The 57,003-nt window shown below is 62.4% G+C and carries 56 protein-coding genes (2 of these 56 running past the window's edge); 26 read left to right on the top strand and 30 right to left on the bottom strand.

Annotated features, from left to right (window positions below):
* The 4 genes from AC07N6_RS09185 to AC07N6_RS09200 form a co-directional block, all read right to left on the bottom strand.
* On the bottom strand, positions 1-337 hold the 5' portion of the coding sequence (locus tag AC07N6_RS09185; RefSeq protein ID WP_494780002.1) for an EAL and HDOD domain-containing protein. It extends 1,010 nt beyond the left edge of the window; 337 of the gene's 1,347 nt are visible here — the first part of the coding sequence; it begins with the start codon at positions 335-337; its stop codon lies off the left edge, out of view.
* Positions 338-491: 154 nt separating this feature from the next.
* Positions 492-1,379, bottom strand: a complete 888-nt coding sequence (locus AC07N6_RS09190) for a 23S rRNA (adenine(2030)-N(6))-methyltransferase RlmJ (RefSeq protein WP_494780003.1) — start codon at positions 1,377-1,379, stop codon at positions 492-494.
* A gap of 277 nt (positions 1,380-1,656) precedes the next feature.
* On the bottom strand, positions 1,657-3,393 hold the full coding sequence (locus AC07N6_RS09195) for a ClcB-like voltage-gated chloride channel protein (RefSeq protein ID WP_494780004.1): 1,737 nt from the start codon (positions 3,391-3,393) through the stop codon (positions 1,657-1,659).
* Between the two features lie 9 nt (positions 3,394-3,402).
* The gene (locus AC07N6_RS09200) at positions 3,403-3,756 is read right to left on the bottom strand and encodes a winged helix-turn-helix domain-containing protein (RefSeq protein WP_494780005.1); all 354 of its coding nucleotides are present in this window, start codon (positions 3,754-3,756) and stop codon (positions 3,403-3,405) included.
* Positions 3,757-4,076: 320 nt separating this feature from the next.
* Between AC07N6_RS09200 and modA the strand changes: the two genes are divergently transcribed.
* The 3 genes from modA (at position 4,077) to AC07N6_RS09215 (ending at position 6,290) form a co-directional block, all read left to right on the top strand.
* Complete coding sequence (gene modA, locus AC07N6_RS09205; RefSeq protein WP_494780006.1) at positions 4,077-4,847, top strand: molybdate ABC transporter substrate-binding protein; 771 nt, start codon at positions 4,077-4,079, stop codon at positions 4,845-4,847.
* 27 nt (positions 4,848-4,874) lie between these two features.
* Complete coding sequence (gene modB, locus AC07N6_RS09210) at positions 4,875-5,549, top strand: molybdate ABC transporter permease subunit (protein WP_494780007.1); 675 nt, start codon at positions 4,875-4,877, stop codon at positions 5,547-5,549.
* Between the two features lie 63 nt (positions 5,550-5,612).
* Positions 5,613-6,290 (top strand): sulfate/molybdate ABC transporter ATP-binding protein, encoded by a 678-nt coding sequence (locus AC07N6_RS09215; RefSeq protein ID WP_494780008.1) that lies wholly within the window; start codon positions 5,613-5,615, stop codon positions 6,288-6,290.
* Between the two features lie 127 nt (positions 6,291-6,417).
* Here the strand turns inward: AC07N6_RS09215 and aceA are convergent, their stop codons facing one another.
* Both aceA and AC07N6_RS09225 read right to left on the bottom strand, forming a co-directional pair.
* Entirely contained in the window at positions 6,418-7,725 is a 1,308-nt protein-coding gene (aceA, locus tag AC07N6_RS09220; protein ID WP_494780009.1) for an isocitrate lyase, read from the bottom strand.
* Positions 7,726-7,879: 154 nt separating this feature from the next.
* Positions 7,880-8,110, bottom strand: a complete 231-nt coding sequence (locus AC07N6_RS09225) for a hypothetical protein (protein WP_494780010.1) — start codon at positions 8,108-8,110, stop codon at positions 7,880-7,882.
* 40 nt (positions 8,111-8,150) lie between these two features.
* Between AC07N6_RS09225 and AC07N6_RS09230 the strand changes: the two genes are divergently transcribed.
* Positions 8,151-8,681 carry a PaaI family thioesterase gene (locus AC07N6_RS09230; RefSeq protein WP_494780011.1) on the top strand — a complete coding sequence of 177 codons (531 nt, stop codon included), beginning with the start codon at positions 8,151-8,153 and terminating at the stop codon, positions 8,679-8,681.
* Between the two features lie 236 nt (positions 8,682-8,917).
* A complete protein-coding gene (locus AC07N6_RS09235; protein ID WP_494780012.1) occupies positions 8,918-11,146 on the top strand; it encodes an FUSC family membrane protein in 2,229 nt (742 codons plus the stop codon).
* A 55-nt stretch (positions 11,147-11,201) separates the two neighbouring features.
* On the opposite strand, the gene rraA is transcribed toward AC07N6_RS09235, so the two are convergent.
* The 5 genes from rraA to AC07N6_RS09260 all read right to left on the bottom strand — a co-directional run bounded on the left by rraA (position 11,202) and on the right by AC07N6_RS09260 (position 17,950).
* Positions 11,202-11,693, bottom strand: coding sequence for a ribonuclease E activity regulator RraA (gene rraA, locus AC07N6_RS09240; RefSeq protein ID WP_494780013.1), 492 nt, complete (start codon positions 11,691-11,693; stop codon positions 11,202-11,204).
* 40 nt (positions 11,694-11,733) lie between these two features.
* Positions 11,734-13,452, bottom strand: coding sequence for a diguanylate cyclase (locus tag AC07N6_RS09245; RefSeq protein WP_494780014.1), 1,719 nt, complete (start codon positions 13,450-13,452; stop codon positions 11,734-11,736).
* Between the two features lie 351 nt (positions 13,453-13,803).
* On the bottom strand, positions 13,804-16,389 hold the full coding sequence (gene clpB, locus AC07N6_RS09250; protein ID WP_494780015.1) for an ATP-dependent chaperone ClpB: 2,586 nt from the start codon (positions 16,387-16,389) through the stop codon (positions 13,804-13,806).
* Positions 16,390-16,496: 107 nt separating this feature from the next.
* Positions 16,497-16,871, bottom strand: coding sequence for a fluoride efflux transporter CrcB (crcB, locus tag AC07N6_RS09255; RefSeq protein ID WP_494780016.1), 375 nt, complete (start codon positions 16,869-16,871; stop codon positions 16,497-16,499).
* A gap of 98 nt (positions 16,872-16,969) precedes the next feature.
* A complete protein-coding gene (locus AC07N6_RS09260; protein WP_494780017.1) occupies positions 16,970-17,950 on the bottom strand; it encodes a LysR family transcriptional regulator in 981 nt (326 codons plus the stop codon).
* Between the two features lie 224 nt (positions 17,951-18,174).
* Between AC07N6_RS09260 and AC07N6_RS09265 the strand changes: the two genes are divergently transcribed.
* The 4 genes from AC07N6_RS09265 to AC07N6_RS09280 all read left to right on the top strand — a co-directional run bounded on the left by AC07N6_RS09265 (position 18,175) and on the right by AC07N6_RS09280 (position 23,164).
* Positions 18,175-19,674 carry an efflux transporter outer membrane subunit gene (locus AC07N6_RS09265; RefSeq protein WP_494780018.1) on the top strand — a complete coding sequence of 500 codons (1,500 nt, stop codon included), beginning with the start codon at positions 18,175-18,177 and terminating at the stop codon, positions 19,672-19,674.
* Positions 19,671-21,905, top strand: a complete 2,235-nt coding sequence (locus AC07N6_RS09270; RefSeq protein ID WP_494780019.1) for an FUSC family protein — start codon at positions 19,671-19,673, stop codon at positions 21,903-21,905. The genes AC07N6_RS09265 and AC07N6_RS09270 overlap by 4 nt, the downstream gene beginning before the upstream one ends.
* Positions 21,895-22,095 carry a DUF1656 domain-containing protein gene (locus AC07N6_RS09275; protein ID WP_494780020.1) on the top strand — a complete coding sequence of 67 codons (201 nt, stop codon included), beginning with the start codon at positions 21,895-21,897 and terminating at the stop codon, positions 22,093-22,095. The genes AC07N6_RS09270 and AC07N6_RS09275 overlap by 11 nt, the downstream gene beginning before the upstream one ends.
* A gap of 82 nt (positions 22,096-22,177) precedes the next feature.
* Positions 22,178-23,164, top strand: a complete 987-nt coding sequence (locus AC07N6_RS09280) for an HlyD family secretion protein (protein ID WP_494780021.1) — start codon at positions 22,178-22,180, stop codon at positions 23,162-23,164.
* Between the two features lie 200 nt (positions 23,165-23,364).
* Here AC07N6_RS09280 and AC07N6_RS09285 read toward each other — a convergent pair whose 3' ends face one another.
* The 10 genes from AC07N6_RS09285 to AC07N6_RS09330 all read right to left on the bottom strand — a co-directional run bounded on the left by AC07N6_RS09285 (position 23,365) and on the right by AC07N6_RS09330 (position 31,558).
* A complete protein-coding gene (locus AC07N6_RS09285; protein WP_141915606.1) occupies positions 23,365-23,655 on the bottom strand; it encodes a helix-turn-helix transcriptional regulator in 291 nt (96 codons plus the stop codon).
* On the bottom strand, positions 23,655-23,858 hold the full coding sequence (locus tag AC07N6_RS09290; protein WP_494780022.1) for a hypothetical protein: 204 nt from the start codon (positions 23,856-23,858) through the stop codon (positions 23,655-23,657). The genes AC07N6_RS09285 and AC07N6_RS09290 overlap by 1 nt, the downstream gene beginning before the upstream one ends.
* Positions 23,859-24,192: 334 nt before the next feature.
* The gene (moaE, locus tag AC07N6_RS09295; RefSeq protein WP_494780023.1) at positions 24,193-24,645 is read right to left on the bottom strand and encodes a molybdopterin synthase catalytic subunit MoaE; all 453 of its coding nucleotides are present in this window, start codon (positions 24,643-24,645) and stop codon (positions 24,193-24,195) included.
* Positions 24,646-24,770: 125 nt separating this feature from the next.
* Complete coding sequence (locus AC07N6_RS09300) at positions 24,771-26,177, bottom strand: GntT/GntP/DsdX family permease (RefSeq protein WP_494780024.1); 1,407 nt, start codon at positions 26,175-26,177, stop codon at positions 24,771-24,773.
* A 107-nt stretch (positions 26,178-26,284) separates the two neighbouring features.
* A complete protein-coding gene (locus AC07N6_RS09305; RefSeq protein ID WP_494780025.1) occupies positions 26,285-26,935 on the bottom strand; it encodes a class I SAM-dependent methyltransferase in 651 nt (216 codons plus the stop codon).
* A 9-nt stretch (positions 26,936-26,944) separates the two neighbouring features.
* Positions 26,945-27,202, bottom strand: a complete 258-nt coding sequence (gene moaD / locus AC07N6_RS09310; RefSeq protein WP_494780026.1) for a molybdopterin converting factor subunit 1 — start codon at positions 27,200-27,202, stop codon at positions 26,945-26,947.
* A complete protein-coding gene (locus AC07N6_RS09315; protein ID WP_494780027.1) occupies positions 27,199-28,473 on the bottom strand; it encodes a molybdopterin molybdotransferase MoeA in 1,275 nt (424 codons plus the stop codon). Before AC07N6_RS09315 ends, moaD begins: the two co-directional genes overlap by 4 nt.
* Before the next feature lie 54 nt (positions 28,474-28,527).
* Entirely contained in the window at positions 28,528-28,713 is a 186-nt protein-coding gene (locus AC07N6_RS09320; protein ID WP_494780028.1) for a hypothetical protein, read from the bottom strand.
* 142 nt (positions 28,714-28,855) lie between these two features.
* Positions 28,856-30,316: a threonine synthase gene (gene thrC / locus AC07N6_RS09325; protein ID WP_494780029.1), complete on the bottom strand. Its 1,461-nt coding sequence runs from the start codon at positions 30,314-30,316 to the stop codon at positions 28,856-28,858.
* A gap of 102 nt (positions 30,317-30,418) precedes the next feature.
* Complete coding sequence (locus AC07N6_RS09330; protein ID WP_494780030.1) at positions 30,419-31,558, bottom strand: helix-turn-helix transcriptional regulator; 1,140 nt, start codon at positions 31,556-31,558, stop codon at positions 30,419-30,421.
* A 219-nt stretch (positions 31,559-31,777) separates the two neighbouring features.
* On the opposite strand from AC07N6_RS09330, the gene AC07N6_RS09335 reads away from it, so the two are divergent.
* The 5 genes from AC07N6_RS09335 to AC07N6_RS09355 all read left to right on the top strand — a co-directional run bounded on the left by AC07N6_RS09335 (position 31,778) and on the right by AC07N6_RS09355 (position 36,011).
* Positions 31,778-33,388: a COG3014 family protein gene (locus AC07N6_RS09335; RefSeq protein WP_494780031.1), complete on the top strand. Its 1,611-nt coding sequence runs from the start codon at positions 31,778-31,780 to the stop codon at positions 33,386-33,388.
* A 48-nt stretch (positions 33,389-33,436) separates the two neighbouring features.
* Positions 33,437-33,850, top strand: coding sequence for a YcfL family putative periplasmic lipoprotein (locus AC07N6_RS09340; protein ID WP_494780032.1), 414 nt, complete (start codon positions 33,437-33,439; stop codon positions 33,848-33,850).
* Positions 33,851-33,888: 38 nt separating this feature from the next.
* Positions 33,889-34,500 carry a penicillin-binding protein activator LpoB gene (lpoB, locus tag AC07N6_RS09345; RefSeq protein WP_494780033.1) on the top strand — a complete coding sequence of 204 codons (612 nt, stop codon included), beginning with the start codon at positions 33,889-33,891 and terminating at the stop codon, positions 34,498-34,500.
* A gap of 21 nt (positions 34,501-34,521) precedes the next feature.
* Positions 34,522-35,382, top strand: coding sequence for an LpoB-related protein (locus AC07N6_RS09350; RefSeq protein WP_494780034.1), 861 nt, complete (start codon positions 34,522-34,524; stop codon positions 35,380-35,382).
* Positions 35,383-35,570: 188 nt separating this feature from the next.
* Positions 35,571-36,011: a surface-adhesin E family protein gene (locus AC07N6_RS09355; RefSeq protein WP_494780035.1), complete on the top strand. Its 441-nt coding sequence runs from the start codon at positions 35,571-35,573 to the stop codon at positions 36,009-36,011.
* Positions 36,012-36,098: 87 nt separating this feature from the next.
* Here the strand turns inward: AC07N6_RS09355 and AC07N6_RS09360 are convergent, their stop codons facing one another.
* Together AC07N6_RS09360 and AC07N6_RS09365 are read right to left on the bottom strand one after the other, a co-directional pair.
* Positions 36,099-37,409 (bottom strand): homoserine dehydrogenase, encoded by a 1,311-nt coding sequence (locus AC07N6_RS09360; protein WP_494780036.1) that lies wholly within the window; start codon positions 37,407-37,409, stop codon positions 36,099-36,101.
* A gap of 129 nt (positions 37,410-37,538) precedes the next feature.
* On the bottom strand, positions 37,539-38,768 hold the full coding sequence (locus AC07N6_RS09365) for a pyridoxal phosphate-dependent aminotransferase (RefSeq protein WP_494780037.1): 1,230 nt from the start codon (positions 38,766-38,768) through the stop codon (positions 37,539-37,541).
* A gap of 421 nt (positions 38,769-39,189) precedes the next feature.
* Here AC07N6_RS09365 and AC07N6_RS09370 point away from each other — a divergent pair, with 421 nt between their 5' ends.
* The 10 genes from AC07N6_RS09370 (at position 39,190) to AC07N6_RS09415 (ending at position 49,824) form a co-directional block, all read left to right on the top strand.
* Positions 39,190-39,570: an Mth938-like domain-containing protein gene (locus tag AC07N6_RS09370; RefSeq protein WP_494780038.1), complete on the top strand. Its 381-nt coding sequence runs from the start codon at positions 39,190-39,192 to the stop codon at positions 39,568-39,570.
* A gap of 56 nt (positions 39,571-39,626) precedes the next feature.
* The gene (locus AC07N6_RS09375) at positions 39,627-41,354 is read left to right on the top strand and encodes a glycosyltransferase family 39 protein (protein ID WP_494780039.1); all 1,728 of its coding nucleotides are present in this window, start codon (positions 39,627-39,629) and stop codon (positions 41,352-41,354) included.
* Positions 41,351-41,722, top strand: a complete 372-nt coding sequence (locus tag AC07N6_RS09380; protein ID WP_494780040.1) for a DMT family transporter — start codon at positions 41,351-41,353, stop codon at positions 41,720-41,722. Before AC07N6_RS09375 ends, AC07N6_RS09380 begins: the two co-directional genes overlap by 4 nt.
* A 68-nt stretch (positions 41,723-41,790) precedes the next feature.
* Positions 41,791-42,912, top strand: coding sequence for a DegT/DnrJ/EryC1/StrS family aminotransferase (locus AC07N6_RS09385; RefSeq protein ID WP_494780041.1), 1,122 nt, complete (start codon positions 41,791-41,793; stop codon positions 42,910-42,912).
* A 136-nt stretch (positions 42,913-43,048) separates the two neighbouring features.
* On the top strand, positions 43,049-44,005 hold the full coding sequence (locus tag AC07N6_RS09390) for a glycosyltransferase (RefSeq protein WP_494780042.1): 957 nt from the start codon (positions 43,049-43,051) through the stop codon (positions 44,003-44,005).
* Positions 44,002-44,919 (top strand): formyltransferase, encoded by a 918-nt coding sequence (locus tag AC07N6_RS09395; RefSeq protein WP_494780043.1) that lies wholly within the window; start codon positions 44,002-44,004, stop codon positions 44,917-44,919. Before AC07N6_RS09390 ends, AC07N6_RS09395 begins: the two co-directional genes overlap by 4 nt.
* A 27-nt stretch (positions 44,920-44,946) precedes the next feature.
* A complete protein-coding gene (locus tag AC07N6_RS09400; protein WP_494780044.1) occupies positions 44,947-46,002 on the top strand; it encodes a bifunctional UDP-4-keto-pentose/UDP-xylose synthase in 1,056 nt (351 codons plus the stop codon).
* A gap of 182 nt (positions 46,003-46,184) precedes the next feature.
* Complete coding sequence (locus AC07N6_RS09405; protein WP_494780045.1) at positions 46,185-47,126, top strand: polysaccharide deacetylase family protein; 942 nt, start codon at positions 46,185-46,187, stop codon at positions 47,124-47,126.
* A gap of 93 nt (positions 47,127-47,219) precedes the next feature.
* Complete coding sequence (locus tag AC07N6_RS09410) at positions 47,220-47,696, top strand: peroxiredoxin (RefSeq protein ID WP_494780046.1); 477 nt, start codon at positions 47,220-47,222, stop codon at positions 47,694-47,696.
* Between the two features lie 442 nt (positions 47,697-48,138).
* Entirely contained in the window at positions 48,139-49,824 is a 1,686-nt protein-coding gene (locus AC07N6_RS09415; RefSeq protein WP_494780047.1) for a PhoH family protein, read from the top strand.
* An 83-nt stretch (positions 49,825-49,907) separates the two neighbouring features.
* Here the strand turns inward: AC07N6_RS09415 and AC07N6_RS09420 are convergent, their stop codons facing one another.
* From AC07N6_RS09420 to rpsF, 7 genes are all read right to left on the bottom strand, one after another.
* A complete protein-coding gene (locus AC07N6_RS09420) occupies positions 49,908-50,921 on the bottom strand; it encodes an inorganic phosphate transporter (RefSeq protein WP_494780048.1) in 1,014 nt (337 codons plus the stop codon).
* Positions 50,922-51,009: 88 nt separating this feature from the next.
* Entirely contained in the window at positions 51,010-51,636 is a 627-nt protein-coding gene (locus tag AC07N6_RS09425) for a DUF47 domain-containing protein (protein WP_494780049.1), read from the bottom strand.
* Positions 51,637-51,850: 214 nt separating this feature from the next.
* Complete coding sequence (locus AC07N6_RS09430) at positions 51,851-53,305, bottom strand: replicative DNA helicase (RefSeq protein ID WP_141915671.1); 1,455 nt, start codon at positions 53,303-53,305, stop codon at positions 51,851-51,853.
* Positions 53,306-53,509: 204 nt separating this feature from the next.
* Positions 53,510-53,962 carry a 50S ribosomal protein L9 gene (gene rplI / locus AC07N6_RS09435; protein ID WP_494780050.1) on the bottom strand — a complete coding sequence of 151 codons (453 nt, stop codon included), beginning with the start codon at positions 53,960-53,962 and terminating at the stop codon, positions 53,510-53,512.
* Positions 53,963-53,988: 26 nt separating this feature from the next.
* A complete protein-coding gene (rpsR, locus tag AC07N6_RS09440) occupies positions 53,989-54,273 on the bottom strand; it encodes a 30S ribosomal protein S18 (RefSeq protein WP_006462643.1) in 285 nt (94 codons plus the stop codon).
* 42 nt (positions 54,274-54,315) lie between these two features.
* Positions 54,316-54,609 (bottom strand): primosomal replication protein N, encoded by a 294-nt coding sequence (gene priB / locus AC07N6_RS09445; protein WP_494780051.1) that lies wholly within the window; start codon positions 54,607-54,609, stop codon positions 54,316-54,318.
* Between the two features lie 24 nt (positions 54,610-54,633).
* Positions 54,634-54,999: a 30S ribosomal protein S6 gene (gene rpsF, locus AC07N6_RS09450; RefSeq protein WP_494780052.1), complete on the bottom strand. Its 366-nt coding sequence runs from the start codon at positions 54,997-54,999 to the stop codon at positions 54,634-54,636.
* Between the two features lie 319 nt (positions 55,000-55,318).
* Between rpsF and lexA the strand changes: the two genes are divergently transcribed.
* Positions 55,319-55,975 (top strand): transcriptional repressor LexA, encoded by a 657-nt coding sequence (lexA, locus tag AC07N6_RS09455; protein WP_494780053.1) that lies wholly within the window; start codon positions 55,319-55,321, stop codon positions 55,973-55,975.
* Positions 55,976-56,239: 264 nt separating this feature from the next.
* A protein-coding gene (locus AC07N6_RS09460; protein WP_494780054.1) for a tetratricopeptide repeat protein crosses the window boundary here: on the top strand, positions 56,240-57,003 show its 5' end (the start). Its footprint extends 1,132 nt past the window's final position; the window shows 764 of its 1,896 coding nt (coding positions 1-764); the start codon lies at positions 56,240-56,242; its stop codon lies off the right edge, out of view.

The raw sequence follows: 57,003 nt of genomic DNA on the forward strand, positions 1-57,003 counted from the left end.
GCTCCGGCGTGACCTTGACGGTTTCGAGGATCTCCAGCACCACCTTGTCGGTCGGCAGGAAATAAATGAAGTCGCTCATCAGCACCGCCGCATCGACGTTGATGAAGCCTTGCAGGTTGCCGATGACGTTGGACAGGCCCAGCTCCGACGCGTGCGCGATCACCGCCGCGGTCGCGGTGACGTCATCCTTCACGTTGGCGGGGCCGAAAGCGGCACTGCGGAACAGCAGCTCGTAGCCGATCAGATCCTGCTCACGGTTCAGGATAGGCTGGCGGGCCAGGAAAAAATCCAGCGCCTGGTGGGCAGGGCTGGACTGGTCGGATGGCTGGTCGGACATGGTTCTTATTTTAGGTGCCCCAAGCTTGGTAATGATTCTTTATTTTCGGCAATGCCGCACATTGTATGTCGGTTCGGCATCGCTTCGGCCGCCTGAGATAACGTCACCGGAAGAAAGTCACAAAAAATCACAAAACAGGCAGCGCGCCAGCATATCACGCCTCCCCCGCTTCCAAGACAAAGCCGGCGCTATCGTCGGTGCCCAGCACATCGGCCAGGTAAGGCATGACTTCTCTCAGCATCGGCTCAAGCGTCCATGGCGGATTGAGGATGAACATCCCGCTGTTGTGCAGGCCGAAACCGTCGGGCGCCGGGCCATGGATGGCCAGCGTCACGTTCAGCCAGCTCTTGGCGCCCAGGCGCTTGAGCCGCTCCGGCAACTGGCGCGACTCATTGCGCTGCAAAACCGGATACCAGACGGCATACATGCCGGTCGGAAAACGGATCAGCGCATCGGCCAGCACCTGCGCTACGTGCGTGTAGTCGCGCTTGTCTTCATAGGGGGGATCGATCAGCACCAGGCCCCGGCGCGAAGGCGGCGGCAACAGCGCCTTGAGTCCGGCGAAACCATCGGCGCGATACACCATCACGCGCTTGCCGCGCGCGGAGGGACGCTGGCCTTGCGCCAGCGCGTGGGCTTCCAGCTTGCGGAAATTATCTTCGAGTATCTTGACTTCGGAGGGATGCAATTCGAACAGGCGCAATCGATCCTGTTCGCGCATGACCTTCTCGGCGCAATAAGGCGAGCCCGGGTAGTAGCGCATCTTGCCGCTGGGATTGAGCGAGCGCACCAGATCGACATATTCCTGAACGGCCGGCGGCAGATCCTTGCGGCCCCACAATTGGGAGATGCCGGTCTCGTATTCGGCGTTCTTGCTGGCATAGTCGCTATCGAGGGCGTATACGCCGGCGCCGGCATGCGTGTCGATGACCATGTAGGCAGCATCTTTCTGCCCAAGGTAGCGCATCAGTTGAATCACCACCATGTGCTTCAAGACGTCGGCGTGGTTGCCGGCATGAAAAGCGTGGCGATAACTCAGCATGGGGAATTGTGCTCTTTATAAAAAGGTGGAAATCGTACGAGTTGGTAAATGATTATCGTGCGACAGAAGAAACGTTTGGCATTCTAGCAAGGATACGATGCCAGTAAACCGCACAGACGGTAATTGTTACAAAGAAACAGCGCTTCACGACAGCATTCCGGCCGTCTTTTCCCCCATGCCGGCGTCACGCCCGGATAGGCAGCACTAAGGCATGCGCGACTGCATCGCCCGGTTAACTAACAGGTTTTAATGCTTAACATAAATTTACGCAACTCAATTAATTGCCCGAGCGATCAAGCCGGAAATAAGCGTCAAGCAGGGATGTCTTGTAGACAACCCCCAATAACCTGGGATCGTCGGCATTGGCGATCACCGGCAAGCGCTCCCCCTGGTGGTTGAGGAACAGCTGCAGCGCCTCGCCCAGCGACATGTCGGGCGTTACTTCATGCAGGAAATGGCGACGCAGGAAATCCCTGGCCTTGCGATCGGTATCGTCTTTCTTGTCCAGCAGCCAGGAGGTGAGGTCCTGCAGCGCCACCACGCCCTGATAACGCCCGTCGTCATCGACGATGTAGATATATTTGACCGGGTATTTCAGGAACACCGCGCTCATGTCTTCCATGCCGGCGTCTTCCTTGAGCACCGTTTCGGCGGGACGGATCAGTTCGCTCATGTGGGTGCCGCGCAGCCGCAGGCGCTCTTCGGCGTCGCGATGGCGCTTGAGCGTGATGTCATACATCGAGCGGCCATCCAGGCCGCGGGCGACGACATAGGCCACCACGCAAGACAGCATCAGCGGCAAGACCACCTGGTAGCTCAGGGTCATCTCGAAAATCATCAGGATCGCCATCAACGGCGCATTCGACGCCGCCGCCAGGAACGCCCCCATCCCCACCATCGCATAGGCGAAAGGCTGCGACATATGAAACGGCATCAGCGCCTGCGCCGCGCCGCCGAACAGGAAACCGACCGCCGCCCCGACGAACAGCACCGGCGTGAAGATGCCGCCCACCGCCCCCGACCCGACCGTGATCGTGGTCGCCAATATCTTCATCAGCAATACCATCAGCACCGCCTGCCACACCCAGTCGGTATGCAGCAGCGAATTGACCAGGCTATAGCCGTTGCCCCAGACTTCGGGCACCTGCACCGAAATCAGGCCCACCAGCAAACCGCCCACGCCCAGGCGCACCGGCAACGGCAGGCGCAGCTTGCCGAAGGCCGTCTTGCCCAACTCCAATGTGCGCAAGAATTGCGGCGCCAGCAAGCCTGCCAGCACACCCAGCATCACGAACAACAGGATTTCCCAACCCGCCACCTCCGGGAAGAAAGGCATTTCATAGGCCGGCTTGTAGCCCGGCAGCTCGCGCATGGTGATGTTGGCCACCACCGAAGCCACCACCACCGGGCCGAAGCTCTCCATCACCAGGGAGCCGAGCACGATCTCGGTAATGAAGAATGCCCCCGCAATCGGCGCATTATAGGCCGAGGTAATGCCGGCAGCGGCGCCGCAAGCCACCAGCAAGCGCAGCCGCGACGCGGGGAAATGCGAAAACTTGCCCACCAGCGAAGCGCATAGCGCCGCCAGTTGCACCATCGGGCCTTCGCGGCCGATGGAGCCGCCCGACGCGATGGTCGCCAGCGACGACATGCTACGCAACAGGGTATGCCGCACGGGAATGGCGCCATCGCCGATGGCCACCGCCTCCATGTAGTCGCCGCCGCCGCCGGCCGGCACGCGCTTGGCCCACACCAGGAACAAGCCGGCCACGATGCCGCCGGCGGCCGGCAGCAACATGCGCATGTACCAGGGCAGCCCCTTGGCGATTTCGACGAAACTGCCGCTATGGCCGGTGAGCAGCAATTGCAGCAACGCGATGCTTTCGCGAAAGGCGACAGTTGCCAGCGCGCCGACGAAACCGGCCAGGGCGCCCCACAGCAGCATCGAATGGTTTTCGGAGACGCGGCAGGCATTGAGCACCCGCAGGCGGTATTTGAGCCAGATTTCTCGCATCGTCCGCGCCTATTTGTTGTCGGCCATGAGCGAATGCAGGTAGCCGAGGTCGGCGGCAATGCTGGCATCGGCCTTCTTCTGCATGCGCTGGTAACGCGCCAACACCTCGCGCCCCAGCCCGGTCACCGCCGCTCCGCCCCCGCGCGCGCCGCCGGTGGCGGTCGCCACCAGCGGGCTGGAGAAACAGCGGTTCATTTCCTCGACCAGCAGCCAGGCGCGCCGGTACGACATTTCCATCTCGCGCGCGGCGCCGGAGATCGACCCGGTACGCTCGATGGCCTGCAAGAGATCGGCCTTCCCCGGGCCGAAGGCGATGGTGTCGCCCTGCATCACGCGCAATCTGATGGTCTTGGAATAAGTCATGCGCGTGATTGTACAAGGGCCTTCCTGCACGTCCAACACCTCAGTGCCGCAATGGCAACGCTGATGCTGCCGGCGCGCTGGCAGCTGTCCGTCGCAGTCCACGAGGAAACAGCAAACAGGTTCCAGGGGCAGCACAGTTTTGCCTGCGGTTGACTCTCGTTATATCCTTGCGTATATTCCGATAGATTCGACAAGCGCGCGTCGGCCATCGGTCCGCGCGCTTTTGCTTGTCTGCTGCCGGCCTGCGGTCTGATCTGCGGCCTGATGCACGCGAGCGCATGCCGGCCATTTCAACAACACCAGAACAAAGAGGATCACAGATGCTGAAGCACACCCGCCTGAAAGCCGCCTTTGGCGCAGCCTTGGCCGCCGCCCTGATGTTTTGCGCAAGCGCCGCCCACGCTACCGACCTGGTGGTGTCGGCCGCGGCCAGCCTGACCAATGCCTTCAAGGAGCTGGCGCAGTCGTTCGAGCAGCAGAACCCCGGCGTGAAGGTGATCACCAACTTCGGCGCCTCCGACATCCTGATGCAGCAGATCGTGCGCGGCGCCCCGGCCGACGTATTTGCCTCGGCCGACCAGACCGCGATGGACAAGGCGATCGCCGAAAAAGCCGTCAATCCGGCGACCCGCAAGAACTTCGCCGCCAACCAGATCGTGCTGATCGTCCCGCATGACAGCAAGCTGCAGCCGGCCGCGCTGGCCGACCTGAACCAGCCCGCCTACCAGCGCATCGCCCTGGGCAACCCGGCTTCCGTGCCGTTCGGCCGCTACACCAAGACCGCTCTGGAAAGTGCCGGCCTGTGGCAGCAGGTCCAGGCCAAGGCCGTGATGGCCGAGAACGTGCGCACCAGCCTGGACTACGTGGCGCGCGGCGAAGTTGACGCCGGCTTCGTGTTCGCCACCGATGCCGCCGTGATGCCGGACAAGGTCAAGGTCGCCATCCGCATTCCGTCGGATGCGCCGGCCACCTATCCGATCGCCGCCACCGCCGGCAGCCAGCAGAAGGAACTGGCCGACAAATTCATCAGCTACGTACTCTCGCCCACCGGCCAGACCGTGCTGGCGCGTTACGGCTTCCTCAAGCCCTGATCTCCCCCTGCGAAATAAAGCCACGCCATGCATCCCGTCTGGACACCGCTGCTGCTCTCGCTCAAGGTCGCCGGCCTGGCGACCTTGCTCAACATGGTGCTGGGCGTGGCGGCAGCTTACGGTTTGTCGCGCTGGCGCTCGCCGCTGCGCGACTTCATCGACTCCATCCTGACCTTGCCGCTGGTGCTGCCGCCGACCGTGCTGGGCTATTACCTGCTGGTGCTGTTCGGCCGCCGCGGCACCTTCGGCGCCTGGCTTGAGAGCATCGGCATCCAACTGGTATTCACCTGGCAAGGCGCGGTGGTGGCCTCCACCATCGTCGCCTTCCCGCTGGTGATGAAGGCCGCGCGCGCCGCGTTCGAAAACGTCGACCACCAGCTCGAAAACGCCGCCCGCGTGCTGGGCGTGTCGGAAGCCGGCGTATTCTTCCGCGTCAGCCTACCGCTGGCGACCAAGGGCATTGCCGCCGGTGTGCTGCTGGCCTTCGCCCGCGCATTGGGCGAATTCGGCGCCACGCTGATGGTGGCCGGCAACCTGCCCGGCCGCACCCAGACCTTGTCGGTGGCCATCTATGAAGCGGTACAGGCCGGCGACGACGGCGCCGCCACCATGCTGGTGGTGATCACCTCCATCACCTGCGTGGTCATCCTGATGCTGGCCGGACGGCTGGTGCCGGATCGTACCCAGCTTACTTTGCGCTGATTTTGCGCTGATTGCAGACCACCCCGCCGTGAGCCCCACTTTGCCAACCCATCCCGAGCTGCCGTGAGCGTCGAACTCCAGATCCAGAAGAAACTGCGCGCCGGCGACCGCGTGTTCGACCTCGACATCGCCTTCGCCTCCGACAGCGAGCGCATCGTGCTGTACGGCCCGTCCGGCTCGGGCAAAAGCCTGACCCTGAAAGCCGTGGCCGGCCTCATGACGCCCGACGCCGGCCACATCCGGCTGGACGGCCGCACGCTGTTCGATGCGCAGCAGCAAATCAACGTGCGCGTGCAGGAGCGCAACGTCGCTTACCTGTTCCAGGATTACGCGCTGTTTCCGCACCTGACGGTGGCGCAGAACATCGCCTTCGGCCTGGCGCGCGGCTGCTTCAACCTGCGCCGGCCCGCTTCGCATCCCGCGGTACAACAATGGATCACGGCATTTGAGCTACAGGCAATCGCCGGCAGCCATCCGGCGCAGATTTCCGGCGGCCAGCGGCAACGCGTGGCGCTGGCGCGCGCGCTGGTGTCCGAACCCGACATCCTGCTGCTGGATGAACCCTTCTCCGCGTTGGACCTGTCGCTGCGCGAGCGCATGCGGCGCGAACTGGCCGAGCTGCAACAGCGCCTGGGCGTGCATATGCTGCTGATCACGCATGACCCGGCCGATGTCGACGCCCTGGGCGACGAAGTGTTCGAAATACGCGACGGGCGCATCTGCGCACAGCGCTCACTCTGATGCCACCACGAAAAAAAACCGCACCCTTTTGAGGTGCGGTTCCAGGATGGGGGGATACCCCGACCGGCTTGCGCTGGAGCCCAGCCGGTTTCACACAACACACAAGCAACTCAAGCCTGTCCGGCCATCAGGCGGCCTTCTTTTCCGTCTGGTCTTCAAAGAACTGCTCGTCCTCGGTCGAACCATGCAACGCGGTGGTCGACGACTGGCCTTGCTGGATCGCCTGGGTCACGGCGTCGAAGTAGCCGGTGCCGACTTCGCGCTGGTGCTTGACCGCGGTGAAGCCCTTGGCGGCGGCGGCGAATTCGGCTTCCTGCAATTCCACGAAGGCCGACATCTGGTTGCGGGCATAGCCATGCGCCAGGTTGAACATCGAGTAGTTCAGCGCATGGAAACCGGCCAGCGTGATGAACTGGAACTTGTAGCCCATCGCGCCCAGTTCGCGCTGGAACTTGGCGATGGTGGCATCGTCCAGGTTCTTCTTCCAGTTGAACGACGGCGAGCAGTTGTAGGCCAGCAGCTTGCCCGGGAACTTGGCGTGGATGGCTTCGGCGAAAGTCTTGGCGAACGCCAGGTCGGGCTTGCCGGTTTCACACCAGACCATGTCGGCGTACTCCGCATAGGCCAGGCCGCGCGAGATGGCCTGGTCGATGCCGGGATGGGTCTTGAAGAAACCTTCGACGGTACGCTCGCCCGACAGGAAGGCCTTGTCGTTGGCATCCACGTCGGAGGTCAGCAGGTCGGCCGCTTCGGCGTCGGTACGGGCGATCACCAGGGTTCGGGTGCCCATGACATCGGCCGCCAGGCGTGCGGCGTTGAGCTTCTCGACCGCTTCGCGGGTCGGCACCAGCACCTTGCCGCCCATGTGGCCGCACTTCTTCACCGATGCCAGTTGATCTTCGAAGTGCACCCCGGCGGCGCCCGCTTCGATCATCGACTTCATCAGTTCAAAGGCATTGAGCACGCCGCCGAAACCGGCTTCGGCGTCAGCCACGATGGGCGCGAAGAAATCGATGTCATCCTTGCCTTCGGACCACTGGATCTGGTCGGCGCGGGCGAAGGTATTGTTGATGCGCTTGACCACCATCGGCACCGAATTGGCCGGATACAGCGACTGGTCGGGATACATTTCGCCGGCCAGGTTGGCATCGCCCGCCACTTGCCAGCCGGACAGGTAGATCGCCTTCAGGCCGGCCTTGACCTGCTGCATGGCCTGGTTGCCGGTCAGGGCGCCCAGCGCGTTGACGAAGGGTTCGTTGTTGACCAGGTGCCACAGCTTGTCGGCGCCGCGCTTGGCCAACGAATGCTCGATCTGCACCGAGCCGCGCAGGCGAACCACGTCCTCGGCCGTGTAGTTGCGCTTGATGCCCTTCCAGCGGGGATTTTCTGCCCAATCCTTTTCCAGTGCCTGGATTTGCTGTTCACGTGTGCTCATGGTGATCTCCTTTTTCGTCAATGTTGAGGTGTTTGAAAACCGGATGAAATCGCTGATTCCATGACTTCATGGTAGTCCTGCCATGTGCGGAGCAACAATGTCTTGTATAAGATATAGGTAATATTTTTATCTGATTAAAATCAAATACTTATTTTTATTTTTTTGCGATACGGAATGAAATTTCTGGAAATGAAAAATGATTTTGATGCTCTGCACCCGCACTTTTCACCATGCGAAATGAAAAATTCTCATCGTGAAAAATGGCGGCCGCTCGCCAACCTTGCCGTTGCGGCAGCATCAATCCGCCCAAAATTAAGACGATCGTTCGAAAATTTTTGACGTTCCCACCCACCTCTTGCATAATAAAAGTCACTTGCCCAGACAAGACTTTCCATTCACATCGAGGGCGCCGGCCCGGAGGAAACATGACGACAAAAGAAGAGACGCTCGCGCTGTGGCGCAAACAAGAAGAAGCCGTGCGCGCCAAGCTGGCGCCGCCCGGCGTGGCCACCATGGCCGACCTCAAGGCCGGCAGCGGCATGGATTTCCTGCAGAAGATCTGGGACGGCTTGCTGCCGTCAGTGCCCATCGGCCAGACCATGGACTTCATCCCGGTGGAAGGCGAACCGGGCCGCATCGTATTCCAGGGCACGCCCGACAAACGTCATTACAACCCGCTGGGCAGCGTGCATGGCGGCTACTTCTGCACCCTGCTGGATTCGGCCGTCGGCTGCGCGGTGCATTCGGTGCTGCCGCAAGGCATGGGCTACACCACGCTCGAACTGAAAGTGAACCTGGTGCGGGCGCTGACCGAGAAGACCGGCCCGGTGCGCGCCGAAGGCCGCGTGATACAAGTCGGCAAGCAGGTCGGCCTCGCCGAGGGGCGCATCATCGATGCCGAAGGCCGCCTGTATGCCCATGCGACCACGACCTGCCTGGTCTTTCCCCTTCCCTGAGGCGCCGGAAGTGAAAAAACTTCACGCAATATCCCCGCTCGATATGCCCGCGTGCTGAAACCATCGGGGCCATTGCCGCCGCGCCTGCGCGCCGGAACGCGGCGACCGGCCCGGCGGCCTTTCGTTCCGCCAATTTCTTTTTGCGGCAACCTCACGGCTCGGTTGTTTAATCGACCAAGAAGGCACAGAATGAACGCCTACTAAAATTGAACGGCGATCCAACGTCGATAGTCTTCATGCATTACGCCCTGGACATCCGCACATTTCTATTCAGTCATTATTTCTATACTGGGGTGCGGATCGCAATCGGAGTGGTCGGCCTCACCATGCTGGTGTACAACGTGGCCGACATGCCGACCACCATGACGGTCTTCCTCGGCGCCCTGTGCACCAGCCTGATGGATCTGCCCAGCCCCTTGCGGCACAAGTTCAACGAGATGCTGGCCGGCGTGCTGCTGTGTACGCTGGTGATGCTGCTCATCAGCCTGTGCGCGCCGATACCCTGGCTGGTCGGCGCGATGATGGTGGTGGTCAGCTTCTTCGCCAGCATGATGGTGGTGTATGGCAAGAAGACCATGCCGCTGCAGTTCGCCGCGCTGATGGTGATGACGCTGTCGATGGAAAACCAGGTGTCGATCCCGGCCGCGCTGGCGAACTGCGTGCTGTTTCTGGGCGGCGGCCTCGGCTACCTGGCGTATTCGATGGCGGTGTCGTGGTTCCTGCGCCGCCGCATCAAGCAGCAGGTGCTGGCCGAAGCCCTGTTCGAGCTGGCGCGCTACCTGCGCATCAAGGCCGATTTCTACGACGTGCGGCACGACCTCGCCGCCCAGTTCAACCAGTTGGTGCGCCAGCAGATCGTGGTGGCCGACAAGCAGCAAGCCTCGCGCGATCTGATCCTGCGCGACCTCTACACCAAGCAGGACGGCCTGCTGGTGCAAGTGCACCTGTCGATGCTGGAGCTGTATGAGCAGGTGCTGTCCACCCACGCCGACTACGCCTTCCTGCGCGACCACTTCGGCGACAAGGACGTGATGATCTTCCTGCGCGACCTGGCCAACAAGACCGCCGAAGACATCGAATCGATCGCCTACGCCATCACCCGCAAGAAAGCCTCCGCCCCCACCGTCAACTACAAGGCCGAGCTGCGCGCCATCCAGTACGAGATGCAGCAGATGGCCCAGCCGGGGCCGAGCCAGACCTCCGAAGAGGCGCTGACCCTCCTGCGCGTGACCTACAACAAGATCCGCGACATCATCGAACTGATCGGCCAGCTGCACCAGGCCACGCAAAACCCGGTCGATCCCCTCCCGATCCTGCCCGGTTCGGACATGACGCCGTTCCTGACCCAGCAGAAGTTCAAGTTCAACATGCTGCTGGTCAACCTGCGCTGGCAGTCGCCGATCTTCCGCTTCGCCATCCGCGTCGCGCTGGCGGTGACCACCGGCCTGTGGATCTCCAGCCACCTGCCCTACATGGCGCACGGCTACTGGATCGTGCTGACCATCGTCATCATCCTCAAACCCAATTTCAGCGCCACCAAGCAACGCGTGGCCGACCGCCTGATCGGCACCATCATCGGCTGCCTGATCACGGCGCTGATCCTGCGCTTCGTCCATAACCCGATGGGCCTGATGGCGGTACTGTTCGCCGCCAGCGTCGCCGCGCCCGCGTTCACCTACGTGAAATACCGCTATACCGCCATCGCCGCCTCGGTGCAGATCCTGATGCTGCTCAACCTGCTGCTGCCGGCCGGCCACCAGGGCGTGGTCAGCGAGCGCCTGATCGACACCGTGATCGGCGTGGTGATCGCCACCCTCTTCAGCTATGTGCTGCCGGCCTGGGAATACCGCGACCTGCCCAAGCTGCTGCGCAACGTATTGAAGTCCAGCCAGCGTTACCTCACCGCCAGCCGCGACATGCTGGAAGGCAAGGTCAAGGACGATTTCTTCTATCGGGTATGCCGCAAGGGCTTCATGGATAGCCTGGCGGCGCTGATCTCGGCGCTGGTGCGCATGATGGATGAGCCGGTGACCAAGCACCGCGCGGTCAAGGAACTCAACCGCTTCATCGTGCAAAACTACCTGGTGGCGGCGCACATTGCCGCCCTGCGCCTGATGCTGCGGCGCCATCAGGAAAATATCCCGCAAGGCGCGGTCAACCAGCTGATCGAAAGTACTTATCTGGAAGCCAGTGAACAGTTGGCTGAGGCCCAGCGCATCCTGGCGCCGAAGTCGAAGAAACGCAACGGCGCGGTGACCGTCTCGCCGGAGGCGCCGCAAGACAAGGCGCTATCGGCCAAGATCGAACTGGTCGGGCCTGTCACGCCGGAACCGGTGCCGGCCGACGCCAGCGCGTGGTCAGGCTGGAGCACCTTGCAGCGCCGCACCAGCCTGCTCAATCAGGATTTGCGCGAAATCGTCGCCCAGACCACGGCCATCGACCATATCCTGCGCCAGCAGAACTGATCCCTGGCGGCGCATCCGGCCGGCCGTCGATGCCGGCCGCAGATGCAATCCGGCGTCACAGTTGGGTACGCGATACCAGTACGCCATCCACGTCCGCATAAATCCAGTCGCCCGGATACACCGCCACGCCCGCGATGCTGACCTTGAGGTCGGCGTCGCCGGCTCCCTTGCGGAAGCTGCGTTGCGGATGCGTGGCCAGCGCCCGGATACCGACATCGCAGGCGTTGAGTTCCGCGGCGTCGCGCACGCAGCCATTGACCAGGATGCCGGCCCAACCGTTCTTTTGCGCCAGCACGCCGAGGTTGCCGCCCACCAGCGCGCAGCGCAAGCTGCCGCCGCCATCCACCACCAGGACATGGCCATTGCCCGGCGTTTCCAGGGCGGCGCGCACCAGCACGTTGTCTTCGAATACCTTGAGCGTCCTGACCGGGCCGGCAAAGGCATTTTTCTGGCCGAACGAGGCGAAGATGGGCGGCAGCACATGCAAGGCGCCGGCGGCCAGCTTGTCTTCGTTGTTATCGCACAGGTCGCAGGTGGCAAAGCTCATGGTGGTCTCCGTGGTCGTGTGTGGTGCGGACAATGCTGCATCATACCGACAACATGCGATGCAGGCGCTTCTGGTCGAACATGCGCGAGTCGGCCATGCGCAGCAGGGTTTCCACATCGAGGCCGTCTTCGGGATACAGCGAGACGCCCACCGATGCATCCACCGTGTACTGGTTGCCGCTCCGCCCTTCGATGGGCCGGTTGACCGCATGGCGGATCTTGTCGGCAATGCTGCGCGCTGCCTCGATCTCGGTCACGCCGTGCAGATAGACCACGAACTCGTCGCCGCCAAAGCGCGCTACCGAATCGTCATGGCGCAACGCATGCTGCAGGCGCTCGGCGATAACCACCAATACCCGGTCGCCCTCGTCATGGCCATATTCGTCATTGACCGCCTTGAAGCGGTCGAGGTCGATGAACAGCATCGCGAAATGCAGCGGGTTGGCCTCCGATGAATTGCGGCGGCGGAATTCGATCTGTGCGATCAGCGAGTCGCGGTTGAGCACATTGGTGAGGCGGTCGGTGCGCAGGTTGCGTTCCATTTCCTGGAAACTGAGCGCCAATTGCCCGATCTCGTCGTCGCGATCGATATTGAGGGCCGGGAACGGGCTGCCGTTGCCGATGCTCTTGGCCGCCAGCGTCAGCTTGCGGATGTCGCGCAACACCCAGCGCAACAGCACGAAGCCGATCACGAAAGTCAGGCATACCGCCACCAGCCCCAACAGCAGGGTCTGATAGACGCCGCCGGTCACCGAACCGAGGAAATCCGAACGCGGCGCAGCGCTGATGGCCAGCCAGTCCAGGCCGGCCTCGTCGTGGTGCAGGCGGAAAGCGACCTCGATCTTGCTGCCCTGGCTGCGCGCGCCCAGCAACACCAGTTCGCCCGGCACGAGACGATGCTCTGCCATGTATTTCTGCACTTCATCGAAAGCCTGTTGCACCAGCGGCGACTTGCTTTGCCCGGCATTCAGGCGCACCACCTCGCCGGGGTTGCCCTTGATGTCGTGCAGCGTTTCGTTGAGGGAGGTGGCGATCATGTCGCCTTTAAGCTCGGCGACGAAGGCCACACCATTGGCGCTCAAGGGCAACTGCTGCAAAAAGGTGGTGAGCTGGCTCAGGCCGATGCTGCTGTTGGCCACGCCCAGGAAAGTGCCGTCGGTATCGAAAACCGGCTTGGAGAGATTGATGCCCAAAAACTTCTCGCGGAAATCGGCATACACCGAGGACCAGGTCTCGCGTCCGCGCGCCACCGTCTGGACATACCAGGGCCGCTTGCGCGGCTCGTAATCCTGCACCGCGGTCAGCTTCATCTCGGCGCCGGGGCCGCGCAGGTAGTAGACGTAATCCTTCCCTTCCGGCTCGCGGATGCTGTACCTGAACACGCTCGCGCTTTCCTGCTTGATGCCCAGGAAGCTGCCGTCGACACCGCCGAAATAAACGTAGCTGGGATCGCTGAACAGGAAATTGGCCAGCCACAGCCGTTCTTCCAGCTGCTTGCGGTCTTTGGGAAATGGCAATCCGACCGGCTGCTCGCCGGGGTTGGCCGGCGGCACCGGCGGCGGCGCCACCATATTGAGGCTCTCGTGCGCGCTCAGGGTCTGGCGGTCGATGGCCTGGCCGACGCGCCCCATCACCTCCATCAGCGCATTGCGCGCGAGGATTTCGGTGGCGTCGTCTCCAGCGCGATACAGGAACCAGCCTATCGTCAGCGCCAGGCAAACCATCAGGAAGATGAACGGCAAAATGAAAAGCCGCTGCAAAGACGATTGCCTCAGGATCGATCCCTTCGCGGACTCTCGCCGCCAATTATCTTGCGCATAATTCCCCCGCTGGTGCGCGTAGCCAACTGCTGTGGCGGGCGTTGCGGCGCACTGCACCAGTTCTTTCGATTGAACAATCATTGTATGCCAAAAGCCCGATGGCTGGCATTGGCGGATGGCCGCATCACGCGCCCGGCACGGATTTCCCCAAAGACAACAACAAGAATTGCGGCAGCGGAACTACGAAAAACCACGAAAAAAGCCGATTGCGCCCCAAAGCGCAATCGGCTTCCAACCGGACCAGGACGGCGGCGCAACACGCTGCCGCCGCACCCCGCCCCTCGTGCGGAATTACTTGGCGAACACCAGCTGGCCGTTGTGCACGTCCACATGCACCACATCCTTCGGGCCGAACTTGCCCGCCAGGATTTCCCTGGACAGCGGGTTTTCGATCTCCTGCTGGATCGCACGCTTCAAGGGCCGTGCGCCATACACCGGATCGAACCCGGCCTCGGCGATCTTCTGCAGGCCGGCATCGCTGATCTGCAACCCGATCTCCAGCTTGGCCAGGCGTTCTTCCAGGATGCGCAACTGGATCTTGGCGATGGCGCCGATATTTTTCTCATCGAGCGCATGGAACACCACGATCTCGTCCACCCGGTTGATGAACTCCGGACGGAAATGCGTGCGCACCTCGGCCATCACCGCCAGCTTCACCAGCACCGGGTCGCTGTCTTCCATCGATTGGATGCGATGCGAACCCAGGTTCGAGGTCATCACGATCACCGTGTTCTTGAAGTCCACCGTGCGGCCCTGGCCATCGGTCATGCGGCCATCGTCCAGCACCTGCAGCAGCACGTTGAAGACGTCCGGATGGGCCTTTTCGATCTCGTCGAGCAAAATCACGCTGTACGGTTTGCGGCGCACGGCTTCGGTCAGGTAGCCGCCCTCCTCATAACCCACATAGCCCGGCGGCGCGCCGATCAGGCGGGCCACGGAATGCTTCTCCATGAACTCGCTCATGTCGATGCGGATCATCGCCTCTTCAGTGTCGAACAGGTAAGACGCCAGCGCCTTGCACAGCTCGGTCTTGCCCACGCCGGTAGGGCCCAGGAACATGAACGAACCATACGGCTTGCCGGGGTCGCCCAGCCCGGCGCGCGAACGGCGGATGGCGTCGGACACGGCCACGATCGCCTCGTCCTGGCCCACCACACGCTCATGCAACACATCTTCCATGTGCAGCAGTTTCTCGCGCTCGCCCTGCATCATGCGCGAAACCGGGATGCCGGTAGCGCGCGCCACGATCTCGGCGATTTCCTCGGCGCCGACCTGGGTGCGCACCAGCTTGGGCTTCTCCGTGGCGGCACTCGCCTGGTCGCGCTTGTTCTGCTCTTCCAGGGCGGTCTCGAGTTCGGCCAGCTTGCCGTACTTCAGCTCGGACACCCGCTGCCAGTCGCTCTTGCGGGTGGCCTCTTCCATCTGCAGGCGGATCTTCTCGATTTCTTCCTTCAGTTGCTGGCCGCCCTGCGCGGTCGACTTCTCGGCCTTCCAGATCTCTTCCAGGTCGGCGTACTCGCGCTCCAGCTTGTCGATCTCTTCCTCGATCAGTTGCAGGCGCTTCTGCGAAGCCTCGTCCTTCTCGCGCTTGACCGCTTCGCGCTCGATCTTCAGCTGGATCAGGCGACGGTCGAGCTTGTCCATGACTTCCGGCTTGGAGTCGATCTCGATCTTGATCTTGGCGGCGGCTTCGTCGATCAGGTCGATCGCCTTGTCCGGCAAGAAACGGTCGGTGATGTAGCGATGCGACAATTCGGCCGCGGCCACGATGGCCGGGTCGGTGATATCCACGCCGTGGTGCACTTCGTACTTTTCCTGCAGGCCGCGCAGGATGGCGATGGTCGCCTCCACGCTCGGCTCGTCGACCAGGATCTTCTGGAAGCGGCGCTCCAGCGCGGCATCCTTCTCGATGTATTGGCGGTATTCGTCCAGCGTGGTGGCGCCCACGCAATGCAGCTCGCCGCGCGCCAATGCCGGCTTCAACATGTTGCCGGCATCCATCGCGCCTTCGGCCTTGCCGGCGCCGACCATGGTGTGCAGCTCATCGATGAAGACGATGGTCTGGCCTTCGTCCTGGGCGATCTCTTTCAGGACCGCTTTCAGGCGTTCCTCGAATTCGCCGCGGTACTTGGCCCCGGCCAGCAGCGCCGCCATGTCCAGCGACAGCACGCGCTTGGACTTCAGGCTGTCCGGCACTTCGCCGTTGACGATACGTTGCGCCAGGCCTTCGACGATGGCGGTCTTGCCCACGCCCGGTTCGCCGATCAGCACCGGGTTGTTCTTGCTGCGCCGCTGCAGCACCTGGATGGCGCGGCGGATTTCATCGTCGCGGCCGATCACCGGGTCGAGCTTGCCGGCGCGGGCGCGCTCGGTCAGGTCCAGCGTGTATTTCTTGAGCGCTTCGCGCTGGCCTTCATCCTGCTGCGAAGACACCGAAGCGCCGCCGCGCACGGCCTTGATGGCGGCTTCCAGCGACTTGCGGGTGAGGCCGTTTTCGCGTGCGGCGCGGCCGGCGTCGGACTTGTCGTCCACCAGGCCGAGCAGCACCATTTCGCTGGCGACGAACTGGTCGCCATGCTTTTGCGCTTCCTTGTCGGCCAGGTTCAGCAAGGCCACCAGTTCGCGGCCGATCTGCACTTCGCCGCCGTTGCCCGAGACTTGCGGCAGGCGCTGCAAGGCGCCCTGCAAGGCAATCGACAGGCCGTTCACGTTCACCCCCGCGCGCTGCAACAGCGAGCGCGCGCCGCCGTCGTCCTGGTTCAACAGGGCGATGACGAGGTGTACCGGTTCGATGTATTGGTTATCGTGGCCGACCGCCTGGGATTGCGCGTCGGCCAGCGCTTCCTGCAATTTTGTGGTGAGTTTGTCGAGACGCATGGTTCGCTCCAATTTTTCAATGTAATGAAAATTGGGCCGGACATTTGATTTTCAAGCAAAGTACCGGCGCGCAAATTTGATTTGCATCATGCCTGCAACAACCTCGTTCAAGATACGAGCGCGCGGTAAGTTGCAAAGCCGGCAACGCACAAGGCGATGGAGCCGAGCAAGTGCAGCGCCGAATGGCCGATGGCCCAGAGATAGTCGCCCCGCTGCAGCAGGATCATGGCCTCGGCGGAGAAGGTTGAAAAGGTGGTCAGGCCGCCGAGGAAACCCGTGATGGCGAACAGGCGCCATTCCGGCGACAGGCCGGGATGCTGCTCGAAACAGGCGACCAGAAAGCCGATCACGTAACCGCCGAGCCAGTTGGCCGCCAGCGTGCCGATCGGCACCAGATGGCCGCCAACGTTATACACCACCGAAAGCCGCCAGCGCAGCCATGCCCCCAATGTCGCTCCCACGCCTACCGCCAGCCATCCCATGCCGCCTCCTCGTTTTGCCCATCATTTTGTCCATCACTGCGATGATGCCAGAAACTGCAATCGTCCCGGCCATTCCATCCCCATCGGCATCAACCGGCTCAGGAGCTGTGTTCCTGGGCGGTAACAATCCCCTGCATTTCTTCACGCAGCGAACCGATGCGCTCCAGCGCCTGATGGTCTTCCTGCAATGCCTTGTCCACGCTCTCGTGCATCCAGTCGACCCAGGTGCTGATCTTGGCATCCAGGTACTGGCGCGACGGGTACAGCGCATAGACGCCCATGTGCTGCATGCGATGCTGCGGCAGCACGCGCACGATGGTGCCGGCGCGCAACGGATCCACCGCCGAATAGATCGGCAGCACGCCGATGCCCATGCCTTCGCGGACGCCGGCCAGCATGGCCTCGGCCACGTTGACCTGGAAATTGCTCTTGACGGCGATCGTATCCAGGCCTTCCGGCCCTTCGATGACCCACTCATCCAGCGGCGACACCGGACTGACCAGTTGCAGGCAGGTGTAATTCAGCAGATCGGCCGGCTTTTGCGGCATGCCATGCTTGTCGATATAGGCAGGCGAAGCGCACAACATGCTGAAAGTGCTGCCCAGTTGGCGGAAAATGAGGCCCGAATCCGGCAACTCGCGCGCCAGCACCAGCGAGACGTCATAGCCCTCTTCCAGCAGGTCGGGAATGCGCTGGGCCAGGGTCAGCTCCACCGCCACGTCGGGATAGCGCTTCTGGTAGCCGGAAATGGCCGGGATCACATAGCGCTGGCCGAAACTGGTCATCGCGTGGATTCGCAAACGCCCGGAAGGTTTGACATAGGCGGCGCCGGCCTCGGCTTCGGCCTCCTCGACATAGGACATGATCTGCTGGCAACGCAGCAGATAGCGCTCGCCGGCTTCGGTCAAGGCAATCCGGCGGGTGGTGCGGTTCAGCAGGCGGGTGCGCAGGTGCCGCTCCAGGTCTGCCACGGCGCGCGACACATGGGCAGTGGTCAACTCCATCTGCTGGGCCGCAGCGGTAAAACTGCCGGCATCGACCACGCGCACAAACACGCGCATGTTTTGCAGGGTATCCATACTATTTCCTATGCTGTGGCCAGTTCTCGGATAAGCTGCCCAGGAGCCGCCCACTTAGCAGACTCGCATTTTCCGGACTGGCGGATGACAGCATTGTTACCTAAAACAGCTCAGTTATTATTTCAATTCATAGGATAAACAATTGCGAATTGTCGAATTTTTCCCAAGATAATTACAAAATACAATACATATCATCTGATATTTGCATATTTTGGGGTAATTCCATGCACCGCCTCTCCCACCGTCACTTGTCTGCCCTGACCGTCATTGCGCTAGCGTTGACAATCGCCGGCTGCGCCGATCAGGGAGGCATCAAACCGCAAGCGCAAGTCCGCGACACCGCCACCTTCGACGCCGGGCAAGCCATCCGCCAGGCCGGCGCCGAAGCCGGCTGGCCGCAACGCGCATGGTGGCAGGCCTATAACGACCCGCAACTCGATGCGCTGGTGCAAACAGCCGTCGCCGGCAACCCCAGCATGGCCATTGCCGCGGCCCGCGTGCGCCAGGCGCAATCGATGGCGGTAGTGGCGCATGCCGGTGAATTGCCCAGCGCGCAACTGGATGCCGCCATCGGCCGCAAGGATTGGTCCGACAACGTCTATTACGGCGCCAGCTTCCGCGACAAGCTGACCTGGAACAACACCACTACCCTGAGCCTGGCCTACAACGTCGACCTGTGGGACCGCAACAAGAACACCACCGAACGCGCCCAGGATGAATTGCACGCGGTCGCCGCCGATGCCCGCGCCGCCCAGCTCGACCTGGAAAGCAATGTGGTGCGCACCTATGTCCAGTTGGCGCTGCAATACGGCTTGCTGGACAACACCGAAGCGATGCTCAAGGAAGAGCAGAATATCCTCGGCCTGGCGCACCGCCGCTTCACCGGCGGCATCGGCACCCAACTGGAAATCACCCAGGCCGAATCCCCGTTGCCGGAAACCCGCCGCCAGATCGAAGCCTTGCATGAAAGCATTGCGCTGGTGCGCAACCAGTTGGCCGCCCTGTTGGGCCAAGGCCCGGGCGCCGGCGACAACATCACCCGGCCGGTGCTGGCGCTGCACACGGCGATCGGCCTGCCCAGCGCGCTGCCGGCTGAACTGGTCGGCCGCCGTCCCGACATCAGCGCCGCGCGCTGGCGCGTGGAAGCCGCAGCCAAGGGTATCGCGGTGGCCAAGACAGCCTTCTACCCCAACCTCAACCTGCTGGCCGGCATCGGCCCGGCCGCCGCCGGCGGCGGCATGCTGTCTTTCCTCAGCATGAAAAACTGGCAAACCACCTACGGGCCGGCGATCTCGCTGCCGATCTTCGAAGGCGGCCGCCTGCGCGGCCAACTGGGCGCCACCACCGCCGGCTACGACATCGAGGTCGAGCATTACAACTCCCTGCTGTCGCAGGCCTTGAAGTCGATCTCCGACCAGGTCGTGACGCTGCAGTCGGTGGCCCGCCAGCAACAGCAAGCGCATGAATCGGTCGCCGCCGCGCAAAAGAATGTCGACATCGCCACCCGCGCCTACCAGCGCGGCCTGACCGATTACCTCAACGTGCTGCAAGCGCAGACCCAATGGCTGCGCCAGCAACAGATCGTGCAACAGTTGCAGGCCCAGCACCTGGCGGCCTATGCCGCACTGACCGCGGCCCTGGGCGGCGGCCTGGAGCCGGCCGCCGCGCCTGAAGCCGATGCCGGGATCGACAGCGGCGACACCCTCAAGGCCGCCGCAAAATGAACCAGCCCGCCAACCCCACCGCAGCAGCCGCACCGCGCCCGTCCTTCGGGGCGCAACTGCGCGAAGCCGCCAGCGACTGGTGGCAGAACGAACGGCCGACCTGGATCTACGTCTTCAAGATGGTGTTCGCCGGCCTGCTGGCGCTGGGCATCGGCTATGCGCTCGACCTCGAATCGCCGCGCTCGGCGCTGATCACGGTGTTCATCGTGATGCAGCCGCAAAGCGGCATGATCCTGGCCAAGAGTTTCTACCGCGTGATCGGCACCCTGATCGGCTCGGTCGCCATCATCGTGTTCGTCGGCCTGTTCGCACAGACGCCGGAACTGTTCCTGATCGCCTCGGCGCTGTGGATCGGCCTGTGCACCGTAGGCTCGGCGCACAACCGCAATTTCCGTTCCTACGGCTTTGTGCTGTCGGGCTATACGGTAGCCCTGATCGGCCTGCCGGCCGCGCTCAATCCGGGCATCACTTTCGATTCGGTCATGACCCGCGTCACCGAAATCACCGTCGGCATCGTGTGCGCCGGCCTGGTCAGCGCGCTGGTGTTTCCGCAAGCCAGCGCCCCCGGCCTGGTGCGCATCATCCGCGGCCGCTTCACCGCCTTCGTCGACCTGATCGGCGCCACCCTGGGCGGCGCCACCGACCGCAAGCAGCTCGATATCGCCAATGCCCGTTTCGTCGGCGACATCATCGGCCTGGAAGCGCTGCGCAGCTCGGCCATCTTCGAAGACCCGGAAATCCGCCTGCGCAGCGGCCGCCTGACGCGCATGAACAGCGAGTTCATGGCGCTGTCGACCCGCGTGCATGCGCTGCACCAGCTGATGAACCGGCTGCATGCCAATCCCGCGCCCAGCGCACAGGTGATCATTGACGCCATTTCCCCCTATTTCAAGGAAGTGCAGCCGCTGCTGACCCGCGCCAGCGGCGAACCGGTGATGAGCGCGATAGACGCCGCCGACGCCGCGCTGAAGCTGGAAACCTACAAGCGCGAACTGCCGCGCCGCGTGCGCGCCACCCGCAACACGCTGCAGATCGACAGCGATAGCGCCATGCTGGACTTCGACACCGCTTCCGAACTGCTGTACCGCGTCATCGAAGAACTGCACGCCTACACCCTGACCTATGCGTCGCTGAACCAGCGCCGCCATGAGCGCGAGCAATGGGAGCACGCCTACGCCTCCAAGACCAGCATGACCACCGCGCTGATCGCCGGCGCCCGCGCCGCCATCACGCTGCTGCTGCTGTCGGCCTTCTGGCTCGCCAGCGGCTGGCCCAGCGGCGACGTGGCCGCGCTCAATGCCGCCGCCTTCTGCGCCATCACCTCGGCCGCGCCCGATCCCGCCAAAGCCACGCGCACGGTCACCATCGGCGTGGTGTTCGCGGCCATTGCCGGCTACATCTATACCTTCCACCTGCTGCCGCGCGCCGATGGCTACTGGATGCTGGCGGCGATGCTCAGCCCCGTGCTGATGCTGGCCGTGTGGCTGACCACCAAACCCAAATGGGCCGGCTATGGCCTGGGGATCTGCATCTTCTTCCCGTTCCTCGCGGTGCCGGACAACTTCGCGCATTTCAACGCCGCCGGCTATCTCAACGAATCGATCGCCTTGCTGGTGTCGCTCATCGTCACCACCATCTCCTTCATGTTGCTGCTGCCGCCGACCACCGACTGGACTGTGCGCGTGCTGGAGAAACAGCTGCGCAAGCAAGTGGTGGACGCCTGTTTCGGCAAGCTCGGCCACCTGGCGCTGAAATTCGAAAGCGGCACCCGCGACCTGATGCACCAGATCACCATGCTCACCAGCAGCCGCCCGGCACTGCGCCAGAACGCATTCGGCTGGATGTTCGCCACGCTGGAAGTCGGCCACGCCATCATCGAGCTGCGCACCGAACTCAACGGCATCCGCACCGAGCGCCCCGACCTGCTGTCGACCGAAGCCTATGCCGCGCTGAACCGCCTGCGCGAAACCGTCCCGGCGCTGTTCGGCAGCCCCAACCGCGATACCTTCGCCAACGCCCTGGCCGCCAACGACCACGCGATCGTCCAGATCCAACAAACCATCGGCCCGCACTACCGCGAACGCAGCGAACGCCATCGGCTGCAACGTACGCTGAGCTACCTGCATTTCATCCGCACCGCCCTGCTGGACCAGCAATCGCCGCTGCACACCATGCGCGACGGCGCCGCCCACGCCAACACCACGCATTCCGGAGCCCGCCATGCCACGTGAGATTTCCTTTTTCGACGCCTACATCCCCACCTTGCTGTTGCTGGTGGTTGTGGCCGGCGCCGTGGCCTTCGTGGCCGACCGCATCCTGGTGCGCATCGGCCTGTATAACCTGGTATGGCATCCGGCGCTGTTCCGCGTGAGCATGTTCGTCTGCTTCGCCGCGCTGATGGGGCTATACGTGTATGCCTAGCTGAGCATCCAACGCCTGCCGCGCCAATCAATAACAAACACGCAATACGAAAAGATAAAGAAACATTCAGGAGTAGTTCATCATGTCGGTCAAATCGATTTTTCGCCTCGCCATCACCCTGCTGATTTTCCTGCTGGCCATCTTCCTCGCCTGGACGCTATGGCAGCACTACATGGTCTCGCCGTGGACCCGCGACGGCCGCGTGCGCGCCGACGTGGTCAACATCGCGCCGGACGTCTCCGGCCAGGTGGTCGAGCTGCCGGTGCGCGACAATCAACTGGTCAAGAAAGGCGACCTGCTGATGGAAATCGACCCGGCGCGCTACCAGTTGGCGCTGCAGCAGGCCGACGCCGCCGTGGCCGCGCGCAAGTCCGACCTCGATGTGCGCCGCGCCGACATTGACGTGCGCCGCGCCGACCTGAGCATGCGCCGCGCCCAGGCCCGGCGCCGGGCCGACATGGATGCGCTGGTGGTCTCGCGCGAAGCCCGCGAAGATGCCGGCACCCTGGTCACCTCGTCCGAGGCGCAGTTCCAGGCCGCGCAAGCGCAGCTACAGTCAGCCCAGGCGCAGTACCAGGCCGCCATCGCCCAGCGCGACGCCGCCAAGCTGAACCTGGAGCGCACCAAGGTGTTCTCGCCGGTAGACGGCTACATCACCAACCTGAACGTGCGCCGCGGCGACTATGCCACCGCCGGCGCGGCCAAGATCGCGGTGATCGACAGCCATTCGTTCTGGGTCTACGCCTACTTTGAAGAAACCAAGCTGCCGCTGCTGTCGGTGGGCGACAAGGCCAGGATCCAGCTGATCAACGGCGCCACCCTCTCCGGCCACGTCGACAGCATCGCGCGCGGCATCTATGACCGCGACAACCCGCAAAGCCGCGAACTGATCGCCGACGTCAACCCGACCTTCAACTGGGTGCGCCTGGCCCAGCGCATCCCGGTGCGTATCCATCTGGACGACGTGCCCAAAGACGTGCTGCTGGCTTCCGGCCTGACTTGCACCGTGGTGCTGGAACCGGGCAGCGGCAAGCAGCAGGAACAGGCTGCGCCGGCGCCCAAGAGCTGAGTTCCTGCATCGCAGGCATCCAAACCGCCCCTTCAAGCGTAATGCTGTTCAGTTAAGCCTTCCATCTGCAAATCGTCATCCCGGCGAAGGCCGGGATCCAGTGTCTTTCGTTGTGCCTCAATGGCCGTTGAACGACGCTGGACCCTGACCTTCGTCAGGGCGACGGAGAAATTTCGGCTTAACTGAACGGCATTACCCCTTCAAGCGGAGCGTTTTTGACTCACCGCCCCGACCGTCAAGCCCATCGGTTTAAGCAGCTTTTCCGCCGTGGCCAATGTGGGGCTGGACTCGCCTCTTTCAATATCTTGCAAGGTACGTGCCGATACGCCGCACAAGCGGGCATATTCGGCAATCGTCAGGCGCAACGCGGCGCGGATCTTGCGGATGACGGCCGGCACCGGCAGCGTCGGGTCGGCCGCCAACTCATCGGCCAATGCCTTGCGCTCGGCCAACTGCTCGACCGGCGTCAGCGGTTTGAATCGCTTGTCCATTACAGCGCCTCCAATTGCAGCACGACCTGGTTGACGGTCGCCGCCAGCGGAGTCAAAAATTTTTCCTCAATCCCGAGCGCGCGGGCGTCATCGAGCAAACTTGCCAGCGGCGCCGCCATTGGCCGCACACGCTGCGCGATCAAGCTGCGCGGCTTGTGCCGCTTGATCAATCGCGCTGGCCCATTGCGGCGAACCGCCGTCATCGGCCTCCCAGCGCATGCGCCGGGCGATGCCGTCCGGGTGCAACCACATCGGGGGCGAAGTCGAACAGCGGCATCGTGCCAGCACCCGTCGAGAAAGAGTTGGAGTGTGCAAGAAATATCCATATACACATCGCAATATCATTAATAAAAAATTAATTATTATTAATTATGATAGTTTAATGTGTAAATACTGCAGATTACTTCCTCCCAAACACGCGGGCAGAAACCAAGCCCGATCGCGCCGCACCGTGCGCGTCTCGGTCTCGCAATGGAGGATGCGGGTAAAGCTTGTGCGCCATTACGGCGGCGCCAATGATGGCGCGTTATCCCGGCGTCAGTTATCCCACTTGCCCAATGCGGCGTCATCGCTTTCGCGCGCGTCGACCCAGCGCGCGCCGTCCGGCGTCTGCTCCTTCTTCCAGAACGGCGCCCGGGTCTTGAGGTAATCCATGATGAATTCACAGGCGGCGAAGGCTTCGCCGCGATGACGCGCAGTCACGGCCACCAGCACGATCTGCTCCAGCGGCTGCATGGGGCCGACACGGTGGATCACCAGCGCGTCGAAGATCGGCCAGCGCTCCCGGGCTTGCGCCACGATTTGCTCCAGCGCGCGCTCGGTCATCTCCGGGTAGTGTTCCAGCTCCATCCCGGACACTTCCGCGCCATCATTCAGGTCGCGCACGGTGCCGACGAAACTCACCACCGCGCCGACCTTGGGATTGGCCAGGCGCAGTTGCGCCACTTCGGTTGAGAGATCGAAATCGGCGGTCTGGACACGGACGGGCATGGCGGCGGAAAGAAAAGTGAAGTGCGACGATAGATTCTAACAGTGCCGGCGGGCGCTAAAACGACGCAAACGACGCGGGGCCCGACTTTGGTCAGGCCCCGCATCATTGGCAATATCGAACCGGCTTAGACCAGTATGCCCCACAGCAGCAACGTCATGCCCAGCCCGATCACCGACACCAGGGTCTGGATCACCGACCAGGTCGCCAGCGTCTGTTTCAGGTTCAGGCCGAAGTATTCCTTGACCATCCAGAAACCGGCGTCATTGACGTGGCAGAAGAACACCGAACCGGCGCCGATGGCCAGCGCCATCAGCGAATTGTGGGTAGCCGAGAGGCCCGCCACCAGCGGCGCCACGATGCCGGCGGTGGCGGTGGTGGCCACCGTGGCCGAACCGGTCGCCTGGCGCAACGCCACGGCGATGATCCAGGCCAGGAGGATCAACGGCACATGGGTGCCGGTGGCGATCTTGGTGATGGTGTCGCTGATGCCGGCGCTCAGCAGCGCCTGCTTCAGGCCGCCGCCGGCGCCGATGGTCAGCAGCAGGCCGGCGATCGGCGGCAATGCCTTGCGCAAGGTGGCGCCGACATCGAAGCGGCTGGCGCCCTGGCCCCAGCCCAGCACCACCACCGCGAACAGGACCGTGACGGTCAGCGCGATGATGGGTTCGCCGAAGAAGTTCAGCATCTCATACAGCTCGGTCTTGGGCGTGACCCAGATGCGCGCCACGGTGCGCCCCAGCATCAGCGCCACCGGCAGCAGGATGGTGACCAGCGCCGGCACGAAACCGGGCTGCGATTTCCGCTCGCGCTCGGCGAACAGCTTGCCGATCTGGTCCGGCTCGGCCACGTTCAGGCGCGGCGCCAGGAAGTTGCCGTACAAGGGGCCGGCGATGATCACCGCCGGTATCGCCACCAGCAAGCCCAGCAACATGGTGGTGCCGAGGTCGGCATGCAGCGCGCTCACCGCGATCAGCGGGCCCGGGTGCGGCGGCAGCAAGGCGTGCAGCGTGGTCATGCCGGCCAGCGCGGGAATGGCCACGCGCATGATCGGCAAGCCGGAGCGGCGCGCCATGACGAAAATGATCGGCGCCATCATCACCAGGCCGACTTCGAAGAACAGCGGCAAGCCGATCACCAGCGCCACCACCGCCATCATCCAGGGGATGGCGCGGCCGCGCGCGTAGCGCAGCAAGGTGGTGACGATCTTGTCGGCCGCGCCGGAATCGGCCATCAGCGCGCCCAGCATGGCGCCCAGGGCGATGATGATGCCGGCTTCGCCGAGGATGCTGCCGGCCCCCTTGCTGAATGCCTTGGCGATGTCTTCCAGCGGCAGGCCGGCGCCGATGCCGGCCACGAAGGTGCCGATCAGGATGGAGAGAAAGGGAGCGATGCTGAGAAAACTGATCAGCACCACGATGGCGACCAGCGCCAGCAGGGTCACCAGCAAGAGCTGGGTATCCTGGGCCGCCCAGGCAGCCAGTTGGGTTGATATCACGACGGGTTCCTTCTTCAGGTGTGGATGAATGCGCATCGCTGGACGATGTCTTGTGCATCCCCTCGGTCAGGCATGTTTGGCGCATGCCCGGTCTCCTCCCAAAAAACGGATCGTGACCCGTATGCAGCGGGTCGCCGGTCAGTTCAGGTCTTTTGCCAGACGCTGGCCAGCCACGGTTGCTGCTCGCGCGGCAAACCGTCAGGGCGATAATAATGCCGCAATTCGACAAATCCTGCAGCCAGCAGGTAGCCACGCCAGCCCTCCAGGCTATGCCACACGCCATAGCGTTCCCCGCTCCAGCCTTCCACATCCGCGCCACGCGGATTGGAACTGAACAGAATGCCATCCGCTTTGAGCGTATCGCGCAGTTGCCCCAGCACGCGCGGCAGGTCGGCCGACGGTACGTGGAACAGGGAAGCATTGGCAAAGATGCCGTCAAAGCGCGATGCCGGCACATCCAGCTGCAAGAAATCCTGGTGCCACACTTCGCAACCCGAGGCTTGGCGCGCCATGCGCACGAACTCTTCGGCGCCGTCCAGCCCGATTGCCTCATGCCCCAGGCGCGACAACGCCAGCAAGTCGCGCCCCGGGCCGCAGCCGAAGTCGAGAATGGAAAATCGCGCCATGGCCGGGGCGCCAGCACGCCCCGCCAACGCTTCCAGCAAGGCGGCGATATTCTGGCTGACATCGTGCCCCCAGGTCCCCTCGCGAAACCCTGACGCATTGTGCCGATAGTGCTCCAGCGTGCCAGCCGAGGCGGCCGAGGTGGCCGAGGTGGCGTTACGCTCGCTCACAGCCGCCCCTTAGCCGCCGGTCACCGGCGGGAAGAACGCTACCTCGCCGCCATCGACGATCTCGGTGTCGGCCTCGGTCATGACATGGTCGTAAGCCATGCGCAAATTCTTTTCCGGCCCCAGCACTTCGGCCCAGATGCCGCCGCGGCCGATCAGGAAGGCCCGCACGTCGCCGATGGTCTTGACGCTGGCCGGCAGTTCGATGACTTCCTGCGTGGTCTGGAGCGCCTCGCGCACGCTGGCGAAGAAACGCAGTTCGATTTTCATGAGAGCAAATCCTGGAAAGAGATGAAGGAGACCATGTCCCCCACGGCAATGGTGTTGCCGGCAGGATTATCGACCACGCCATCGGCCCACACGGTCGAGGTCAGCACGTTGGAGCCCTGGCTGGGAAACAGGTCGAGCCCGCCATTGGCGTTGCGGCGCACGCGCAGGAATTCCTGGCGGCGGTCGGCCTTGGGCCAGGCGAAATCGGCGCGCATGGCCAGCGCCTGCGGCAGCACGGCTGCGCGCGGCAAACCCTGCAAGCGCAGCAGGAAGGGCCGCACAAAGACCAGGAAGGTGACCAAGGACGATACCGGGTTGCCCGGCAGGCCGATGAAGAAGGCGCGCCCCTCTTGCGCCGTCTGGCGGTTCACTTCGCCGAAGGCCAGCGGCTTGCCCGGCTTCATGGCGATCTGCCACATGTTGATGCGGCCTTCGGCTTCCACCGCCGGCCTGACATGGTCTTCCTCGCCCACCGACACGCCGCCGCTGGTGATGATCAGGTCATGCTGCTGCGCCGCGTCGCGCAGCGTCTTGCGGGTGGCGTCGAGCTTGTCCGGGACGATGCCGTAGTCGGTGATCTCGCAGCCCAGTTTTTCCAGCAGGCCGCGCAGCAGGAAACGGTTGGAGTTATAGATGGCGCCGGGCTTCAGCGGCTGGCCCGGCATGGTCAATTCATCACCGGTGAAAAATACCGCCACCCGCAAGCGGCGCCACACGGAGAGTTCGGCCTGCCCCACCGAGGCCGCCAAGCCCAGCTCCTGCGGACGCAAGCGGGCGCCGGCTTCAAGAATGGTGCTGCCCTGGCGGATATCTTCACCGATATAACGCACCCATTCGCCCTGCCGCGGGACGTGACGCACGATGACGTATTCGCCATCGGTGTCACAGGCCTCCTGCATGACCACCGCATCCGCGCCTGCGGGCATCATCGCGCCGGTGAAAATGCGCGCGGCGGTGCCGGCTTCCAGCGGCTGGCCGACATGGCCGGCGGGAATGCGTTGCGAGACGCGCAAGCGGGCCTGGCCCGAGGCGCAGTCGGCAGCCTGCACGGCATAGCCGTCCATCTGCGAATTGTCCATGCCCGGCACGTTGATGTGCGCCTGCACAGACGCCGCCAGCACACGGCCGCAGGCGTCGAGCGTGGAGATGGTTTCCACGCCGTCCACAGGCGCGGCTGCATTCAGCAGCATATCGAGCGCCTGCGCCACGCTTTGCAGCGGGGGACGGGTCGATTTTTCCGAGGAATTCTGGGTAGCGGTATTGGCTTGCATATCTAGGGCTGGTCTCGGGACAATTTATCGCTCCCCCACGGGTTTCGCAGGGAATCACCGCGCCATTTTTTGGCGCAGTTGCTCCGCGGTGATCTGCACCGGTTTGCCATCGCGCACCACGATGATTCCCGTATTGGTTTGAAGAGCCGTTTGCCTCGCCAATTCGGCCGCACGCTGCATAGCCGCCAGCGAGGCGCGCAAATCGGCATCCTTGGCTTTGGAAATATCTTGCTTGCTCATGAGTTCTCTCCCCACTTCAACAAAACAGGCTCATCGCTCGTATTGTCGTACAAGCCCACACATCCACCAACGATGAGTAGATGATGATAATTTCTTGCCCTGCGGCTCGATGGTCATACTTTGCGCCCTCGCCTTGACATGCTTACAGGCCGGTGTGCTGCGCCACGAAATTCTTGACCTTGGCGGCGTCGGCCGGCATCACCTCGAAGCGTTGCGGCAGCGCCTCGATGTTCTCGAACCCGGCCGGACGGTCGGCGTCGCGGCCCAGCGCTTCGCGGATGGTTTCGTTGAACTTGGCCGGCAGCGCGGTTTCCAGCACGATCATGGTCACCCCCGGCGTGAGGTTCTCGCGCGCCACCTTGATGCCGTCGGCGGTGTGGGTGTCGACCGTGATGCCATAGCTCTTTTCAGCGAAGCGGATGGTCTCCAGGCGGTCGGCGTGGGTCGATTTCCCGGAGGCGAAACCGTACTTGATCACGCTGGCGAACTCGTTGCCGTCGCTGCCCGGCTTGCCGGTCAGGTCGAAGCCGCCGGCGCTCTCGACCTTGTGGAACAGCGCCTTGACGCGATCGCTGTCGCGGCCCAGCAGGTCGTAGATGAAACGCTCGAAGTTGGAGGCCTTGCTGATATCCATGCTGGGGCTGCTGGTGTGGTAAGTCTCGGCCGACTTGCGCACGCGGTAGACGCCGGTGCGGAAGAACTCGTCGAGCACGTCGTTCTCGTTGGTGGCCACCACCAGCTTGTCGATCGGCAGCCCCATCATGCGCGCGATGTGGCCGGCGCAGATATTGCCGAAGTTGCCGGACGGCACCGTGAACGAGACCTTCTGCGCATTGGAGGTGGTCGCCGCCAGGTAGCCGCGGAAGTAGTACACCACCTGCGCCACCACGCGCGCCCAGTTGATCGAATTGACGGTGCCGATCTTCTTGGCGGCCTTGTATTCCAGGTCGTTGGAAATCGCCTTGACGATGTCCTGGCAGTCGTCGAACACGCCTTCGATGGCGAGGTTGAAGATGTTGGGATCCTGCAGGCTAAACATCTGCGCGGTCTGGAAAGCGCTCATCTTCCTGTGCGGCGACAGCATGAACACGCGGATGCCGCGCTTGCCGCGCATGGCGTATTCGGCGGCGCTGCCGGTGTCGCCCGAGGTGGCGCCGACGATGTTGAGTTCGGCGCCCTTCTTGGCCAGCGCGTATTCGAACAGGTTGCCCAGCAATTGCATGGCCATGTCCTTGAAGGCCAGGGTCGGGCCGTTGGACAAGCCTTGCAGCACCAGCTTCTTGCCATCCTTGTCTTCCAGCGTGCGCAGCGGGGTGATCTGCGACGCGTCTTCGCCGGCGCGGGTGTTGCGGTAGACATCGGCGGTATAGGTCTGGTGCGCCAGGGCCTTCAGGTCTGCCTCGGGAATGTCGGTGGCGAATTTCTTCAGCACTTCAAACGCCAGGTCGGCGTAGGAGAGTTTGCGCCATTGGTCCAGCTCGGCGCCGCTTACTTGCGGGTATTGCGACGGCAGGTACAAGCCGCCATCCGGCGCCAGGCCGCCCAGCAGGATTTCGGAAAAGGAAGGAGTGGCAGAATGACCGCGAGTGGAGACGTATTGCATGACGTGTAATGGCTGCAGGATGCGTGAATGCGGGGGAATCGGAGAAGTCGGACATTATAGCGCCCCGCCACTGCCGCGCTCACTTTTGCCGCCGACAGACCGTCAAATACGGATCGCCGGCTCCGCCATCATCAGGATGCGCAGGAGTTCCGCCTGGCGCCGCGTGCCGGTCTTGGAAAACAGGCTGGACATATGGGTGCGCACCGTATTGCGGCTGACACCGGCTTTTTGCGCGTAACTCTCGATGGTCTCGTTATCGAGCAGCGCTTCGGCCAGGCGGGCTTCGGCCGGCGTCAAACCGAACATCTTGCGCAATATGGCGCTGCGCGGCAGATGCTGCCGGCTCATGTCCTGCAGCAACACCAGGGCCAGCGGCCCGCCGCCATCGGCAAAGCCGGCCTGGCGATCCGGCTGCGCCGGAATGACCGACACCACCAGCGGCTGCCTGTCGCGCTCGCGGCGGGCGGCAAACCATTGCCCGCGCCGGCCCGCATCGCCGGTGGCCTGGCTGACGGCGGCCACCAGCATGCCATCGGCGCCGGGGTCGGCCAGGCGCAAGCGTTGCGCCTTCACGCAGATGCCATCGGCGCCGGCCAGCATGTCGGCCGCCACGTTGTTGAACGACACCACGCGGCAGGCGGCATCGACCCACACCGTACCGTAAGGAAAGTATTTCAGCAGGGCCTGGTCGGCCTGCTGCTGGCTTTCCAGGGCGCGCAGGCGCCGCCGCAGCACGGAGGAACGGATCATGTGCCCGGTCATGCGCTCCAGGAACTGGAGATCGCCGGCATCGTAGTGCTCGGCGCCGACCGGGCGCAGGAACGACAGCACTTCATTGTCCAGGGCCTCGCCGCCGATGCGGCCGAGGATCATGTGGCGCGCGCCGTACTTGAACAGGAAATCGTTATAGATCTCGCTGCGGCGTACGAAGCCTTCGTCGAAGCGCTGGTAGTCCGCGCGCCACTCGCCGACGGCGCCGGTGGCGACCCACTGCAGGCGCTCGTCGACGCTGTTGTAGTAAGTCCGGTATTCGGCATCGGCCGCGTTGAAGATGGGATTGCTGATGACGGAACTGAATACCTCCCTGCTCGACATGTCCATATGGAGGTAATGCCCGGCGACCGCACCGATCTCGTCGCACATCAACTCCATGAGCGGCGCCAGTTGCCCGACATCGTGCACCGACTCGTAAATCAGCCCGACCAGGTGGTCGAACCGCTGTTCCTGATTGGCGGTTTTCATTGTTTTATCCCCATGCCGCTCACTGTGGCGACTTGATTGGCCTTCCCGGTTCCGAGCATAGAACATTTCACTTTCTCATTCAAACGGATGAGGCTTTTTCTGTTGTGTTTCTCTAGAATTTTTTCTTGCCAAACACTCAGTCGGCTCGCTTTTTCACAGGAGCAATTGTCAGGGGACATGAAGGTTGAGGATGTGGGCAATTCCGGGGAGAAACACATCATGCAAAGCAAGCCAAACTGCCGGGGGGCAACTACCGCCCTGTTCTTGGGCAAACGCCTGTGCGCGGGGGCCATGGCGGCGGGTCTCATCGCCGGTTGCGCCACCCAGGGTTACGACCACAAGGCCGGCAGCACCGTCGGCGCCATGCAGGGCGGCAATCCCGATCTCGCGCTGCAGGCGCTGGAACAACAGAATCCCGACCAGGACAAGGACTTGCTCTACTTCATGGAGAAGGGCGAGCTGCTGCGCATGAAGGGTTCCTATGAAGCCAGCAAGGAAAGCTGGCTGGCCGCCGACGAGAAGGTGCGCGGCTGGGAAGAGCAGGCCAAAACCGATCCGTCCAAATTGTTTGGCGACATCGGTTCCTTCGTGCTTAACGACACCACTCGCCGCTACGATGGCCGCGATTACGAAAAGACTTTCGTCAACCTGCGGCTGGCGCTGGACCATCTGGCCATCGGCGACTGGGATTCGGCGCGCACCGAGATCAAGAAGATGCACGAACGCGAGGCCATCATCGCCGAGTTCCGCAGCAAGGAGCTGGAACAAGCCAAAGGCAGCGCCGAATCCAAGGGCCTGAAGACGACCTCGTTCAAGGAGCTCAACGGCTATCCGGTCGAGACCCTGACCGACCCGCAAGTGCAGGCGCTGAAGAATTCCTATGAATCCGCGATCGCCAACTACCTGGCCGGCTTCGTCTATGAAAGCCTGGGCGAGCCTTCACTGGCTGCGGCAGGCTACCGCAAGGCGATCGAGATGCGCCCGGGCGAGCCGGTGCTGGAAGACGGCCTCAAGGGACTGGACGGCCGCGTGCGCGCACGCTCGCCCAAGCTGGTCGATACCCTGATCGTGATCGAGTCGGGCAGCGCCCCGGCCATCACCTCCATGACCCTGCCCATCATGCTGCCGATTCCGGGACGCAGCGGCCTGTCCATCATCGCCACGCCGATTTCCTGGCCGGTGATTCGCGCCGCCGATAGTGCGACGGCGCCCGCGGCCATCAACATCGATGGCCAATCCGCGCCGGTCGCCCTGCTGACCAGCGTCGACCAGATGGCGCGCAAGGCGCTCTCCGACGAGATGCCCGGCATCATCGCGCGCTCCTCGGTGCGCGCCATCACGCGCGGCGTCGCACAGAAGGCCATCGACGACAACGCCGGCTCGATGGGCGCCTTCGGCTCGTTGCTGAGCCTGGCGGCCAAGGTCGGCGCGGTAGTGACGGAAGTGGCCGATGAACGCACCTGGCGCACCCTGCCGGGCTTCTTCTCGGTGGCGCGGATCAAGCTGCCGGTCGGCGCCCACACCATCAGCCTGCTGTCCGGCACCGGCCAACTGACACGGGAGGTCAAGCTCTCAGGCAATTACGCAGTGGTGACCATGCGCACCTCGGGACTGACGCTGTATCTGGCCCAGACGCCGTTCAACGAACAACAGGCCGCATTGGCCCTGGCCGCCCCGGACACCCCGCCCACCAAGGTCGCCAAGGCCGGCAAGAAAGCCGCGCCGGACAATGCCGCCAAAGCGGCTGCGGCGGCCAAGGAAAAGGCGCTGGCCAGCGCCGCCGCCAGGAAGAAGGCCATCGTGCCGGTTTCGGCCGCGGCCGGCCAATAACGGCCGTCCGGCAGCGTCATCACGACATCGACACATCGGAGAATCCAGATGCAGTTTTTTTTACGCAACATCGTGCTGGCAGCATCCTGCGCATTGTTTTTTGCGGCGCCGGCCGCAGGCCAGACCATCGGCTCCAAGATCGAAACCATGGGCGAGCCGGCCTCGCTGCAATTCACCGGTTTGCGCATGCGCGAACAAAACGGCCTGCTGCGGGTGCAAGCCGAACTGTCCAACCTCGACACCCGCCAGCAAAGCGCCTATTACCGGGTGCAATGGCTGGATGAGTCCGGCTTCCAGGTATGGGACGACGAAGCCTGGAAACCGGTGCTGCTGCATGGCGCGCAAAAACTGATGCTGCAGATCGTCGCGCCGACCACCAAGGCGCGCGACTTCAAGATCCAGTTCAGCGCCACCGATAACCGTTCGCTGAGCCAGCCCGGCGCTTCCGGCAACAGTCCATGACCCGCTGCATTCTTATCGCCATCAAAAAAGGAAACGCCATGTACGCCATCCTCCACTCCCGCCAGCTTCGCCATACGGCCTTGTGCGCCTTATGCGCCACCCTGTTCGGCTGCGCCACGCCCGGCACGCCGACCGTCGGCGGCAACGTCCAGTACGGCGACGCCAAGGCGGTGGAACAGGTGACCAACGAATTCGGCTCGACCGACCTGCAAACCATCGCCGAATCGATGGCGCGCTCGCTGGCGCAATCGGCCAGCGGTTACAAGAGCAAGCCGCTGGTCACCTTCGCCGACGTCAAGAACAAGACCAGCGAATACATCGATACGCGCTCCATCAGCGACTCGATCCGCACCCAGCTGGTCAAGAGCGGCACCATGCGCTTCGCCACCGACATCGACGCCATGCAGAACCAGACCGACGAGCTGACCCGCCAGAACAACAGCGGCCTGTACAAGAAATCGGCCACCGCCAAGGTCGGCAAGATGCAAGGCGCGCAATACCGCATCGAAGGCAACATCACTTCCATCGTCAAGCGCGGCGGCGATGTCAAGGATGTCTATTACAAGTTCAGCCTGATCATGACCGACATCGAGGGCGGCACCATCGAATGGGCCGACGAGAAGGAAATCCGCAAGACTTCGCGCCGCTGAACGGCGCTTCAGGAAACGCTCATGCACCCATCATCCCTCCTGCGTACCCTGTGCGCGGCCTGCGCAATCGGCGGCCTGGCTTGCATCGTGCTGGCCGCTCCCACGGCCGGCGCGCAAAACCTGCCCAAGATCGCCGTCACCGACCTGTCGTATGAAGAGCAAGTGAAGGAGTATTTCCAATACTTCGAAGCGCGCGAGAAGCACGACAACAGCGCCTCTTCCAGCGCCCGCTTCCGCGACTCGGCCAACAGTTCCTCGGGCTCGGCCTCCGAGCGCTCGTCGAGCCGCGGCGAAAGCTCGGTGGTGGCGGCCTCGGGCAGCATCACCGTCATCAGCCGCGGCGAGCTGCGCAAATTCACCGCCGACATCAAGGGCGAACTGCTCAAGTCCGGCTCATACCGCCTGGTGCAAGGCAAGCCGTGGACGCAGCAAAACACGGAAAAGCTGTACGACATCATCGCCCGCATCAAGCAAGGCTATTACCCCGGGGCCGACTATGTGCTGTTCGGCAGCATCAACAATATCGACTTCCGCCAGGAGACCCATCCCATCCAGGGATCGAATGCGGTGTCGTTCTCGCTGGCGCTGGAACTGGTGGGCGAGTTCTCGCTGATCAATACCAGGACCTATGAGATCAAGGCCGCCTTCTCGGCCATGGGCGAAGGTTCGGACACGCGCCTGGCCAATGCCGCCGGGACCCGGATCGCGCTCAACAAGAGCAAGGTGATGCAGGAGGTCTCGCGCTCGCTGGGCGATGCCGTGGCCAGCGAAATGGAGGCGCAATTCAACCCCGCGGCCTCCACCCGCGCGTCCCGCGCCGCGCGCAATGCCGGACCGGCCGGCGCCCCCGCACCTGAAGAGCGTACCGTGGTCTTCAAGTGACATGGCCGTCGATTTGTTTCCAAAAAGAAAACAAATCCCGCCCGGCCAGATGAAATAAAGCGTTACCACCCTTGAAAGCCCGGCAACGCCGGGCTATGCTGCGGCACTTCGTGCATCCGCCATGGCGGAAACTCCTGCACGGCAGCCACATCAAAGACGGCATTCAACTCAAGAAGGATGGAAACGGCATGAAACAAAAGATCAAGACCTTGCTGGCGATCTCCGGTGCATTCGGCGCCTTGCTGGCTGGCGCTCCCGCACATGCGGAGAACTGGCAATCGCTGGGGGACTCGGACCAGTCGACACTGCTGGTCGATACCGATTCCATCGTCGAAAGCGGCGGCATCCGCGAGGCGTGGTCGATGTGGAATTTCAAGGAGGCCCGCCCCAATACCGGCGACGCCGGCTTCCCCAGCCTGAAGTCCTACAAGGATTTGCACCAGTACAACTGCAAGGCCGGCACCATGAAGCTGGTGCGCGAGATCATCTTCGCCGAGAACGACGGCAAGGGCGACAAGCGCGACCATTCCGACGCGCTCAAGGGCATGGAATTCACCAAGCCCAAGCCGATGTCGGTCGGCGATGCCATGATGCAGGCAGTGTGCGGCTACGAGCTCAAGAAGAAGTAAGCCTCCGCTCCCTTGCGCCAGGCATAAAAAAACGGAGCCATACGGCTCCGTTTTTCATTGGCGGGCCATTGCCATTGGCCCCGCCGTTCAGTTCAGCTCTTCCAGGCGGATCTTGGTGACCTTGCCGACCACCGTCTCCAGCGCTTCGATCTTGGCGATGGCTGCCTCGATGTTCTTTTCCTGGGTCTGGTGGGTCAGCATGATGATGTCGGTCTGCTGCTCGCCTTCGGCAGGCTCCTTCTGCAGCATGGCATCGATCGAAATCGACGAATCCGCCAGGATGCGGGTAACGTCGGCCAGCACGCCCGGCTTGTCAGCCACGCGCATGCGCAGGTAGTAGCTGGTGGTGACCTCGGCCATCGGCAGCACCGGCGTATCGGCCATGGCGCCGGGCTGGAACGCCAGGTACGGCACGCGGTGTTCCGGATCGGCGGTGGCCAGGCGGGTGATGTCGACCAGGTCGGCGATCACGGCCGAGGCGGTCGGCTCGGCGCCGGCGCCCTTGCCGTAGTACAGGGTCTCGCCGACGGCGTCGCCGCGCACCACTACCGCGTTCATCGCGCCTTCGACATTGGCGATCAGTCGCTGCGCCGGGATCAGCGTCGGGTGCACGCGCAGTTCGATGCCCTTCTCGGTCTGGCGCGTGATGCCCAGCAGCTTGATGCGGTAGCCCAGTTGCTCGGCGTAGGTGATGTCGCTGGCCTGCAGCTTGGTGATGCCTTCCACGTGCGCTTTGTCGAATTGCACCGGAATGCCGAAGGCGATCGAGGCCATGATGGTCAGCTTGTGGGCGGCGTCCACGCCTTCGATGTCGAAGGTCGGGTCGGCTTCGGCGTAACCCAGGCGCTGCGCTTCCTTGAGCACCACGTCGAAGTCCAGGCCCTTGTCACGCATCTCGGACAGGATGAAGTTGGTGGTGCCGTTGATGATGCCGGCGATCCACTGGATGCGGTTGGCGGTCAGGCCTTCGCGCAGCGCCTTGATGATGGGGATGCCGCCGGCGACCGCCGCTTCGAACGCGACCATCACGCCTTTTTCCTGCGCCGCCTTGAAGATCTCGTTGCCGTGCGTGGCGATCAGCGCCTTGTTGGCGGTGACCACGTGCTTGCCGTTGGCGATGGCCTTCAGGACCAGGTCCTTGGCGATGCCGTAGCCGCCGATCAGCTCGATGACGATGTCGATGTCAGGGTCGTTCACCACCAGGTTGGCGTCGTTGACAACCTTGACTTCTCCATTGGTCAGTTCGGTGGCGCGCTCGGTGTTGAGATCGGCCACCATGGTAATTTCAATGCCCCGGCCGGCGCGGCCCGCAATCTCTTCCTGGTTGCGCTTGAGAACATTGAAAGTACCGGAACCCACGGTGCCGATGCCGAGCAAACCTACTTTGATGGATTTCATATTGTCTTCGTGGTTGGTGAAAAATTGCCGCCCTGCTCACGGAACAGGACGGATGCTGCAAGTAAAACGGTAATCGCTGCGCGGCCTTGCCACGTTGCCGCGCGGTGATGCCGGATGCGCTGCCGACAGTCAGGCGGTGCCGTGGCGACGGCGATAGCCTTCGAGGAAATGGGTAATGCGGCCCATGGATTCGGTCAGGTCGTCGGTATTGGGCAGGAACACCACGCGGAAGTGATCCGGCGTCGGGCAGTTGAAGCCGGTGCCCTGCACGATCAGCACCTTCTCTTCGGCCAGCAGTTCATAGGCGAACTCCTGGTCGTCCTTGATCGGATAGATTTCCGGATCCAGGCGCGGGAACATGTACAACGCCGACTTCGGCTTGACGCAGCTCACCCCCGGGATATCGGTCAGCAGCTTGTGCGCCAGGTCGCGCTGCTTGGTCAGACGGCCGTTCGGGCCGACCAGGTCGTTGATGCTCTGGTAGCCGCCCAGCGCGGTCTGGATCGCAAACTGGCCCGGCGCGTTGGCGCACAGGCGCATCGAGGCCAGCATGTTGAGGCCCTCGATGTAGTCCCTGGCATGCTTCTTCTCGCCCGAGACCACCATCCAGCCGGCACGGTAGCCGCACGAGCGGTAGTTCTTGGACAGGCCGTTGAAGGTGATGAACAGCACGTCGTCGGCCAGCGAAGCCAGCGAGGTATGGGTATTGCCGTCGTAGAGCACCTTGTCGTAGATCTCGTCGGCCAGGATGATCAGTTGGTGCTGGCGCGCCAGTTCGATGATTTCCTTCAGCACCTCGACCGAGTACAGCGCGCCGGTCGGGTTGTTGGGGTTGATGACCACGATCGCGCGGGTGTTGGACGTGATCTTCTTCTTGATGTCGGCGATGTCGGGCTGCCAGCCTTGCTGCTCGTCGCACACGTAATGCACCGGCGTGCCGCCCGACAGGCTGACTGCGGCGGTCCACAGCGGATAGTCGGGCGACGGCACCAGCACTTCGTCGCCGGTATTGAGCAAGGCGTTCACGCTCATGACGATCAGCTCGGAAGCGCCATTGCCCAGATAGATGTCATCGATGGTCACGCCCTCGATCTTCTTTTGCTGGGTGTAGTGCATGACCGACTTGCGCGGCGCGAACAGGCCCTTGGAGTCGGTATAGCCGGAGGCGTTGCCCATGTTGCGGATCATGTCCTGGACGATCTCGTCCGGGGCGTCGAAGCCGAAGGCGGCCAGGTTGCCGATGTTGAGCTTGATGATCTTGTGGCCCTCTTCCTCCATCTGCCGCGCTTTTTCCAGCACGGGACCACGAATGTCGTAACAAACATCTGCCAGTTTCTTGGATTTCTGAATCGGTCGCACAGCCATTCCTCTACGTGTTCTGAAGCGGGACGCCGCGGCATGCCGGGCTGAATCCGTTTCGCTTGGCGCCAGGCGGATCAGGGACCTTTCCGGCTCCCGTCTCTCCATCACGGCGCATTCTTTGGTTCTTTGGGTGATATCCGGTGCCTTGCGGCAACTCCCGCGGCGGCTTCGCTTGGCGCGCATGCGTGCGGCGCAACGAAAGCGGCGCAAAACGCGCTTGCGCGCGCCCATTGCCCAGCGGCCGGGAACCGGCCATTTTGCCCAAAGCTGTTCATTTTATCAATCAAATAGGCGTGCGCCGGATAAGGAAACGGCTACAATGCAGCACTTTACGACCAGATTGCTGCAATGCGTGTCGGAATGACATCCCGGCGCTCCCCGCCGGCGATGATCCGCCCGCCTTCCAGCCCATCTTGCGATGAAGCTTCATTCAACCGAAACCAAGCAATACCAGACTGTCACCGCTTACGATGAAGACGGCGTCGAGCTCAATGCCATCCGCTTCACCCATAGCCTGGTCGTGCTGCCCGAAACCGAACCGGCGCCCTGGCCCGTGGCAAGCTTCGAGGCGCTTACCGTTGCCGACTTCGCCCAGATCGACGCTACCCAGCCCGACGTGGTCATCCTCGGCACCGGCGAGCGCCAGCGCTTCATCCATCCCAAGCTGATCGCCGCCCTGACCGCGCGCCGCATCGGCGTCGAATGCATGGACAACCAGGCCGCCTGCCGCACCTATAACATCCTGATGGCCGAAGGCCGCAAGGTGGCGCTGGCGCTGATCATTTCCCCCAAGAGCTGAGCGGCTTCGGCCTGCCGCGACAAAAAACCCAAGACCCGCACAAGGAACCGCCGTCAATGCGCGAACTGTACAAATCGAAGGCGTTCGTCTGGACGCTGCTTATCCTGTTTTTGCTGGTGTGGTTCTGGATGCTGGGCGCCCGCACCCTGGTGCCCACCGATGAGGGCCGCTATGCGGAAATGGCGCGCGAAATGGTCGCCACCCAGGACTGGATCACCACCCGCCTGAACGGCATCAAGTATTTCGAAAAGCCGCCGCTGCAAACCTGGATGAATGCCGTCACCTTCGAGCTGTTCGGCCTGGGCGAATGGCAGGCGCGCCTGTGGACCGGCCTGTGCGGCCTGCTCGGCATCGGCCTGGCAGCCTACACCGGCACCCGCGTGTTCAGCGGCCGCGTCGGTTTCTATGCCGCGCTGGTGCTGGCGTCGAGCTTCTTCTGGGCCGGCATGGGCCATATCAACACGCTGGACATGGGCCTGTCGGGCATGATGACCATCGCGCTGTGCGCGCTGCTGATGGCCCAGCGCAACGATGCCTCGCGTGACAGCCAGCGCAACTGGATGCTGCTGTGCTGGGCCGGGATGGCGCTGGCGGTGCTGTCCAAGGGACTGATCGGCGTCGTGCTGCCGGGCGCGGTACTGGTGCTGTACACGCTGTTCTCGCGCGACTGGGCGATCTGGAAGCGGCTGCACCTGGTCAAGGGCCTGCTCCTGTTCTTCGCCATTACCACGCCGTGGTTCGTGGCCGTGTCGCTGAAGAACCCGGAATTCCCGCAGTTCTTCTTCATCCACGAGCACTTCCAGCGCTTCACTACCAAAATCCACAGCCGTACCGGCCCCTGGTATTACTTCATTCCCATCCTGCTGCTGGGCATCATCCCGTGGCTGGGCGTGTTCTTCCAGGGACTGTGGCAAGGCATGCGCGAACAGCGCGACAGCGCCGCCTACAACAGCCTCAACGGCGGACGCTTCCAGCCGAAGAAACTGCTGCTGATCTGGGCCGTCTTCATCTTCGTCTTCTTCAGCATCTCTGACTCGAAGCTGCCCTCCTACATCCTGCCGATCTTCCCGGCCCTGGCGCTGCTGATCGCCTGCTACCTGGAGAAGGCCGACTACAAGGCGCTGGCCTTGGCCGGCTCGCTGGTGGCAGTGCCGTGCGCGATTGGGCTGGCGTTCATTCCGCGCGTCCCGTCGCTGGCCAAGGACGCCTTCTCGCGCCCGCTGGTCGAGGCGCATGTGCCGTATATCTATGCCGCCACGCTGATCTTCTTCATCGGCGGCATCGCCGCCATCCGCCTGGCCCGCCAGCACAAGGATGTGGCGGTGACCGCGCTGGCCGCCACCGCCTTCCTCGCCGGCCAGGTGCTGATGCTGGGGCACGATCCGCAGGGCCGCTATTCCGCCGGCGTCGACTATGTCCCCGCGCTGCAGGCCGAACTGAAGCCAGAAACCCCGATTTACCTGGTGGGCCGCTATGAGCAGGCGCTGCCGTTCTACCTGCGCCGCACGATGACGCTGGTGCAGCACGCCGACGAAATGGAGTTCGGCCTGAAGCAGGAACCGCAGCTGTGGCTGCCCACCGTGGATGCCTTCGTCGCCCAATGGGTGGCGGACCATGCGGCCGGCAAGAAGGACATCGCCATCGTCGATCCCACCCTCTACAAGCAGTTGCAGGCGCGCAAGCTGCCGATGCGCCTGATCGGCCAGGATCCGCGCCGCGTGATCGTGGCCAATGATCCGGCTCCGGAGGCCGCCGCCGGCGACGGCAAGAAAGCGGCGCCATGAGTCTGGCCACTTTCGGTTTCATCTTCGTCGGCATCTGCCTCAACGCGGTGGCGCAACTGCTGCTCAAGGCGGGCACCAATGCCGTGGGCGCGATCCACCTGAGCGCGGAGAACTGGTTTGCCACGGGCCTGAAACTTGCCACGCAGTTGCCGATCATCGGCGGCCTGGCGTGCTATGTGATTTCGGTGGTGGTGTGGATCATCGGCCTGTCGCGCGTGGACGTGACCATCGCCTACCCGATGCTGTCGCTGGGCTACATCATCAATGCCGTCGGCGCCTGGTATTTTCTTGGGGAAGTGGTGTCCGCCCAGCGCTTGCTGGCCATCGGGGTGATCATCGTCGGCGTGGTTTTGCTGACCAGAAGCTGATTTACAATAGCGCGCTGCCCTGCGCCTGGGCGCCCCATTACGTTATAGCCTGACCGAGAAACACACTCATGAGCCTGCCTTTCCTGCCGTTCGCCAAACCCACCATCGACGAACCCACCATCGCCGCCGTCGCCGACGTGCTGCGCTCCGGCTGGATCACCAGCGGCCCCAAGGTGCAGGCCTTCGAGAAGGCGCTGTCCGACTACCTGAGCGGACGCATCGTGCGCACCTTCAACTCCGGCACCTGCACGATGGAAATCGCGCTGCGCATCGCCGGCGTGGGTCCGGGCGACGAAGTCATCACCACCCCGATCTCGTGGGTGGCGACCGCCAACGTGATCATCGAAACCGGCGCCACGCCGGTGTTCGCCGACATCGACCCGGTCACCCGCAACATCGACCTGGACCAGCTGGAAGCCGCCATCACCCCGCGCACCAAGGCCGTGATCCCGGTCTACCTGTCGGGCCTGCCGGTGGACATGGATCGCCTGTACGCAATCGCCCGGAAACACAACCTGCGCGTGGTGGAAGACGCCGCCCAGGCGCTGGGTTCCACCTGGAACGGTCAGCGCATCGGCGCCTTCGGCGACTTCGTCTCGTTCAGCCTGCAGGCCAACAAGAACATCACCAGCTCCGAAGGCGGCTTCCTGGTGCTCAACAACGCCGACGAAGCCAAACTGGCCGAGAAGTACCGCCTGCAGGGCGTGACCCGCAGCGGCTTCGATGGCCTGGAAGTGGATGTGCTGGGCGGCAAGTTCAACATGACCGATGTGGCCGCCGCCATCGGCCTGGGCCAGTTCGCCCATGTCGATGCCATCACCGCCCACCGCAAGGAACTGGCCAGGCATTACTTCGCTACCTTCGGCGACCGTTTCGAAGCTGAATACGGCGCCCAGTTGCCGGTGGCCGACTTCGAGAACTCCAACTGGCACATGTTCCAGCTGGTGCTGCCCGAGCGCATCACGCGCGCCGCCTTCATGGAAAAGATGATGGAAAAGCAAGTCGGCATCGGCTACCACTATCCGGCCATCCACCTGCTGAAGCTGTACCGCGCGCGCGGTTTCAAGGAAGGCATGTTCCCGGTGGCCGAGCACGTGGGCCAGCGCATCGTCTCCTTGCCGATGTTCAATGCAATGAGTAAAGATGACGTGGAGCGTGCAGTGGCAACGGTAAAATCGGTCTTGCGTTGATTTTGCGGCAATTTTCCGTTTAAATTCGGCACTATTCGCAGTATTAGCAATTTCAGTTCCAAGCGGGCCTGAATGTCGCGACACCGAGCGGTCGCCGCGGCTTCGGGCCTTTGACATATTTCAGTATCAGGCATTGATGAAACCAGAACTGTCCGTCGTCATCCCGGTTTACAACGAGGAATCCGGCCTCGCCAAGCTGTTCGAACGCCTCTATCCGGCGTTGGACGCCTTGGGCTACAGCTATGAAGTCATCTTCGTCAACGATGGCAGCCGCGACCGCTCGGCCGGCATCCTGGCCGAGCAGTACCGCCTCCGTCCCGATGTCACCCGCGTGGTGCTGTTCAATGGCAACTACGGCCAGCACATGGCCATCATGGCCGGCTTTGAAGCCACCCGCGGCGACATCGTGGTGACGCTGGATGCCGACCTGCAGAACCCGCCCGAGGAAATCGGCAACCTGGTCGCCAAGATGCGCGAAGGCTACGACTACGTCGGCTCGATCCGCCGCAAACGCCAGGATTCGGCCTGGCGCACCGTCGCCTCCAAGGCCATGAACCGCCTGCGCGAGAAAATCACCCGCATCAAGATGACCGACCAGGGCAACATGCTGCGCGCCTACGGCCGCAACGTGATCGACCTGGTCAACCAGTGCCGCGAAGTCAACACCTTCGTGCCCGCGCTGGCCTACACCTTCGCCCGCAAGCCGACCGAAATCACGGTCGAGCACGAAGAGCGTTCGGCCGGCGAATCCAAGTATTCGTTCTACAGCCTGATCCGCCTGAACTTCGACCTGGTCACCGGCTTCTCGCTGGTGCCGCTGCAGTTCTTCTCTTTGCTGGGCATCTTCCTGTCGTTCGCCTCGGCCGCGCTGTTCGTCCTGATCGTGGTCCGACGCCTGCTGATCGGAGCGGAAGTGGGCGGCGTGTTCACGCTGTTCGCGATCGCCTTCTTCCTGATGGGCGTAATCCTGTTTTCCATCGGCCTCCTGGGCGAATACATCGGCCGCATCTACATGCAGGTGCGCGCGCGCCCGCGCTATGTGGTGCAGGCCATCCTCGAACAATCCTCCGCAGAGGACCAGCAGACATCATGAATGCCGTCGTATTCGCTTACCATGACGTGGGCGTGCGCTGCCTGAAGGTGCTGCTCGCACGCGGCGTGCAGGTGTCGCTGGTGGTCACGCATGAGGACAGCGCGACCGAAAACATCTGGTTCGGCTCGGTGGCCGGCGTGTGCCGCGACAACGGCATCCCGTTCATCACGCCGGCCGACGCGAAATCGCCGCAATTGCTGGCCCAGGTGCAGGCGGCGCAACCGGACTTCATCTTCAGCTTCTACTACCGCCACATGCTGCCGGTGGAACTGCTGGCCGCGGCCAAGCGCGGCGCCTACAACATGCACGGCTCGCTGCTGCCCAAGTACCGCGGCCGCGTGCCGATCAATTGGGCGGTGCTGCACGGCGAGACCGAAACCGGCGCCACCCTGCACGAAATGACGGCCAAGCCCGACGCCGGCGCCATCGTGGCGCAGACCGCCGTGCCGATCTTGCCGGAAGACACCGCCTACGAGGTCTTCGGCAAGGTCGTCGTGGCGGCCGAACAGACGCTGTGGAACGTGCTGCCGGCAATGCTGGCGGAGCGTACGCCACGCCTGCCCAACGACCTCGCCCAGGGCAGCTACTTCGGCGGACGCAAGCCGGAAGATGGCCGTATCCACTGGCGCAGCACCGCGCGCGAGGTGCATAACCTGGTGCGTGCGGTGGCTCCGCCCTATCCCGGCGCCTTCGAAGAAATCGCGGGTGATAAAATTACGGTCACCAAAACCCGGCTGGTTCCGCCATCGGCCCATCCCGCCCTGCAAAAGGCGCATGGCATGCAAGACAAGTTCTTTGAAGGAGGCAAGCTATACGCGCGCTGCGGCGACGGCAACTTCCTCCAGATCCTGGGCATCCAGATCAATGACCGGGATGCATCGCTCAACAATTACCTGAAATATATGGCTTCCTGAAATCAGGCCATTCACACTGCTCTCATTATGAAAAAAGTCCTCATCCTCGGCGTCAACGGCTTTATCGGCCACCACCTGTCCAAGCGCATCCTGGAAACCACGGATTGGCATGTCTACGGCATGGACATGATGACCGACCGCATCACCGACATTCTGGAAAACGAGGCCTACAAGTCGCGCATGCACTTCTTCGAAGGCGACATCACCATCAACAAGGAATGGGTCGAGTACCACGTCAAGAAGTGCGACGTGATCCTGCCGCTGGTGGCCATCGCCACGCCGTCGACCTACGTCAACAAGCCGCTGCGCGTGTTCGAGCTGGACTTCGAAGCCAACCTGCCGATCGTGCGTTCGGCCGCCAAGTACGGCAAGCACCTGGTGTTCCCCTCGACCTCGGAAGTCTATGGCATGTGCCATGACGAGGAATTCGATCCCGAAGAATCCGAACTGATCTGCGGCCCGATCAACAAGCCGCGCTGGATCTACTCCTGCGCCAAGCAGCTGATGGACCGCGTGATCTGGGGTTACGGCATGGAAGACAACCTCAACTTCACGCTGTTCCGCCCGTTCAACTGGATCGGCGCCGGCCTGGATTCGATCCACACCCCGAAGGAAGGCAGCTCGCGCGTGGTGACCCAGTTCTTCGGCCACATCGTGCGCGGCGAGAACATCTCGCTGGTCGACGGCGGCCAGCAGAAGCGCGCCTTCACCTACATCGACGACGGCATCGACGCGCTGATGAAGATCATCGCCAACGAAGGCGGCGTGGCAACGGGCAAGATCTACAACATCGGCAACCCGGTCAACAACTTCTCGATCAAGGAACTGGCCGACATGATGCTGAAGCTGGCCGCCGAGTACCCCGAGTACGCCGATACCGCCAAGCAGGTGAAGCTGGTCGAGACGACCTCCGCCGCCTACTATGGCAAGGGTTACCAGGACGTGCAGAATCGCGTGCCCAAGATCACCAATACCTGCGACGAACTGAACTGGAAGCCGCAGACCACCATGGCCGACACCCTGCGCAACATCTTCGACGCCTACCGCAGCCAGGTAGCCGAAGCGCGCGCACTGGTCGACTGACCCGCGGCAAGTATCGGCGTTGCCAGGAAACCGCGCTACGGCGCGGTTTTCTTTTTCGCGACGGCATTTGCCGTCTGTGTATTGTTCTGTGCGGCATGGGGTGCTAGTCTCCCTATCTGAGCCGCATTGCAGCAACTCCCGGGTTGCTCGTACTCCCCCGTCATCTCTCTGATTCGCCGACATTGCCCAAACTTACACTCAAGATCGACGCCGATACCTACCGCGGCACCCGCGTGGGCGTTCCCAACCTCATCACCCAACTGCGCCGGCACGGCGCCGGCGCCACCTTCCTGTTCTCGCTCGGCCCCGACCATACCGGCTGGGCCTTGAAGCAGATCTTCCGCCCGGGGTTCTTCAGCAAGGTGTCGCGCACCTCGGTGGTCGAACACTATGGCCTCAAGACGCTGATGTACGGCACCCTGCTGCCGGCGCCGGATATCGGCAAGACCTGCGCCGACTTCATGCGCGAAGCCTACGACGCCGGCTTTGAGTGCGGCATCCACACCTGGGACCACCGGGTCTGGCAAGACAGCGTCCGTACCGCCGATGCGCAATGGACGCAGGAAACCATGCAGCAGTCCTACGGCCGCTACCACGACATCTTCGGACGGGCGCCGGTCACCCACGGCGCGGCCGGCTGGCAGATGAACGACCACGCCTTCGTCCAGCTCGACCAGTTCGGCATCGCCTATTCCTCCGACGGCCGCTCGCAGTTGCGCGAAGACGGCCGGCTGGCCGATCCGGATGCCGGGCCGCACCGCCTGTCGGCCTTCGGCCGCCCGCTGTCCTGCGTGCAGTTGCCGACCACGCTGCCGACGCTGGATGAAATCCTGGGCCGCACCATCCGCGGCAAGCTGATCGATGCCGGCAATGCCGCCGAACTCTTGCTCGAATTGACCCGGCAACCGCGCGACCACGTCTTTACCTTGCACGCGGAGCTTGAAGGGCAGAAACTCGCCCCCATTTTTGAGCAATTGCTGGCAGGTTGGCGTACACAAGGCTACGAGCTGGTTTCCATGGGCGATTATTACGCCAGCGTGAAAAACGATGTGCTGCCCATCCTGCCGATCAGCTGGGGCGAATTGCCCGGCCGCTCGGGCGACATGATCGTACAGGCGATGTAAGCGCCGGTTTGTGATCTCGCCACTTCCGCCATTGCAGGCATACGCATTACCGACACACCAACAACCAACGACAAACGATTACGGGGCGCCATTTTGACCGACAGACCAACCATCCTGAACAAGACCGTGCCGGAGTTCTCGGCCAGCATGACCGGCGGCAAGGACTTCAAGCTTGCCGACTACCAGGGCCGCAACCTGGTGCTGTACTTTTATCCGAAGGACAACACCCCCGGCTGTACCACCGAGGGGATGCAATTCAGGGACCTGCATCCGCAATTCCAGCAGCACAACACTGATATTTTCGGCATCAGCCGCGACAGCCTGAAATCGCATGAGAATTTCAAAGCCAAGCTGGAGATGCCCTTTGAGCTGATCTCGGATCCTGACGAAACGCTGTGCGCCATGTTCGATGTCATGAAGATGAAAAATATGTATGGCAAGCAAGTTCGCGGCGTCGAACGCAGCACGTTTGTGATTGACGGATCGGGCAAAGTGGTGAAAGAATGGCGTGGAGTCAAGGTTCCAGCCCACGTGGATGAAGTGCTGGCCTTCATCAAAACCATTGCCTGAACAACCATCGGAAATCTTGTAGCGCCACCCGCCGGCGCTACCGGAACCGTGCAGTGCGAATCTGCCCGAACGATGTTTGCAGGCCGTGTCAGGATCGCCTGGCAAGCGATGCTGCCGCGTTCGACGAATATGCGGTCAATCGATACAAGCCATTGAATTCAAATAGAAAAACGTTTTTTGAAAGCCGTTTCTGGTTTAGGCCGAAGGCCTGCCGAAACGGCTTTTTTACTTTTCAAATCGCCGCTGACGCTAATCAAGCCCTCCTATCCCATGGTTTTGCCCATGCCACGATGCCATTTTTCGGCATGGCGGGCCATCAGAAGGTCTTCATTAGATCCTGCGGTGCCATTGCTCAGTCGATGTTCCCTTCGCTGTTAGCCGTACCGCAATACCTGTTCGCTCTGACAAAGCGGTGTTTTCTTCATTTACTACCGAGGTTCTGATGCCCCTGCCCAAAATGCCGAGCAAGCCAGCTGCGTTGTTGTCTCCCGAGGACTACCCCAAGGCTGATCGCAATAAACCTGTCAAACCGAACATCACTCTCGTCGAAACACCTGCCCCAAAACCAGCTGTTGCAGCACTCGTCGCCCCTGAAGCCAAGATTGCGGAACCGCGCGCGCGCATCAGCGGCAAGGCTCCGGTCGCGGAAAAGCCGAAGAGCGCCCCCAGAAACCTGGAATCGCGCGCCAAATCCCCCACCAGCCGCACCGCCGACAAGCTGGGCGTGTCCAAACTGTTCGTGCTCGACACCAACGTGCTGATGCACGACCCGACCTCGCTGTTCCGCTTCGAAGAGCATGACATCTACCTGCCGATGATCACGCTGGAAGAACTGGACAACCACAAAAAGGGCATGTCGGAAGTCGCCCGCAACGCGCGCCAGATCTCGCGCTCGCTGGATGCGCTGGTGTCCGACATCGCCGAAGATGCGATCGACCTCGGCATCCCGCTGGCCAAGCTGGGCAACAAGGACGCCAAGGGCCGCTTGTTCTTCCAGACCAAGCTGCAGAATGCCGCGCTGCCGGAAGGCCTGCCCGAAGGCAAGGCCGACAACCAGATCCTGGGCGTGGTGCGCGCGCTGGACCAGCAATATCCGGAGCGTCCGGTGGTGCTGGTGTCCAAGGACATCAACATGCGCCTCAAGGCGCGCGCCATCGGCCTGCCAGCCGAAGACTATTTCAACGACCATGTGCTGGAAGACACCGACCTGCTGTACTCGGGCATCCAGCAACTGCCGGACGACTTCTGGACCAAGCACGGCAAGGGCATGGAGTCGTGGCAGGAAAGCAAGCACGGCAGCAGCCTCACCTACTATCGCGTGACCGGCCCTTATGTGCCGTCGCTGCTGGTCAACCAGTTCGTGTTCATCGAACCGAAGAACGGCGAACCGGCCTTCTACGGCCAGGTCACGCAGATCAACGGCAAGACCGCCGTGCTGCAGACCCTGCGCGACTACGGCCACGCCAAGAACAGCGTGTGGGGCATCACCGCGCGCAACCGCGAGCAGAACTTCGCGCTGAACCTGCTGATGAATCCCGAGTGCGATTTCGTCACGCTGCTGGGCCAGGCCGGTACCGGCAAGACCCTGCTGGCGCTGGCGGCAGGCCTGGCGCAGGTACTGGAAACCAAGCTCTACAACGAAATCATCGTCACCCGCGTGACGGTGCCGGTGGGCGAGGATATCGGTTTCCTGCCGGGCACGGAAGAAGAGAAGATGGGGCCATGGATGGGCGCCTTCGACGACAACCTCGAAGTACTCAACAAGTCCGATGGCGATGCCGGCGAATGGGGCCGCGCCGCGACCCAGGACCTGATCCGCTCGCGCATCAAGATCAAGTCGCTCAACTTCATGCGCGGCCGCACCTTCGTCAACAAGTTCCTGATCATCGACGAAGCGCAGAACCTCACGCCCAAGCAAATGAAGACGCTGGTCACCCGGGCCGGCCCTGGCACCAAGATCATCTGCCTGGGCAACATCGCGCAGATCGATACGCCCTACCTGACCGAAGGCTCCAGCGGCCTGACTTATGTGGTCGACCGCTTCAAGGGCTGGTCGCACAGCGGCCATGTGACCCTGGCGCGCGGCGAACGCTCGCGCCTGGCGGACCATGCCAGCGACGTGCTGTGATGTAAGCGCGCTCGGCTCCAACAAAAAAACCACCGCAAGGTGGTTTTTTTGTGGGCAGCGCCGGAATCAAGACATGTGCGGAATCAGAGGATGCGCACGCCGACCCACCATGCGATTGCGGCGACGAACGCCGAAGCGGGGATCGTGAAAATCCATGCCCATACGATATTGCCGGCCACGCCCCAGCGCACCGCCGACATCTTCTGCGAGGCGCCGACGCCGACGATGGCGCCGGTGATGGTATGCGTGGTCGACACCGGGATGCCAAGCGCGGTGGCGATGAACAGCGTGATCGCGCCGCCGGTTTCAGCGCAGAAGCCGCCCACCGGCTTCAGCTTGGTGATCTTCTGGCCCATGGTCTTGACGATGCGCCAGCCGCCGAACAGCGTGCCCAGGCTGATCGCGCAATAGCAGGAAATGATCACCCACATCGGCGGCGCTTCGGCGCCGGCGCTGGAATAACCTGCCGCGATGAGCAGCATCCAGATGATGCCGATGGTCTTTTGCGCGTCATTGCCGCCATGGCCCAGGCTGTACATCGAGGCCGACAACAGCTGCAGGCGGCGGAACCAGCCATCGATCTTGCGCGGCGTGGAGCGGAAGAAGATCCATGACACCATGAGCATCATGACCGAACCGAACAGCAGGCCCAGCAAAGGCGACAGCACGATGAACAGGATCGTCTTGAGCAGGCCCGAGGAGATCAGCGCGCCGGTGCCGGCCTTGGCCACGGCCGAACCGACCAGGCCGCCGATGAGCGCATGCGAGGACGACGAGGGGATGCCGTAGTACCAGGTGACCAGGTTCCAGAAAATGGCGCCGATCAGCGCGCCGAAGACCACGTAATGGTCGACCACGGCCGGCTCGATCGTGCCCTTGCCCACCGAGGCCGCCACATGCAGCTGGTGGAACACGAAGACCGCGGCGAGGTTGAAGAACGCCGCCATGGCCACCGCCGTCTGCGGACGCAGCACGCCGGTGGACACCACGGTGGCGATGGCATTGGCCGCATCGTGGAAACCGTTCATGAAGTCGAACAGCAAGGCCAAGACGATCAGGAATGCGAGGATATGTAAGCTGATTTGAACTGTATGCATGGATAAACCGTTGTTTGAGGCCGACCCGCAGCCGTGGCCAGGTCACGCCGGCAGGCGGCGGTTGCCGCAACTGCCGGGCAACTTGGCATCAGGCGTTTTCGACGATGATGCCTTCAATGATGTTGGCCACGTCTTCGCAGCGGTCGGTGACGGTTTCCAGGATCTCGTAGATGGCCTTGAGCTTGATCAGCGTGCGCACGTCGGGCTCGTCGCGGAACAGCTTGGACATGGCCGCGCGCATCACATGGTCGGCATCGGATTCGAGGCGATCGATCTCCTGGCAGATCGCCAGGATCTGGCGCGAATTGTCCATGTTGTGCAGCAGGCCCACGGCGGCCTGCACCTTTTCCGCACAGGCCAGGCACAGCTCCGCCAGGCGCTTGGCTTCGGGGGTGATGGACTTGATGTCGTACAGGGAGATGGTCTGGGCCGCATCCTCGAGCAGGTCGAGGATGTCGTCCATGCGGGTGATCAGTTGGTGGATGTCGTCGCGGTCGAGCGGGGTGATGAAGGTTTTATGCAGCAAGTCGATGGTGGTGTGGGTCACCTTGTCGGCCTGCTTTTCGACGGTTTCAATCGCGTGCACGCGAATTTCGAGGTCATCGAAATTGGTCATCAGCGCGACCATTTCCTTTGCGCCCTTGACCCCCAATTCGGCATGCTGATTGAAAAGGTCAAAGAATTTGCCTTCAGTCGGCATCAATCGTCCAAACATGTTTCACTCTCTCGTCTATGATTCGCGCTTGCATGAAGCGCTGTTTCGGACCGGCGATACGGGCGCCGCTTCCATCCCTTGCGAAAAACCGCCCTGCCCGTCTTGCGCGCCGAACCGACCGGCTCCGCGCTTTACTTACACGACACGAGCGGCAAAAAGCCGCCCGTGGTCCCCTCATGGCCGCCGGCATTGCGCGCGGCCGAAAAATGATCCATCAATCGCCGCCGTAAGGCTGGGCCAGGTTACCGATGTAATTGTCGTACTTGGTATACATGCCCAGGAATGACAGTCGGATACTGCCGATCGGCCCGTTACGCTGCTTGCCGATGATGATTTCCGCCGTTCCCTTGTCGGGCGAGTCCGGATTGTAAACCTCATCCCGGTAAATGAACAAAATCACGTCGGCATCCTGCTCGATGGCGCCGGATTCGCGCAAGTCGGACATCACGGGACGCTTGTTGGGGCGTTGCTCCAGCGAGCGGTTCAGCTGCGACAGCGCGATCACCGGGCAATTGAGCTCCTTGGCCAGGCCCTTCAGGCTACGCGAGATTTCCGAGATTTCCGAAGCGCGGTTCTCCGAGGAACTGCCGCCGTTGCCGGACATCAGTTGCAGGTAGTCGATGATGATCAGGCCCAGCTTGCCGCACTGGCGCGCCAGGCGACGCGAGCGCGCGCGCAATTCGATCGGGCTCAGGGCCGGCGTTTCGTCGATGTAGAACTGCGCATCATTCATCTTCTGGATGGCGTGCGTCAGGCGGGGCCAGTCTTCGTCCAGCAAACGGCCGGTACGCAGGCGGTGCTGGTCCAGGCGACCGACCGAGCCCAGCATACGCATGGCCAGCTGGGCGCCGCCCATTTCCATCGAGAACACCGCCACCGGCAGGCCGCTGTCGATGGCAACGTTTTCGCCGATGTTAATCGAAAATGCCGTCTTGCCCATGGAAGGACGTCCCGCGACGATGATCAGGTCGCCCGGCTGCAGGCCGGAGGTCATCTTGTCGAGGTCGATGAAGCCGGTCGGCACCCCGGTGATGTCGCTGGAATTGTCGCGGTTGTACAGTTCATCGATGCGCTCGACCACCTGCGTCAGCAAGGGCTGGATTTCCATGAAACCCTGCGAGCCGCGCGAACCTTCTTCGGCGATGGCGAAAATCTTGGACTCGGCCTCGTCCAGCATCTGCTTGACGTCCTTGCCCTGCGGATTGAAGGCGTTGCCGGAAATCTCGTCGGCCACCGTGATGAGCTTGCGCAGGATGCCGCGGTCGCGCACGATCTCGGCGTAGCGACGGATATTGGCGGCTGACGGCGTGTTCTGCGCCAGTGCGTTGAGATAGACCAGGCCGCCCACTTCTTCAGCCTTGCCGCTGGTGGACAAGGCTTCGTAGACGGTAATGACGTCAGCCGGCTTGGTGCTGTTGATCAGCTTGACGATATGTTCGAAGATGATGCGGTGGTCGTAACGGTAGAAGTCGTCAGCGCTGACGAAATCGGCGATACGGTCCCACGCCGCGTTGTCCAGCAGCAAACCGCCGAGCACCGATTGTTCGGACTCGATGGAGTGTGGCGGCACGCGTAGCGAATCGACCTCGGGATCAGAGGAATCTCTGGGGCCGCGGAACGATGGAAAGGAGTCTTTCTTGGCGCGGGATGATTCTTTCATGGCGCGCATTATAACCTGCTATGGGTGTTGGCCGTTTCAGGCTGGAGGCAAATCGCAGCCCACATCTTGCGTGCTCATTTCCGTTTGCCGGGCTTGACCGCGCCGGCCTCGGGATACGGCCGGCAAGGCTTCCGTTCCGATGTCGGGCGGCAATAAAAAAGCCAGGCGAACCCGGCTTTCTTATTGCAAATTGAATTGCAGCGAATGCAATGCTTACGCTTGCTCGCCCTTGACGTTGATGGTCACATCGACCACCACGTCGGTGTGCAGGGCAACTGCAACCGGGTGCTCGCCAACGGTCTTCAACGGACCATTGGGCAGGCGAACCAGCGACTTTTCCACTGCAAAGCCTTGCTTGCCCAGCGCTTCGGCGATGTCGAAGTTGGTGACCGAACCGAACAGACGGCCATCGACGCCCGCCTTTTGCGAGATTTCGATGGTGGCGCCGTTGAGCTTTTCGCCTTGGGCTTGGGCAGCTGCCAGCTTTTCAGCGGCGGCCTTTTCCAGGTCGGCGCGCTTGGCTTCGAATTCAGCGATGGCTGCATCGGTAGCGCGGCGGGCCTTGCGTTGCGGGATCAGGAAGTTGCGCGCGAAACCGTCCTTGACGCGCACGACATCGCCCAGACCACCGAGATTAACGATTTTTTCCAACAGAATGACTTGCATGTTTTTCTCCTATTTCTCGGCGGCGATTATGCGTTGTGCAGATCGGTGTACGGCAGCAGGGCCAGGTAACGAGCACGCTTGATCGCGGTGTCGACCTGACGCTGGTAGTGGGCCTTGGTGCCGGTCAGGCGTGCCGGCATGATCTTGCCGTTTTCCTGAACGAAGTCCTTCAGGGTGTCCACGTCCTTGTAATCGACCTGTTCAACGCCAGCGGCGGTGAAACGGCAAAATTTCTTGCGCTTGAACAGCGGGTTTTGCTGTTGGCGCTTGTTTTTCAGTTTGCTTTTATCGAACTTTTTACCGAATGCCATGGTTTGGCTCCTGTATCTAAATTGGGTAATGTCTGTGTCGGATCAACCGACGGGATCAAAATCAACGATGTGAAACACGACGCTCTTGCTGTTGCGATTCCTGCGGGCCAGAAAACCGGTGAATTGGAACATGGCTCCCAGCGTCGCCTTGTTGAGTCGACCGGAGATTTCCCCGACGGCCATGGCCGCAATGTCGAACTCCACCAGGCGCTTGATCCCCGCTTCCATCTGCTCCGACTGGTGCTGCAACCTGGCAGTCACAATCGGGATACCGGCCGGCGTATAACGCAACACATCACGTTCGGCCAGGCTGGCGATGACTTGAAGCTGGTTCACTCTCCGCTACGAATCGCCGCGCAATCAGGCGGCCGGTGCTTCGGTGCGGCTCTTGGCTGCGTCTTCCTTTTGCACTGCCTTCAGGATCGGGGAAGGACCGGTTTCGGCCTTCTTCATCTTGACGGTCAGGTGGCGCAGGACGGCATCGTTGAACTTGAAGCCGGTTTCGATTTCGGCCAGCGTTTCGCTGTCGACTTCGATGTTCAGGCAGACGTAGTGCGCCTTGGCCAGTTTCTGGATCTGGTAGGCCAGTTGACGACGGCCCCAATCTTCGACACGGTGCACCTGGCCGCCGCGAGTGGTGACGATGCCCTTGTAACGCTCGATCATCGCAGGCACTTGCTCGCTTTGGTCCGGGTGGACGATAAATACGATTTCATAATGACGCATGTAGACTCCTTTTGGACTATTGACAAAACGCCCACCCCGGCGTCAAGACGAGTGTGGGAAGAGGAAAGCCGGCAATCATACAAGATATCCGGCCAAACAGCAATCCTGGCGAGCTTGTGCGAGGCCTGGCGGCGACAGTTCGGCCCACCGCATCCGGCGACGGGGAATCGCCCCTCTGCCTCGCTTCTATTTATATATGGATGGAGGATGGGCAATATCCGTTGCGCCGCCGCATGTTGCCGTTGACACAAAGATGGCAACTGTATAAAAATACAGACTGTTCATACAAACAGCCTTCCTTTACAGAAAGGCACTCCACATGCTCAAGCTCACCGCGCGCCAGGAACAGATCCTCAACCTGATCAAGAACGCCATTGAAAACACCGGCTTCCCCCCGACGCGCGCCGAGATTGCCTCGGAACTGGGCTTTCGCTCCGCCAATGCGGCCGAAGAGCATTTGCAGGCGCTGGCCCGCAAGGGCGCCATTGAAATCTCCCCTGGCACCTCCCGCGGCATCCGGCTGCGGGAGCCAGGGATCGCTGCCGGCCTGCCAGGCAACCGCCAGATGGCGCTGCCCCACCCGGCCCTGATGCAATTGAGCCTGCCGCTGGTCGGCCGCGTCGCGGCCGGCTCGCCCATCCTCGCGCAAGAGCATGTGGAAAAAACCTACCAGGTAGATCCCGCCCTGTTTTCGGGCAAACCCGACTACCTGCTGAAGGTGCGCGGCATGTCCATGCGCGACGCCGGCATCCTCGACGGCGACCTGCTGGCGGTCAAAAAGACCGAGCAGGCGCGCAACGGCCAGATTGTCGTTGCCCGCCTGGCGGACGACGTCACCGTCAAGCGCTACCAGAAATCCGGCACCACCATTACGCTGCTGCCGGAAAATCCGGACTTCCAACCCATCGTCATCCACCAGGATGAGCAAGACTTCGCCCTCGAAGGGCTCGCAGTAGGGTTGCTGCGTAGCTGGTAAGCCATTCATCCCCGCTGCCCGCCCATCGCCATCGCTTCGTTTTGCGTGCCGCATCAGCTCGGCAAAACGAAGCTTGAGTCTGAGCAAAAACGCCCTGTTTCGCTTTCTGTTCGCACTTTCATCCAGCCGCGTAGCCACATATCATGCCTAGCTGTCGCATTCCCCCTTCGTCTTCGCGAACGGTACTGATCCATCTAGCAAGGAAATTTGATGTCTACGCGCAAGGGCAAATCAAAAGCCTCCCCACCACCATCGAAATATCAGTTGCAAGATCTGCTTGACGTTCGCGCCAGCCTTGATCTGCTTGAAGCGCGCAAGCTTGCCGAAGCCCGGCAACAGTGCGATGCGGTGCTCAAGCGCGCCCCCAATCTGATCTTTGCCCACAATGCCCGTGGCTTGATTGCCGTACAGGAATACGATTACGCGCTGGGCGAAAAATGGCTGAGAAAGGCCATGGAGGGCGATCCAGGCAACGCGGAATACGCCACCAGCCTGGCAAATTGCGTCCTCAGGCAGGAGCGCGTCGATGAGGCGATCAAGCTGTTCGAACGCGCCATCGCCTGCGACCATGACAATCGCGAGGCCCGCATCGGCCTGGCCAACGCCCTGCATGAAAAGAACGACCCCGAGGCGACAATCGCCTATTTTGAAGATGCAGTCGCGCGCGAGCCCGGCGCGCCGGGCCCGCTGAGCCACCTGGGACGGGCCCTGATTGACGCCAAGCGCTTGAACGAAGCAGTATCGACGATCATGAAGTCGCTCGAGCTGCAGATCAGCTTCGCCCCCGCGCATACCGCACTGGGTGAAGCCTTCTATGCCATGAACATGTACAAGGAAGCCGTTGAGTCGCACAAGACCTCCTTGCTGCTGGACTCCACGGACACCTATGCGCATTACAAGATCGCGGATGCCTACCTGAAGCTCGACGAGGTCGACAAGGCGCATGAACATTACCGGCGCGTCATCGAACTGATACCCAACGATGCCAACAGTTATGCCAAATTGGCCGTCAGCCTTGCAAACACACA

The sequence above is a fragment of the Herbaspirillum sp. GW821-FHT09A12 genome (genome assembly GCF_059418325.1).

Coding starts and splice junctions, on each gene's coding strand:
- AC07N6_RS09420 (WP_494780048.1), bottom strand. CDS start 50,921: ATGCATACAGTTCAAATCAGCTTACATATCCTCGCATTCCTGATCGTC.
- AC07N6_RS09335 (WP_494780031.1), top strand. CDS start 31,778: ATGCAAAGCAAGCCAAACTGCCGGGGGGCAACTACCGCCCTGTTCTTG.
- AC07N6_RS09395 (WP_494780043.1), top strand. CDS start 44,002: ATGAATGCCGTCGTATTCGCTTACCATGACGTGGGCGTGCGCTGCCTG.
- AC07N6_RS09390 (WP_494780042.1), top strand. CDS start 43,049: ATGAAACCAGAACTGTCCGTCGTCATCCCGGTTTACAACGAGGAATCC.
- modA (WP_494780006.1), top strand. CDS start 4,077: ATGCTGAAGCACACCCGCCTGAAAGCCGCCTTTGGCGCAGCCTTGGCC.
- AC07N6_RS09380 (WP_494780040.1), top strand. CDS start 41,351: ATGAGTCTGGCCACTTTCGGTTTCATCTTCGTCGGCATCTGCCTCAAC.
- AC07N6_RS09330 (WP_494780030.1), bottom strand. CDS start 31,558: ATGAAAACCGCCAATCAGGAACAGCGGTTCGACCACCTGGTCGGGCTG.
- lexA (WP_494780053.1), top strand. CDS start 55,319: ATGCTCAAGCTCACCGCGCGCCAGGAACAGATCCTCAACCTGATCAAG.
- AC07N6_RS09275 (WP_494780020.1), top strand. CDS start 21,895: ATGCCACGTGAGATTTCCTTTTTCGACGCCTACATCCCCACCTTGCTG.
- AC07N6_RS09195 (WP_494780004.1), bottom strand. CDS start 3,393: ATGCGAGAAATCTGGCTCAAATACCGCCTGCGGGTGCTCAATGCCTGC.
- lpoB (WP_494780033.1), top strand. CDS start 33,889: ATGTACGCCATCCTCCACTCCCGCCAGCTTCGCCATACGGCCTTGTGC.
- AC07N6_RS09235 (WP_494780012.1), top strand. CDS start 8,918: ATGCATTACGCCCTGGACATCCGCACATTTCTATTCAGTCATTATTTC.
- AC07N6_RS09415 (WP_494780047.1), top strand. CDS start 48,139: ATGCCCCTGCCCAAAATGCCGAGCAAGCCAGCTGCGTTGTTGTCTCCC.
- rpsF (WP_494780052.1), bottom strand. CDS start 54,999: ATGCGTCATTATGAAATCGTATTTATCGTCCACCCGGACCAAAGCGAG.
- AC07N6_RS09400 (WP_494780044.1), top strand. CDS start 44,947: ATGAAAAAAGTCCTCATCCTCGGCGTCAACGGCTTTATCGGCCACCAC.
- AC07N6_RS09315 (WP_494780027.1), bottom strand. CDS start 28,473: ATGCAAGCCAATACCGCTACCCAGAATTCCTCGGAAAAATCGACCCGT.
- AC07N6_RS09360 (WP_494780036.1), bottom strand. CDS start 37,409: ATGAAATCCATCAAAGTAGGTTTGCTCGGCATCGGCACCGTGGGTTCC.
- AC07N6_RS09370 (WP_494780038.1), top strand. CDS start 39,190: ATGAAGCTTCATTCAACCGAAACCAAGCAATACCAGACTGTCACCGCT.
- AC07N6_RS09270 (WP_494780019.1), top strand. CDS start 19,671: ATGAACCAGCCCGCCAACCCCACCGCAGCAGCCGCACCGCGCCCGTCC.
- AC07N6_RS09430 (WP_141915671.1), bottom strand. CDS start 53,305: ATGCGCGCCATGAAAGAATCATCCCGCGCCAAGAAAGACTCCTTTCCA.
- AC07N6_RS09265 (WP_494780018.1), top strand. CDS start 18,175: ATGCACCGCCTCTCCCACCGTCACTTGTCTGCCCTGACCGTCATTGCG.
- AC07N6_RS09355 (WP_494780035.1), top strand. CDS start 35,571: ATGAAACAAAAGATCAAGACCTTGCTGGCGATCTCCGGTGCATTCGGC.
- AC07N6_RS09350 (WP_494780034.1), top strand. CDS start 34,522: ATGCACCCATCATCCCTCCTGCGTACCCTGTGCGCGGCCTGCGCAATC.
- modB (WP_494780007.1), top strand. CDS start 4,875: ATGCATCCCGTCTGGACACCGCTGCTGCTCTCGCTCAAGGTCGCCGGC.
- AC07N6_RS09290 (WP_494780022.1), bottom strand. CDS start 23,858: ATGACGGCGGTTCGCCGCAATGGGCCAGCGCGATTGATCAAGCGGCAC.
- thrC (WP_494780029.1), bottom strand. CDS start 30,316: ATGCAATACGTCTCCACTCGCGGTCATTCTGCCACTCCTTCCTTTTCC.
- crcB (WP_494780016.1), bottom strand. CDS start 16,871: ATGGGATGGCTGGCGGTAGGCGTGGGAGCGACATTGGGGGCATGGCTG.
- rpsR (WP_006462643.1), bottom strand. CDS start 54,273: ATGGCATTCGGTAAAAAGTTCGATAAAAGCAAACTGAAAAACAAGCGC.
- aceA (WP_494780009.1), bottom strand. CDS start 7,725: ATGAGCACACGTGAACAGCAAATCCAGGCACTGGAAAAGGATTGGGCA.
- AC07N6_RS09340 (WP_494780032.1), top strand. CDS start 33,437: ATGCAGTTTTTTTTACGCAACATCGTGCTGGCAGCATCCTGCGCATTG.
- AC07N6_RS09280 (WP_494780021.1), top strand. CDS start 22,178: ATGTCGGTCAAATCGATTTTTCGCCTCGCCATCACCCTGCTGATTTTC.
- AC07N6_RS09260 (WP_494780017.1), bottom strand. CDS start 17,950: ATGGATACCCTGCAAAACATGCGCGTGTTTGTGCGCGTGGTCGATGCC.
- AC07N6_RS09230 (WP_494780011.1), top strand. CDS start 8,151: ATGACGACAAAAGAAGAGACGCTCGCGCTGTGGCGCAAACAAGAAGAA.
- AC07N6_RS09300 (WP_494780024.1), bottom strand. CDS start 26,177: ATGCGCATTCATCCACACCTGAAGAAGGAACCCGTCGTGATATCAACC.
- moaE (WP_494780023.1), bottom strand. CDS start 24,645: ATGCCCGTCCGTGTCCAGACCGCCGATTTCGATCTCTCAACCGAAGTG.
- moaD (WP_494780026.1), bottom strand. CDS start 27,202: ATGAAAATCGAACTGCGTTTCTTCGCCAGCGTGCGCGAGGCGCTCCAG.
- AC07N6_RS09285 (WP_141915606.1), bottom strand. CDS start 23,655: ATGGACAAGCGATTCAAACCGCTGACGCCGGTCGAGCAGTTGGCCGAG.
- AC07N6_RS09200 (WP_494780005.1), bottom strand. CDS start 3,756: ATGACTTATTCCAAGACCATCAGATTGCGCGTGATGCAGGGCGACACC.
- AC07N6_RS09385 (WP_494780041.1), top strand. CDS start 41,791: ATGAGCCTGCCTTTCCTGCCGTTCGCCAAACCCACCATCGACGAACCC.
- rplI (WP_494780050.1), bottom strand. CDS start 53,962: ATGCAAGTCATTCTGTTGGAAAAAATCGTTAATCTCGGTGGTCTGGGC.
- AC07N6_RS09425 (WP_494780049.1), bottom strand. CDS start 51,636: ATGTTTGGACGATTGATGCCGACTGAAGGCAAATTCTTTGACCTTTTC.
- clpB (WP_494780015.1), bottom strand. CDS start 16,389: ATGCGTCTCGACAAACTCACCACAAAATTGCAGGAAGCGCTGGCCGAC.
- AC07N6_RS09375 (WP_494780039.1), top strand. CDS start 39,627: ATGCGCGAACTGTACAAATCGAAGGCGTTCGTCTGGACGCTGCTTATC.
- rraA (WP_494780013.1), bottom strand. CDS start 11,693: ATGAGCTTTGCCACCTGCGACCTGTGCGATAACAACGAAGACAAGCTG.
- AC07N6_RS09320 (WP_494780028.1), bottom strand. CDS start 28,713: ATGAGCAAGCAAGATATTTCCAAAGCCAAGGATGCCGATTTGCGCGCC.
- AC07N6_RS09190 (WP_494780003.1), bottom strand. CDS start 1,379: ATGCTGAGTTATCGCCACGCTTTTCATGCCGGCAACCACGCCGACGTC.